The organism is Kitasatospora sp. NPDC093102, assembly GCF_040683915.1.
GTDB lineage: Bacteria > Actinomycetota > Actinomycetes > Streptomycetales > Streptomycetaceae > Kitasatospora.
The window spans coordinates 229,013-284,146 of the sequence record NZ_JBFBFA010000004.1; the positions used below are offsets into that span (position 1 = coordinate 229,013).

At 73.9% G+C, this 55,134-nt stretch carries 55 protein-coding genes, 2 pseudogenes and 1 riboswitch (2 of these 58 only partly in view); of the genes and pseudogenes, 27 read left to right on the forward strand and 30 right to left on the reverse strand.

Annotated elements, in window-relative coordinates; genetic code table 11:
- On the reverse strand, positions 1 to 557 hold the 5' portion of the coding sequence (locus AB0O11_RS08665; RefSeq protein WP_363383354.1) for an alpha/beta hydrolase. 361 nt of this gene lie to the left of the window's left edge; the window shows 557 of its 918 coding nt (coding positions 1-557); it begins with the start codon at positions 555 to 557; the stop codon falls past the left edge of the window.
- Between the two features lie 535 nt (positions 558 to 1,092).
- Here AB0O11_RS08665 and AB0O11_RS08670 point away from each other — a divergent pair.
- Positions 1,093 to 1,311, forward strand: a pseudogene (locus AB0O11_RS08670) (aldehyde dehydrogenase family protein); the annotation flags it as partial.
- Between the two features lie 32 nt (positions 1,312 to 1,343).
- Here AB0O11_RS08670 and AB0O11_RS08675 read toward each other — a convergent pair.
- Both AB0O11_RS08675 and AB0O11_RS08680 read right to left on the reverse strand, forming a co-directional pair.
- Complete coding sequence (locus AB0O11_RS08675) at positions 1,344 to 1,637, reverse strand: hypothetical protein (protein WP_363383356.1); 294 nt, start codon at positions 1,635 to 1,637, stop codon at positions 1,344 to 1,346.
- 56 nt (positions 1,638 to 1,693) lie between these two features.
- Positions 1,694 to 2,680 (reverse strand): Ku protein, encoded by a 987-nt coding sequence (locus AB0O11_RS08680; RefSeq protein WP_363383358.1) that lies wholly within the window; start codon positions 2,678 to 2,680, stop codon positions 1,694 to 1,696.
- Between the two features lie 146 nt (positions 2,681 to 2,826).
- Between AB0O11_RS08680 and AB0O11_RS08685 the strand changes: the two genes are divergently transcribed.
- From AB0O11_RS08685 to AB0O11_RS08710, 6 genes are all read left to right on the forward strand, one after another.
- Complete coding sequence (locus AB0O11_RS08685) at positions 2,827 to 3,054, forward strand: hypothetical protein (RefSeq protein WP_363383360.1); 228 nt, start codon at positions 2,827 to 2,829, stop codon at positions 3,052 to 3,054.
- A 380-nt stretch (positions 3,055 to 3,434) separates the two neighbouring features.
- On the forward strand, positions 3,435 to 4,757 hold the full coding sequence (locus AB0O11_RS08690) for an amino acid permease (RefSeq protein WP_363383562.1): 1,323 nt from the start codon (positions 3,435 to 3,437) through the stop codon (positions 4,755 to 4,757).
- Between the two features lie 353 nt (positions 4,758 to 5,110).
- A complete protein-coding gene (locus tag AB0O11_RS08695; RefSeq protein ID WP_363383361.1) occupies positions 5,111 to 5,941 on the forward strand; it encodes an EI24 domain-containing protein in 831 nt (276 codons plus the stop codon).
- A 534-nt stretch (positions 5,942 to 6,475) separates the two neighbouring features.
- Positions 6,476 to 7,126, forward strand: a complete 651-nt coding sequence (locus tag AB0O11_RS08700) for a transglycosylase SLT domain-containing protein (RefSeq protein WP_363383363.1) — start codon at positions 6,476 to 6,478, stop codon at positions 7,124 to 7,126.
- Positions 7,127 to 7,327: 201 nt separating this feature from the next.
- On the forward strand, positions 7,328 to 8,332 hold the full coding sequence (locus tag AB0O11_RS08705) for a glycosyltransferase family A protein (RefSeq protein WP_363383365.1): 1,005 nt from the start codon (positions 7,328 to 7,330) through the stop codon (positions 8,330 to 8,332).
- A 161-nt stretch (positions 8,333 to 8,493) separates the two neighbouring features.
- Entirely contained in the window at positions 8,494 to 11,415 is a 2,922-nt protein-coding gene (locus AB0O11_RS08710) for an FAD-binding and (Fe-S)-binding domain-containing protein (RefSeq protein WP_363383366.1), read from the forward strand.
- Here the strand turns inward: AB0O11_RS08710 and AB0O11_RS08715 are convergent.
- Together AB0O11_RS08715 and AB0O11_RS08720 are read right to left on the reverse strand one after the other, a co-directional pair.
- On the reverse strand, positions 11,412 to 11,918 hold the full coding sequence (locus AB0O11_RS08715) for a hypothetical protein (RefSeq protein ID WP_363383368.1): 507 nt from the start codon (positions 11,916 to 11,918) through the stop codon (positions 11,412 to 11,414). The two genes, AB0O11_RS08710 and AB0O11_RS08715, sit on opposite strands and share 4 nt — an antisense overlap.
- 42 nt (positions 11,919 to 11,960) lie before the next feature.
- Positions 11,961 to 12,404, reverse strand: coding sequence for a DUF1453 domain-containing protein (locus AB0O11_RS08720; RefSeq protein WP_363383369.1), 444 nt, complete (start codon positions 12,402 to 12,404; stop codon positions 11,961 to 11,963).
- Here AB0O11_RS08720 and AB0O11_RS08725 point away from each other — a divergent pair.
- The 3 genes and pseudogenes from AB0O11_RS08725 to AB0O11_RS08735 form a co-directional block, all read left to right on the forward strand.
- Positions 12,355 to 12,672 (forward strand): TetR family transcriptional regulator C-terminal domain-containing protein, encoded by a 318-nt coding sequence (locus AB0O11_RS08725; protein ID WP_363383564.1) that lies wholly within the window; start codon positions 12,355 to 12,357, stop codon positions 12,670 to 12,672. The two genes, AB0O11_RS08720 and AB0O11_RS08725, sit on opposite strands and share 50 nt — an antisense overlap.
- A gap of 31 nt (positions 12,673 to 12,703) precedes the next feature.
- On the forward strand, positions 12,704 to 13,114 hold the full coding sequence (locus AB0O11_RS08730) for a PaaI family thioesterase (protein ID WP_363383371.1): 411 nt from the start codon (positions 12,704 to 12,706) through the stop codon (positions 13,112 to 13,114).
- A gap of 38 nt (positions 13,115 to 13,152) precedes the next feature.
- Positions 13,153 to 13,563 (forward strand): annotated as a pseudogene (locus AB0O11_RS08735) (SDR family NAD(P)-dependent oxidoreductase); the annotation flags it as partial.
- Between the two features lie 79 nt (positions 13,564 to 13,642).
- Here AB0O11_RS08735 and AB0O11_RS08740 read toward each other — a convergent pair.
- Positions 13,643 to 14,092, reverse strand: coding sequence for a CBS domain-containing protein (locus AB0O11_RS08740; RefSeq protein WP_363383373.1), 450 nt, complete (start codon positions 14,090 to 14,092; stop codon positions 13,643 to 13,645).
- Positions 14,093 to 14,192: 100 nt separating this feature from the next.
- Positions 14,193 to 15,185: a slipin family protein gene (locus AB0O11_RS08745; protein ID WP_363383374.1), complete on the reverse strand. Its 993-nt coding sequence runs from the start codon at positions 15,183 to 15,185 to the stop codon at positions 14,193 to 14,195.
- 148 nt (positions 15,186 to 15,333) lie between these two features.
- Between AB0O11_RS08745 and AB0O11_RS08750 the strand changes: the two genes are divergently transcribed.
- Positions 15,334 to 16,122 (forward strand): uracil-DNA glycosylase, encoded by a 789-nt coding sequence (locus AB0O11_RS08750; RefSeq protein WP_363383376.1) that lies wholly within the window; start codon positions 15,334 to 15,336, stop codon positions 16,120 to 16,122.
- A gap of 187 nt (positions 16,123 to 16,309) precedes the next feature.
- Here AB0O11_RS08750 and AB0O11_RS08755 read toward each other — a convergent pair whose 3' ends face one another.
- Entirely contained in the window at positions 16,310 to 17,188 is an 879-nt protein-coding gene (locus AB0O11_RS08755; RefSeq protein ID WP_363383378.1) for a CHAD domain-containing protein, read from the reverse strand.
- A gap of 155 nt (positions 17,189 to 17,343) precedes the next feature.
- Between AB0O11_RS08755 and AB0O11_RS08760 the strand changes: the two genes are divergently transcribed.
- From AB0O11_RS08760 to AB0O11_RS08770, 3 genes are all read left to right on the forward strand, one after another.
- Positions 17,344 to 18,018: a hypothetical protein gene (locus AB0O11_RS08760; RefSeq protein ID WP_363383380.1), complete on the forward strand. Its 675-nt coding sequence runs from the start codon at positions 17,344 to 17,346 to the stop codon at positions 18,016 to 18,018.
- 155 nt (positions 18,019 to 18,173) lie between these two features.
- Positions 18,174 to 18,977, forward strand: coding sequence for a thioredoxin domain-containing protein (locus tag AB0O11_RS08765; RefSeq protein WP_363383382.1), 804 nt, complete (start codon positions 18,174 to 18,176; stop codon positions 18,975 to 18,977).
- Between the two features lie 85 nt (positions 18,978 to 19,062).
- Entirely contained in the window at positions 19,063 to 19,713 is a 651-nt protein-coding gene (locus AB0O11_RS08770) for a vitamin K epoxide reductase family protein (protein ID WP_363383383.1), read from the forward strand.
- A gap of 7 nt (positions 19,714 to 19,720) precedes the next feature.
- Here AB0O11_RS08770 and AB0O11_RS08775 read toward each other — a convergent pair whose 3' ends face one another.
- The 4 genes from AB0O11_RS08775 to AB0O11_RS08790 form a co-directional block, all read right to left on the reverse strand.
- Positions 19,721 to 20,221 (reverse strand): NUDIX hydrolase, encoded by a 501-nt coding sequence (locus tag AB0O11_RS08775; protein ID WP_363383385.1) that lies wholly within the window; start codon positions 20,219 to 20,221, stop codon positions 19,721 to 19,723.
- Between the two features lie 95 nt (positions 20,222 to 20,316).
- Positions 20,317 to 21,399 (reverse strand): serine hydrolase domain-containing protein, encoded by a 1,083-nt coding sequence (locus AB0O11_RS08780; protein ID WP_363383386.1) that lies wholly within the window; start codon positions 21,397 to 21,399, stop codon positions 20,317 to 20,319.
- Between the two features lie 47 nt (positions 21,400 to 21,446).
- A complete protein-coding gene (locus AB0O11_RS08785) occupies positions 21,447 to 21,962 on the reverse strand; it encodes a GNAT family N-acetyltransferase (RefSeq protein WP_363383388.1) in 516 nt (171 codons plus the stop codon).
- Between the two features lie 24 nt (positions 21,963 to 21,986).
- Positions 21,987 to 22,403 carry an ankyrin repeat domain-containing protein gene (locus AB0O11_RS08790; RefSeq protein ID WP_363383390.1) on the reverse strand — a complete coding sequence of 139 codons (417 nt, stop codon included), beginning with the start codon at positions 22,401 to 22,403 and terminating at the stop codon, positions 21,987 to 21,989.
- A gap of 398 nt (positions 22,404 to 22,801) precedes the next feature.
- On the opposite strand from AB0O11_RS08790, the gene AB0O11_RS08795 reads away from it, so the two are divergent.
- From AB0O11_RS08795 to AB0O11_RS08805, 3 genes are all read left to right on the forward strand, one after another.
- Positions 22,802 to 22,996, forward strand: coding sequence for a hypothetical protein (locus AB0O11_RS08795; RefSeq protein WP_224283326.1), 195 nt, complete (start codon positions 22,802 to 22,804; stop codon positions 22,994 to 22,996).
- A gap of 111 nt (positions 22,997 to 23,107) precedes the next feature.
- Positions 23,108 to 24,721 carry a hypothetical protein gene (locus AB0O11_RS08800; RefSeq protein WP_363383392.1) on the forward strand — a complete coding sequence of 538 codons (1,614 nt, stop codon included), beginning with the start codon at positions 23,108 to 23,110 and terminating at the stop codon, positions 24,719 to 24,721.
- 312 nt (positions 24,722 to 25,033) lie between these two features.
- Positions 25,034 to 25,408 carry an RNA polymerase-binding protein RbpA gene (locus AB0O11_RS08805; RefSeq protein WP_196949106.1) on the forward strand — a complete coding sequence of 125 codons (375 nt, stop codon included), beginning with the start codon at positions 25,034 to 25,036 and terminating at the stop codon, positions 25,406 to 25,408.
- Between the two features lie 183 nt (positions 25,409 to 25,591).
- Here the strand turns inward: AB0O11_RS08805 and fxsA are convergent, their stop codons facing one another.
- The 5 genes from fxsA to AB0O11_RS08830 form a co-directional block, all read right to left on the reverse strand.
- A complete protein-coding gene (gene fxsA, locus AB0O11_RS08810) occupies positions 25,592 to 26,167 on the reverse strand; it encodes an FxsA family membrane protein (protein ID WP_363383394.1) in 576 nt (191 codons plus the stop codon).
- 55 nt (positions 26,168 to 26,222) lie between these two features.
- A complete protein-coding gene (lnt, locus tag AB0O11_RS08815; protein WP_363383396.1) occupies positions 26,223 to 27,869 on the reverse strand; it encodes an apolipoprotein N-acyltransferase in 1,647 nt (548 codons plus the stop codon).
- An 83-nt stretch (positions 27,870 to 27,952) separates the two neighbouring features.
- Positions 27,953 to 28,405, reverse strand: a complete 453-nt coding sequence (locus tag AB0O11_RS08820) for an N-acetyltransferase (RefSeq protein WP_363383397.1) — start codon at positions 28,403 to 28,405, stop codon at positions 27,953 to 27,955.
- 42 nt (positions 28,406 to 28,447) lie between these two features.
- Positions 28,448 to 30,088: an amidohydrolase family protein gene (locus AB0O11_RS08825; RefSeq protein ID WP_363383399.1), complete on the reverse strand. Its 1,641-nt coding sequence runs from the start codon at positions 30,086 to 30,088 to the stop codon at positions 28,448 to 28,450.
- 50 nt (positions 30,089 to 30,138) lie between these two features.
- Positions 30,139 to 30,579, reverse strand: a complete 441-nt coding sequence (locus AB0O11_RS08830; RefSeq protein ID WP_045694655.1) for an Lrp/AsnC family transcriptional regulator — start codon at positions 30,577 to 30,579, stop codon at positions 30,139 to 30,141.
- Positions 30,580 to 30,808: 229 nt separating this feature from the next.
- On the opposite strand from AB0O11_RS08830, the gene AB0O11_RS08835 reads away from it, so the two are divergent.
- The gene (locus AB0O11_RS08835; protein WP_363383400.1) at positions 30,809 to 31,330 is read left to right on the forward strand and encodes a hypothetical protein; all 522 of its coding nucleotides are present in this window, start codon (positions 30,809 to 30,811) and stop codon (positions 31,328 to 31,330) included.
- 133 nt (positions 31,331 to 31,463) lie between these two features.
- Here the strand turns inward: AB0O11_RS08835 and AB0O11_RS08840 are convergent, their stop codons facing one another.
- On the reverse strand, positions 31,464 to 32,627 hold the full coding sequence (locus AB0O11_RS08840; RefSeq protein WP_363383402.1) for an acyl-CoA dehydrogenase family protein: 1,164 nt from the start codon (positions 32,625 to 32,627) through the stop codon (positions 31,464 to 31,466).
- A gap of 264 nt (positions 32,628 to 32,891) precedes the next feature.
- On the opposite strand from AB0O11_RS08840, the gene AB0O11_RS08845 reads away from it, so the two are divergent.
- Both AB0O11_RS08845 and AB0O11_RS08850 read left to right on the forward strand, forming a co-directional pair.
- A complete protein-coding gene (locus tag AB0O11_RS08845; protein ID WP_363383566.1) occupies positions 32,892 to 33,494 on the forward strand; it encodes an AAA family ATPase in 603 nt (200 codons plus the stop codon).
- 389 nt (positions 33,495 to 33,883) lie between these two features.
- Positions 33,884 to 35,947, forward strand: coding sequence for an AAA family ATPase (locus AB0O11_RS08850; protein WP_363383567.1), 2,064 nt, complete (start codon positions 33,884 to 33,886; stop codon positions 35,945 to 35,947).
- A 112-nt stretch (positions 35,948 to 36,059) separates the two neighbouring features.
- Here AB0O11_RS08850 and AB0O11_RS08855 read toward each other — a convergent pair whose 3' ends face one another.
- The 11 genes from AB0O11_RS08855 to AB0O11_RS08905 form a co-directional block, all read right to left on the reverse strand.
- Positions 36,060 to 37,046: an NAD-dependent epimerase/dehydratase family protein gene (locus AB0O11_RS08855; RefSeq protein WP_363383404.1), complete on the reverse strand. Its 987-nt coding sequence runs from the start codon at positions 37,044 to 37,046 to the stop codon at positions 36,060 to 36,062.
- A 110-nt stretch (positions 37,047 to 37,156) separates the two neighbouring features.
- Complete coding sequence (locus AB0O11_RS08860; RefSeq protein ID WP_363383405.1) at positions 37,157 to 38,203, reverse strand: hemolysin family protein; 1,047 nt, start codon at positions 38,201 to 38,203, stop codon at positions 37,157 to 37,159.
- Positions 38,200 to 39,543, reverse strand: a complete 1,344-nt coding sequence (locus AB0O11_RS08865) for a hemolysin family protein (protein ID WP_363383407.1) — start codon at positions 39,541 to 39,543, stop codon at positions 38,200 to 38,202. Before AB0O11_RS08865 ends, AB0O11_RS08860 begins: the two co-directional genes overlap by 4 nt.
- Positions 39,544 to 39,760: 217 nt before the next feature.
- Positions 39,761 to 40,201 (reverse strand): PH domain-containing protein, encoded by a 441-nt coding sequence (locus AB0O11_RS08870; RefSeq protein WP_363383409.1) that lies wholly within the window; start codon positions 40,199 to 40,201, stop codon positions 39,761 to 39,763.
- A 192-nt stretch (positions 40,202 to 40,393) separates the two neighbouring features.
- The gene (hisG, locus tag AB0O11_RS08875) at positions 40,394 to 41,242 is read right to left on the reverse strand and encodes an ATP phosphoribosyltransferase (RefSeq protein ID WP_224274149.1); all 849 of its coding nucleotides are present in this window, start codon (positions 41,240 to 41,242) and stop codon (positions 40,394 to 40,396) included.
- Positions 41,243 to 41,298: 56 nt separating this feature from the next.
- The gene (locus AB0O11_RS08880; RefSeq protein WP_097238956.1) at positions 41,299 to 41,571 is read right to left on the reverse strand and encodes a phosphoribosyl-ATP diphosphatase; all 273 of its coding nucleotides are present in this window, start codon (positions 41,569 to 41,571) and stop codon (positions 41,299 to 41,301) included.
- 100 nt (positions 41,572 to 41,671) lie between these two features.
- Positions 41,672 to 42,145 (reverse strand): 6,7-dimethyl-8-ribityllumazine synthase, encoded by a 474-nt coding sequence (gene ribH / locus AB0O11_RS08885; protein ID WP_363383412.1) that lies wholly within the window; start codon positions 42,143 to 42,145, stop codon positions 41,672 to 41,674.
- Positions 42,146 to 42,183: 38 nt separating this feature from the next.
- Positions 42,184 to 43,455 carry a bifunctional 3,4-dihydroxy-2-butanone-4-phosphate synthase/GTP cyclohydrolase II gene (locus tag AB0O11_RS08890; RefSeq protein ID WP_363383413.1) on the reverse strand — a complete coding sequence of 424 codons (1,272 nt, stop codon included), beginning with the start codon at positions 43,453 to 43,455 and terminating at the stop codon, positions 42,184 to 42,186.
- Entirely contained in the window at positions 43,452 to 44,039 is a 588-nt protein-coding gene (locus AB0O11_RS08895) for a nicotinamide mononucleotide transporter family protein (RefSeq protein WP_363383569.1), read from the reverse strand. Before AB0O11_RS08895 ends, AB0O11_RS08890 begins: the two co-directional genes overlap by 4 nt.
- A gap of 56 nt (positions 44,040 to 44,095) precedes the next feature.
- Positions 44,096 to 44,779, reverse strand: a complete 684-nt coding sequence (locus tag AB0O11_RS08900; RefSeq protein WP_363383415.1) for a riboflavin synthase — start codon at positions 44,777 to 44,779, stop codon at positions 44,096 to 44,098.
- A gap of 223 nt (positions 44,780 to 45,002) precedes the next feature.
- Positions 45,003 to 45,130: riboswitch (FMN riboswitch) on the reverse strand.
- Positions 45,131 to 45,281: 151 nt separating this feature from the next.
- Positions 45,282 to 45,596: an antibiotic biosynthesis monooxygenase gene (locus AB0O11_RS08905; protein ID WP_363383417.1), complete on the reverse strand. Its 315-nt coding sequence runs from the start codon at positions 45,594 to 45,596 to the stop codon at positions 45,282 to 45,284.
- A gap of 193 nt (positions 45,597 to 45,789) precedes the next feature.
- Between AB0O11_RS08905 and AB0O11_RS08910 the strand changes: the two genes are divergently transcribed.
- Positions 45,790 to 46,485 carry an MSMEG_1061 family FMN-dependent PPOX-type flavoprotein gene (locus AB0O11_RS08910; RefSeq protein ID WP_363383418.1) on the forward strand — a complete coding sequence of 232 codons (696 nt, stop codon included), beginning with the start codon at positions 45,790 to 45,792 and terminating at the stop codon, positions 46,483 to 46,485.
- Between the two features lie 112 nt (positions 46,486 to 46,597).
- On the opposite strand, the gene AB0O11_RS08915 is transcribed toward AB0O11_RS08910, so the two are convergent.
- The gene (locus tag AB0O11_RS08915; protein WP_363383420.1) at positions 46,598 to 46,786 is read right to left on the reverse strand and encodes a DUF1508 domain-containing protein; all 189 of its coding nucleotides are present in this window, start codon (positions 46,784 to 46,786) and stop codon (positions 46,598 to 46,600) included.
- Between the two features lie 169 nt (positions 46,787 to 46,955).
- On the opposite strand from AB0O11_RS08915, the gene AB0O11_RS08920 reads away from it, so the two are divergent.
- The 6 genes from AB0O11_RS08920 to AB0O11_RS08945 all read left to right on the forward strand — a co-directional run.
- On the forward strand, positions 46,956 to 47,369 hold the full coding sequence (locus AB0O11_RS08920) for an HIT family protein (protein ID WP_363383421.1): 414 nt from the start codon (positions 46,956 to 46,958) through the stop codon (positions 47,367 to 47,369).
- A 107-nt stretch (positions 47,370 to 47,476) separates the two neighbouring features.
- Positions 47,477 to 48,541, forward strand: coding sequence for a serine hydrolase domain-containing protein (locus tag AB0O11_RS08925; protein WP_363383422.1), 1,065 nt, complete (start codon positions 47,477 to 47,479; stop codon positions 48,539 to 48,541).
- Positions 48,542 to 49,083: 542 nt separating this feature from the next.
- On the forward strand, positions 49,084 to 49,716 hold the full coding sequence (locus AB0O11_RS08930) for a hypothetical protein (protein WP_363383424.1): 633 nt from the start codon (positions 49,084 to 49,086) through the stop codon (positions 49,714 to 49,716).
- 144 nt (positions 49,717 to 49,860) lie between these two features.
- Complete coding sequence (locus tag AB0O11_RS08935; protein ID WP_363383426.1) at positions 49,861 to 51,060, forward strand: alpha/beta hydrolase; 1,200 nt, start codon at positions 49,861 to 49,863, stop codon at positions 51,058 to 51,060.
- A 236-nt stretch (positions 51,061 to 51,296) separates the two neighbouring features.
- Entirely contained in the window at positions 51,297 to 54,980 is a 3,684-nt protein-coding gene (locus tag AB0O11_RS08940) for a SpoIIE family protein phosphatase (RefSeq protein ID WP_363383428.1), read from the forward strand.
- Positions 54,981 to 55,092: 112 nt separating this feature from the next.
- Positions 55,093 to 55,134 carry the 5' portion of a nuclear transport factor 2 family protein gene (locus AB0O11_RS08945; RefSeq protein WP_363383430.1) on the forward strand. The gene runs 363 nt beyond the window's last position, so 42 of the gene's 405 nt are visible here — the first part of the coding sequence; it begins with the start codon at positions 55,093 to 55,095; its stop codon lies beyond the right edge, outside the window.

A 55,134-nucleotide genomic window follows, 5' to 3' on the forward strand; every position in this document is an offset into this window, starting at 1 on the left:
TCAAGGTCGTAGACGCCGCTGAGCAGGCTCGCGCCGGCGATCCGCCCGCCCGCCGGGTCCAGCAGCGACATCACCGCCAGGTGCGCCCCGGCCGAGCTGCCGCTGAGGTGGATGCGGCGCGGATCGACGCCCAGCGCGGGCGCGTTGACGGCCAGCCAGCGCACCGCGCGGCGCACCATCGCGACGATGTCGTCCAGCGGGTGGGCAGGCGCCAGCCCGTAGCCCACGGCGGCGAAGGCGGCTCCCCGGTCCACGAAGTCCGGCGCGGCGAACGCCGCGTCCGCCTTGCCGAGCTCCTGCCAGTAGCCGCCGTGGACGAACACCTGCAGCGGCGCACCCGGGACGGCCGCCGGGAAGAAGTCCAGCAGTTCGGGCGCCTCGGGCCCGTACCGCAGGTCCCGACGGACGGTCAGCCGCGCGCGGGCGGCGGCGCTGTGCCTGGCATAGGCCGCCAGTTCGCCGGGCAGGTCCTCAATGCGGGAACTCGGGGAATAGGCCACGGCCAGTTCGACCCGGTCGAATTCCCGGTACACACGGGCAGCGTCAGTGGTCGCCATCGGCGAAAGTCCCCATCCGGTCGCGGGTGATTGCCGGAATCCGCTCCGGAATGCGCACCAGATTTCGGACGTGGTCACGACAGATTGACCCTCCCGAGGCGATCGCCACCGTCGCGGTCGACGGTGGCGGATCACCCGGTACGGGAGCCGGCGATTCGAAGTGCCGACCAGTAGAGCAGCGGGCCCGCCGCGCGTCGCCGACCGGACGAGAACCGGGCATGAAGCTGACACCACGCCCCGGCCCGGGGCCGGATCGGCAGAATTGCCGGATCCTGCAGCAGATTGCCGACCGTCCGGTTGGTTTCGGCACATTGCTGTCAATCGGGTGGACTCACCGAACGGTGCGATGCCCGCGTTCCGTAAGGTCGGAAACCGGGGACCGGACGGGCCCCGGACCGGGAGGACTCGATGCACAGCCTCGGCACGCCGGGCGTCCGCACGCCGCGGGCCCCCCGCTGTCCCGACCACCCCCCGCCGCCTTCGCCGACGCGATGCGCGCGCTGAGGGCTGGCGACCCGGCGGACGAGGGCACCGAACCCCCTTCGGGCTCAGCGCCGACGTCTGGACCACCGACGGGGCGGAGCGGGAGCGCTTCGTCCGGGACATCCAGGCCGGCGGGGTGTTCTTCAACGGGATGACGGCCTCCCACCCGGCGCTGCCGTTCGGCGGCGTCAAGCGCTCCGGGTTCGGGCGGGAGCTGTCCGGGCACGGGATCCGGGAGTTCTGCAACGTCACCACGGTGTGGATCGGCTGAGCCCTCCCGGACCCCGACTCATCCCGGCCGGGTCAGGACACCATCCGGTGCCGGCCCGGCCCGGGTGTCATCCAGCGGGCGATCACGCCGAACATCGCGATGACCGTCAGGCCCCAGAAGATCGCCATCGGCACCAGCACCGGCAGCAGGCTCACCTGGGCGGCGACCATGCCGAGGCCGACCGAGAGCGCGATCATGAACGTCACCACGGTGGGGCTGAGGCTGAGCAGCCAGTGCCAGGCACGGTGCCCGAAGCCCCGGTTCCGCTGGGCTTCGGGGCCGGCCTCGGCCTCGGCGTCGATTTCCTTGTAGGTCAGCAGGTCCATCGGGATCGCCTCCAATGCCGGACGGCTGGACGGGAGGAGGGCCTGACCCCGGGGGGTCAGGAGGCCTTGCGGGAAGCCGAGGGCTTCCGGGTGGTGGTCCGCTTCGCCGCCGAACTCTTCGCGGAGCCCTTCTCGGTGGTCTTCACGGTGGTCTTCGGGCCCGCCTTCGCGGCGGCCTTCCCGGGCGCCGGGGCGCTCTTCTTCGCCGGGGCGCGCTTGCGCGGTGCGGGCTCCTCGGCGCTGGGTTCCCCGGCGCCGGCGTCCCGCCCGCCCTTGGCCTGTTTGAGGCTGTTGCGCAGCGCCTCCATCAGGTCGATCACGTTGTCCGGGGCCTCGCCCGGCTCCTCCTCGTGCGGGATCTCGACGCCGTCCAGCCGCGCGGTGATCACCTGCTGCAACGCCTGCTGGTAGTCGTCGTGCAGCTGGGCCAGGTCGAAGTCCTCGGAGAGGGTGTCCATCAGGGACCGCGCCATCTTCAGCTCCTGCGGCCGGACGGTGACGTCCCCCTCGGGCGCGATGCCGGCCGCCGGGCGGACCTCGTCGGGCCAGATGCAGGTCTGGAGCACCAGGGTGTTGTCGTGCACCCGCAGCACTGCGGGCGACTCCCGGGTGCGCAGCGCGATCTTGGTGACGGCGATCCGCCCGGACTCGGCGAGCGCGTCGCGCAGCAGGGCGTACGGTTTGGCGGCGCCCTTGTCGGCGACGCCCACGTAGTAGGCCTTGGAGAACATCAGCGGGTCGATCTCGCCCTCGTCCACGAAGGCCAGCACGTCGATGACCTTCTTGCTGGGCAGCGGCAGGTCGGCGAGGTCCTCGTCGGTGAGCGTGACGGTCCGCCCGTCGGGGGACTCGTACCCCTTGGCGATCTCCGCGTACGGCACCTCCTTCTCCTCCCGCTCGCAGTACCGCTTCATCCGCACCCGCCCGCCGTCCTTCGCGTGCACCTGGTGCAGCGGGACGTCGTGCTCCTGGGTCGCGGAGTACAGGTGGACGGGGATGCTGACCAGCCCGAAGCTGATCGTCCCCTTCCAGGTGGTCTGCATGGGGTCGCTCCTGACCGGCGCCGGAAACCGGCCGGCACCGAGAACGCTCGGGATGCTCCTCCGGCATGCCCCGAGAGTCCCACTGTGCCTGGATTTGCGAGGATCGGCCACACCGCGCCGACAATGGGCCGAGGAGGTCGATGCGCATGACCGCCCGGAACCGGCAGGACCGGGGCCAGGCACCGCCGCCGGAGCGGTACGGCTACCTGGTGACGTACGCGGTCCGGGGCGAGCCCGGCGTACGGCGCGCGGAAGTGACCGTGCTGCCCGGATACTCGCAGGAGGAGGACATCCCCCGGATCCTCTCCGCCCGACTGACCGGGCGACCGGCGGACGAGGCGTCGATCACCATCCTCGACATCCGGCCGATCTGACCGCCACCGGCGGCCGATCTGAGGCCCAGCAGAGCTTGGCAACCTCCCAGGATCCTGATGACACATCAGATTTGAGGTTTCCATGCCACCTTTCCACCTACCCTGACCAGGCTTTTTATGTCCGTTGAGCGAACAGTTACCAAAAAATTGTTCCGATACTCGGGCGTAGAAGTTAGGTTGCGAAGCAATGCGCGGGTCAGTCCCCCACCCTCCGGTGCCACGAGCCGAGGGTCAGACCGCGCTGGAAAGGCACAGGGCACCTGATGAGTGCAGACACCACCAAGCCCACCGCGGCCACGAGCCTCCCCCGGCAGTCGGGGCCGATCGGACACGGCGGCGACGGCCACCTGAAGGCCGGGCTCAAGAACCGCCACCTGTCGATGATCGCCATCGGCGGCGTGATCGGCGCCGGCCTCTTCGTCGGCTCCGGCGCGGGCATCGCGACCACCGGCCCCGGCATCCTGCTCTCCTACGCCCTGGCCGGCGCACTGGTCGTCCTGGTGATGCGGATGCTCGGCGAGATGGCCGCGGCCGACCCCCAGAGCGGCTCGTTCTCGGCGTACGCGGACCGGGCGCTCGGCCGCTGGGCCGGCTTCACCATCGGCTGGCTCTACTGGTTCTTCTGGGTCGTGGTGCTGGCCGTCGAGGCGACGGCCGGCGCGAAGATCCTGAACAACTGGGTGCCCGGCGTGCCCCAGTGGGGCTGGGCGCTGATAGTCATGGCGGTGCTGACCTCCACCAACCTCTTCTCGGTGGCCTCCTACGGCGAGTTCGAGTTCTGGTTCGCCGGGATCAAGGTGGTCGCGATCGCCGCGTTCCTGGTGATCGGCACCCTCGCCGCCTTCGGCCTGCTGCCGGGCACCCACGCGGTCGGCGCCAGCAACCTCACCGGCCACGGCGGCTTCCTGCCGCACGGGGTGGGAGCGGTGTTCACCGGCATGCTCACCGTGGTCTTCGCCTTCATGGGCAGCGAGATCGTCACCCTGGCCGCCGGCGAGTCGGAGGACCCGGAGAAGGCGGTCAGCAAGGCCACCAACAGCGTCATCTGGCGGATCGGGATCTTCTACCTGGGCTCGATCCTGCTGGTGGTCACCCTTCTGCCGTGGGACTCCGCCGACGTCAAGGCGAGCCCGTACGTGGCCGTACTGGACCACATCGGCATCAGTGGCGCCGGCCAGGTGATGGACGTGATCGTGCTGACGGCGGTGCTGTCCTGCCTCAACTCCGGGATGTACACGGCTTCCCGGATGGCCTTCTCGCTCGGTCAGCGCGGGGACGCGCCCAAGGCCTTCGCCACGGTGACCTCGCGCGGCGTGCCGCGGGTCGCGATCCTCTCCTCGGTGGTCTTCGGCTTCGTCGCGGTCTTCTTCAACTACACCTCGCCGGACACCGTGTTCGCCTTCCTGCTCAACTCCTCCGGCGCCGTCGCGCTCTTCGTCTGGCTGGTGATCTGCGCCACCCAGCTGCGGATGCGCAAGATCATCGAGCGCGAGATGCCCGAGCGGCACACCGTCCGGATGTGGCTGTACCCGTACCTGACCTGGACGGCCATGGGCATGATCGGGTTCGTCATGGCGTACATGTTCACCGACGCCGACGGGCGCAAGCAGATGTACCTGTCGCTGGTCGCCGCAGCCATCGTGCTGGCGGCCTCGGCCGTGGTGGGCCGACGGCGGCGGGCCGCGGTGGCGGCGGGATCCTGACCCGCCCGCCCCGCGCGGGAACGCCGGGCCCGGGAGCCGTTGCACAGGCTCCCGGGCCCGGCGCCGTTCCCGGCGCCGCCGCGGGCCGGATCGGCGGCGAGGAGCTGGCCGCCGTCCGGTGCGGGCGTTGCGGCGGCGGGCAGCACGAGCAGGCCGGCGCCGAGCACCAGACCGGCCAACAGGCTCATCAGCCTGCCGAGTTGACGCTTCATCGGACTCCTCCTTGACAGGTGGGGACCACCGAGAGTGGCCCGGCGGGCGCCGCGACAGGAAGGACCGGGCCTTGCCGGTCGAAACTGGCAGGAACACGGCAATGCGAGGTTCCGGGCCCGGAGGCCCTAGGGTGATCGCCCATGCGGGATCTTGCGGCGGGGGCGAAGTACCTGATCGAGGGCCAGAAATGGGTGGGCCGACACGGCCGTTGGTGGGGCTTCGGGATACTGCCGGCCCTGCTCGCCCTGGCCGGCTACGTCGTCGCGCTCGCCCTCCTCGGCGCCTGGTCCCTGGATCTTGCGGACTGGGTCACCCCGTTCGCCGACCACTGGGCTTCTCCCTGGCGGGGCCTGCTGCGCGACACCCTCGCGGCGGTCGTCTTCGGCGGCGGCCTGCTGCTCTCCCTGCTCACCTTCACTGCCGTCACCCTGCTGGTCGGACAGCCCTTCTACGAGGCGCTCTGCGCCAGGGTCGACGAGACCGAGGGCGGCGCGCCCACCCCTCCGGACACCGCGCTCTGGCGGGAGCTGCTGCTCGCGGTGCGCGACAGCGTGTACGTGCTGGTGCGGGTGGCCGCGTTCGGCGTGGTGCTGTTCGCCTGCGGATTCATCCCGCTGGTCGGTCAGACCGTGGTCCCGGTGCTCGGCTTCCTGGTGTCCGGCTTCTTCCTGACCGTCGAGCTGACGGCCGTCGCCCTGCAGCGGCGCCGGGTGCCGCAGCCGGAGCGGATCCGGCTGCTGCGCGCCCGGCTCGGACTGGCGCTGGGTTTCGGCACGCCGCTGGTGCTGGCCTTCCTGGTGCCGCTGGTCACGGTGTTCGCCATGCCGGGGGCCGTCGCCGGCGCCACCCTGCTGGCCCGTGACCTCGTCCCGACCGCACCGGAGGAGGAGAAGGGGGAGCAGGGCCCGGCCTCCGACGTCTCCGCCGCCACCGCGCGGCCCGTCCCGGGCAACCCGTACGCCACCCCCTGAGGCCGTCACCGTCCGGTCACGCTGCGCCGACCTCGTCCCCGCGCGCGTGTGAGCCCGCCCACAGCGGGATCGCCATCCACGATCCCCGATAGTGGACGGGCACCCCCCAGCGCCCGCCCCGGCGCCGCCGAGGCGCCCCGGCCGGACCGCCCGCGGCCTCGCACCGCCGGAAGAACACAGGCCACTGCGGCTGCCGCCTTGCGATCCGTCGTCGTCGCCCCGCCTCGACCCTCGGTGCGCAATTCAGACAAATGCCACCAAATCGGCCATCGAAGCCCGCTGCGGCCGCCCCGCGACCACGATCCCGCGTAGTAGTGAACGCCTTTGCCACCCGTCCCCGGCCCTGCCAAGAATGGCCCGTCGCCAGGCAGCGCGGCCGGCCACCTCCGCCGCGCAGCCCGTCCGCCCCGCCGCTTCCGCCGGGGCGCCACGGTCGTCCAGGGCGGCCGCACGGGCCCCGCTCGCACGGAGCCCACGCGATGCCCCGCCCCGCGCCACCGGCCCGGCCCCCGACGGAGAAGGATCGTCCGCTTCATGCAGCTCAGCCATGCCCGCCGCAACTCCCTGATCACCGGCGTCACCACCCTCGTGGTCGCGAGCGCCGCCACCGCCGCCCTCGCCATCCCGCAGTCGGGGAACACCACCGGGGCCGCCCCCGTGGCCGCCGTCTCGGTGGACGGCAAGCCGGTCGCCGGCCAGGGCCAGGCCGACACCGCTGCCGCTGCCGCCGCCGAGCAGGCCGCCCAGGAGGCCCGGGCCAAGGCCGAGGCGGACGCCGCCGCCCAGGCACAGGCCGAGGCCCAGGCCCAGGCGGACGCCAAGGCCAAGGCCGACGCCGAGGCCGCCGCCTCCCGCTCCCAGGAGCGCCAGAACCTCACCGCCGCGCCGACCGGCTACTCCGGCACCCCGCAGCAGATCGCCGCGCAGATCGTGCCGGCCGGCCAGCTCCAGTGCTTCAGCAACATCGTGTTCCGCGAGAGCAGCTGGAACCCGCTCGCGGTCAACGCCTCCTCCGGCGCCTACGGCCTGGTCCAGGCCCTTCCCGGCTCCAAGATGGCCTCCGCGGGCGCCGACTGGCGCACCAACCCGGCCACCCAGATCAAGTGGGGGCTGAACTACATGAACACCCGCTACGGCAGCCCCTGCGCCGCCTGGTCGTTCTGGCAGGCCCACCACTGGTACTGAGCCGAACCGGTTCGACGCCGGGCCCGCGACGCACCCCGCGTCGCGGGCCCGGTGCGCATCACCCCAGGTCGGGGGCGTGGACACGTCCGGAAGGCGACGTGAAGATATGGCGCACACTCGTACGATTTGCCACTGATTGCTCGGAATGACGGCCCATCGCGGCTTTGCCACGGTTCGCAGGCCCTCTTACGCTCCGGCGTCATGCCCTCACCCCTGATCAGCGTCGTGCTCCCCGCCTACGACCAGCACACCCAGCTCGCCGCCTGCCTGGACTCGCTGCTCGCGCAGTCCCTGGCCGACATCGAGGTGATCGTCGTCGCCGACCGCTCCCCGGAGACCGCGGGCGGGCTCGCCGACGCGTACGCGGCCCGGCACCCGCGGGTGTCCGCGCTGCACCTGAACGCGGCGGTCGGGGTCGGGACGAGCCGCAACGCGGGGGCGGCGCGGGCGGCCGGCGAGTACCTGCTGTTCCTGGACGCCGACCACCTGCTGCCCCGGGACGCGCTCCAGACGCTCACCGACCGGCTCAGGCAGACCGGCCCGGTGGACGTGCTGCTGTTCGGCCACTCCCGCCGGCACCAGGACCGGGACTGGCCGGGCGGGGCCGAGGCGCTGCTCGCCGAGGCGGGCCCCGAGCCGTTCGCGCCCTTCGACAAGCCCGCGCTGTTCGGCGCGCCGCCACTGATCTGGGACCGGCTGGTCCGCCGCGGCCACTGGGCCGAACTGGGCCTGGCCTTCCCGCCCGGCCGCTACGAGGAGGTCCCGGTCGCGCACGGCGCGCTGCTCGGCGCCCGCAAGGCCGCCGTGCTGGCGCGCGAGTGCGTCCAGCTGCGCCGCCGGGAGACCGTCCACCCGGCGAGCGGCCCGGGCAGCAGCGTCTTCGACCTGTTCGAGCAGTACGAGCGCAGCTTCGCCCTGCTGGAGGACCAGCCGCACCTGTACGCGGTGCGCGACGCGCTGTTCGTCCGGATGATCCGGCACTACCTGTTCGTCTTCGACCTGGCGGGCTGCGTCACCCGCGCCGAGCGGCCGCAGTTCTTCCACCGCGCCGCCGAGCACCACCGCCGCTTCCAGCCGCCCGGCCACCGCCGGCCGGGCGGCCGCGAGGGGATCAAGTTCTCGCTGCTGGCGGGCGGCGCCTACCCGGCCTTCGAGGTGGCCAAGCTCTCCCACATCGCGCGCGGCACGCTCACCGGGCGGAAGTGAGCGGCTCGCCGATCGGGGACGGGCGAGGTAGGCGTCGGGGCGACCGGCCCCGCGACCGCGGGTTCGTCGAACACGACCGTTGAGGGTGTCACATGACACCGCCGGGGCCCGAGCCTGCGATCATCGGCGGAGCCGTCGCCGCACCGCCCGGGAGGTCCCTGGTGAGCCGTCCGTCCGCCGTCCCCGGGGCCGAGTTGGCCCGCGAGCTGGCCGCCGTGCTGCGCGGCGAGGTCCGCTTCGGCGCCGCCGAACGCACCGTCTACAGCCAGGACGCCTCCAACTACCGGCAGTTGCCGCTCGGTGTGGTCAAGCCCGCCGACCTCGACGACGTGCGCACCGCGCTGGCGCTCTGCCGCGTCCACCGGGTGCCGGTGGTGGCGCGCGGGGCCGGGACCAGCATCGGCGGGCAGGCGATCGGCCCGGGCGCGGTGGTGCTGGACTTCCGCCGCCACCTCGGCGCGGTGCTGGAGCTCGACCCGGAGTCCCGCACCGCGCGCGTCCAGCCCGGCACCGTGCTCGACGACCTCCAGCGCGCCGCCAAGCCGTACGGGCTGCGCTTCGGCCCCGACCCGTCCACGCACAGCCGCTGCACCCTCGGCGGCATGATCGGCAACGACTCCTGCGGCTCGCACTCGCTCGCCTGGGGGCGCACCGCCGACAACGTCGAGCGGCTGGAGCTGCTGCTTGCGGACGGCACCGAGCTGACCGTCGGCGGGCGGCTCACCTCCCGGGAGCGCGCCGCGCTCGCCGCACGGCCCGGGCGGGTCGGTCAACTCCACACCGAACTCCAGGAGTTCACCGACCGCAATCTCGCCGTCATCCGGCAGGGCATGCCGCAACTTCCCCGCCGGACCTCCGGTTACCCGCTGGACGCGCTGCTGCCCGAACGCGGCCACGACCTGGCCCGGGCGCTCACCGGCACCCAGGGCACCTGCGCACTGCTGCTCGGCGCCACCGTGCGCCTGGTCGAGGACCCGCCCGCCCGGGCGCTGGTGGTGGCCGGCTACCCCGACGAGGGCGCCGCCGCCGACGCCGTCCCGGCGCTGCTGCCGTACGGTCCGCTGACCGCCGAGGGCATGGCGGCCGACCTGATCGCCGCGCTGCTCGCCGCCGGGCCCCGCCCTCGGGCGCTGGACCGGCTGCCCGACGGCGAGTGCTGGCTGTTCCTGGAGACCGGCGGCGACACCCCGTTGGCCGCCTACCAGGCCGCCCGCCGGCTCGCCGACGCGGTGCGCCGCGAGCGCTCGGCCACCGTCGCGCTGGTCACCGACCCGGTCGAGCAGCGCCAGCTGTGGGCCGTCCGGGAGTCGGGCGCGGGGATCGTCACCCGGCTGCCCGGGGGCGGCCAGGCCTGGCCCGGCTGGGAGGACTCCGCCGTCCCGCCCGAGCGGCTCGGCGACTACCTGCGGGACCTGCGCGCCCTGCTGCGCCGGCACAGCCTGCACGGCGTCCCGTACGGGCACTTCGGCGACGGCTGCGTGCACCTGCGGATCGACTTCCCGCTGGACGAGCCCCAAGGGGTGCTGGTCTTCCGGGAGTTCCTGGAGCAGGCGGCCGATCTGGCGGTCTCGTACGGCGGTTCGCTCTCCGGCGAGCACGGCGACGGACAGGCCCGGGCCGAGCTGCTGCCGCGCATGTACCCGCCCGAAGTCATCGACCTCTTCGGCCGGTTCAAGCGGATCTGGGACCCGGAGAACCTGCTCAACCCGGGCGCCCTGGTCGATCCCCGCCCGCTCGACGCCGACCTGCGTTTCGTCATCGCCCCGCGCGGCACGCTGCCGCTGGCGCTCCCGTACGAGCGGGACGGCGGCAGCCTGGTCGAGGCGGTGCACCGCTGCGTGGGCGTCGCCAAGTGCGTCGCCCCGGGCAGCGGGGTGATGTGCCCGAGCTACCTGGCCACCGGCGAGGAGCGGCACTCCACCCGGGGGCGGGCCCGGCTGCTCGCCGAGATGCTGCGGGGGATGACGGCACCTGCCGGCCGCCGGACCGGCGGCGCGATCCCGGACGGCTGGCGCTCGGAGGAGGTCCGGGAGGCGCTGGACCTCTGCCTGAGCTGCAAGGGCTGCGCGAGCGACTGCCCGGTCCACGTCGACATGGCGACCTACAAGTCCGAGTTCCTGTACCAGCACTACCGGCACCGGCCGCGCCCGCTCGCGCACTACTCGATGGGCTGGCTGCCGCTCTGGCTGCGGGCCGTCGCGCTCGCGCCCGGGGCCGCCAACACGCTCGCCCGCTCCCGGGCCGGCGGGCTGCTCAAACGGCTCGGCGGAATCGACCGGCGGCGGGTGCTGCCGGTCTTCCCGCCGGAGACCTTCACCGCCTGGTACCGGCGGCACCGCGCCGCGCACCCGGCCCCGGCGGGCGCCCGGCCGGTGCTGCTGTGGCCGGACACCTTCTCCGACCGCCTCCAGCCGGACGTGCTGCGTTCGGCCGTCGAGGTGCTGGAGCACCTGGGCTTCGACGTGCGACTGCCCTCGGGCCCGGTGTGCTGCGGCCTCACCTGGTACTCGACCGGCCAACTCGGCACCGCCCGAAGGGTGTTGCGGCGAAGCCTGCGGGTGCTCGACGCGGACGGGCCGGCGGCCGACACCCCCGTGGTCGGCCTGGAGCCGAGCTGCACCGCGACCCTGCGCGAGGACCTGCCCCGGCTGCTCGGTGCGGAGGGCCGCCCGCTCGCCGGCCGCATCCGCACCTTCGCCGAGTTCCTCGACGAGTACGCCCCGGACGCCCCGCTCCCCCGGATCCGGCTGGACGCCGTCACCCAGACCCACTGCCACCAGCACGCGGTGCTCGGCAGCGCCGCCGACCGCCGGGTGGAGTCGCGGCTCGGCCTGAACAACCGGGTGCTGGACTCCGGCTGCTGCGGCCTGGCAGGCGACTTCGGCTTCGAGCGGGGACACTTCGAGGTGTCCGAGGCCATCGCGGAGCGGGTGCTGCTTCCCGAGGTCCGGGCCGCCGGGCCAAAGACGGTGGTACTGGCGGACGGCTTCAGCTGCCGCACCCAGATCGCCCAACTCGCCGACGGGCGGCAGGCCCTGCACCTGGCGGAGCTGATCGCCCGGGAGCTGCGGCGCCGGGTCTAGCCGTGCGCGGCGAGGAAGGCCCCGGCGTGCGCCGCGGCCTCCTCGCGGGTCCGGTGGCCGGTGGCCGTCTCGCCGCGTTCCCCGTCCGCTCCGGTGGCCGTCCAGCGCCAGCCGCCGGAGGCCTCATCCTCGGCCAACTCGGCGGTGCCGCCGAACAGTTCGAGCGGTCCGGGCCGCGCCGTCGGGCGGCTGACGGCCTCCGGCCACTTCTTCCGGGCACCCTGCCGGGTGATGCCCCAGGCGGTGCCGAGCTGCTCGTAGTTGGCGCCGTAGGAGCCCGCGGTGGCGGCCGCGACCGCGGCGAGCCGCTTGACCTCGGCGTCGACCAGCCTCCAGGCGGACAGCACGGTGAGGGCGACCTCGACCGGCTCGGCGTTCCACATCCGTTCCACGGGCAGGCCGGTCGCGCGGGCGCGCACGGCGGCGGCGAGGGGGTCGAGCGCGTCGAGGAGGGCCTTGGCCAGCTCGGCCTGTTCCTCGTGGGTGATCTCCACGGTCGTCATGTCGACAACCATAGTTGCCGAACCCATTCTCGACAACCAAAGTTACCGACGGAACCGGTCCAAGGGGTTCACATCCCACGGAGCCCGCCGCTCCGGCGCGAACGGAGTCCCCGAGGAGACCGCCCGGAAGCCCACCACCAGCGCCTCCCCCAGGAAGCCCACGCCGATCGACAGCTGGACCGGCCGGGCCTCCGGAGCCAGACCGAAGTGCGCGGCGAGCGCGGCGAAGCCGGCCATCACGCCCAACGACAGCGCCGCGACCAGGAAGGTCCGCCCCGTGTAGCGCTGCCACAGCACGCCCTCCCGCTCGTAGACCCGGATGGTGGCGCCGCGCACCGCCCCCAGCGCGACGCCGAGCGCGGCGCCCGCCGCGATCCAGCCGTAGCCGGCCGGGCCGAGGCCGTGCCGCTGCGCGAGGCTCGCCGAGACCCTCCCGCTGGACGCCGGGCGGCGGGAGGAGTCCGCGCTCTGGCTCTCCTTCGTCACCGCCGCCCGGACCCGGCCCGACCTGCGGCCCCGCGCCGCCGAGATGCAGGCCGGACTGGACGACCTGGTCCGACGCGTCCTCGCCGAGTCCGAACGCTCCGGCGGCCTGGCCCCCGGCCTCGACCTCGACGTCGAGACCCGCAGGCTCTCCGCCCTGCTGGACGGCCTCACCCTCCAGGCCGTCCAGCACCCCGACCTGGTCGGCCCGGACGAGCTGCGCGCGGTGCTGCGCCGCCACCTCGACACCTTGGCCGCACCGACCTCCTGACACCGCGTCGGCACCCCGGCACAATGGCGCGATGACCCTCACCACCACCGAGGCGGACAGGCTCCTCACCGATCACTTCGCCCCCTGGGTGCAGGCCCTGGGCCTGTCGACCACCGAGACCGGCGAGCGCCATGCCGTCCTGCGCCTGCCCTGGTCCGAGCTGCTCGCCCGCGAGGGCGGCGGGCTGTCCGGCCAGGCGCTGATGGCCGCCGCCGACACGGCCTGCGTGATCGCCGTCGCGTCGGCCCGCGGCGGCTTCGGCCCGATGACCACCGTCCAGCAGTCCACCACCTTCCAGCGCGCGGTCCTCGCCCAGGACGTGCTGGTGCACGCCCGGATCACCAAACTCGGCCGCCGGATCGCCTTCCTCGACGTCGCCCTCACCCCCGAGGGCGCCGAGGATCCCGCCGCCCACGCCACCGCCGTCTACGCCCTGGGGTGACCTGACCGCCCGCCCCCGGATACCCCGCCGGCGTCGCCGCGTTCCCGCTCGGCGGCGGGTACTGCGCCTCCAAGTGGGCCCTGGAGGGCCTGAGCGAGGCGCTCGCCCAGGAGGTCGCCGGGTTCGGCGTCAAGGTGACCGTGGTCGAGCCCGGCAGCTACGCCACCGACGCGCCCGCCTCCGCCGTGCGCGCCGGGGCCGACCCTCACTACGACCGGCTGCGCGACGCCTTCGCCGCCTACGCGCAGTCGCTCGACCTCGGCGACCCGGCCGCGGCGGGCCGGGCCCTGCTCCGGCTCGTCGACGCCGAACAGCCGCCGCTGCGGGTGTTCTTCGGCGCCCAGGGCCACCCGATGATCCAGCAGGTCTACGCCGACCGCCTCACCACCTGGGCCGCATGGGCGGAGCTCTCGGCCGAGGCGCACGGCCCCGGCGTCACGGCGCCCTGACCGGCACGCCCGCGGCCCCCGCCCTTCCCCGGTCGGGGCCGCGGCCCGCGGGCGGTGCCGGCCCTGTCCACACGCGGTGTCAGCCCTGGGCGGCCCCCGCGGGGGACTCCTCCGCACAGACCGCCGACACGAACTCGGCGACCCGTGCCTGCGGCAGACCGCGCGCGATGTCCGCCTCGCTGATCATGCCGACCAGCTTGTGCTCCGGGTGGTTGATCACCGGCAGCCGGCGCACCTGGTACTGCTCCATCACCCGCAGCACCTGCTCGCAGTCCTCGTCCGCCTCCACCGTCATCGGCCGCCCCTGCGCCAGCTCGCCCGCCGTCACCGACGCCGGGTCACGGCCCTCGGCGACGCAGCGCAGCACGATGTCGCGGTCGGTCACGATCCCCAGCAGCTTGTCGCCCGGCCCACAGATGGGCAGGGCACCCACGTCGCGTTCCCGCATGATCCGGGCGGCGGCCGCGAGCGTCTCGTGCTCGCGGATACACTCCGCGCCCGGGTGCATGATGTCGCTGGCTTTGGTCATGGTCCGCCTCCTGACCTGGTTCCCTCCCCTCGTCCATGGTGGTCCGCACGGATGGCCGACGCCACCGGGGCCGGTGCGTCCGGGAGACCCGGCGGCGCGCTCAGGCCTCGTGGTCCGGCCCGGTGGGACCGCCCCGCTCGACCCGGCCGTCCGGCGACTCCGGAGGGTCCAGCGGCAACTCCTCCAACACCTCCTTCAGGGGCTGGAGTTCGTGCCTGGGCTGGTCCGGTCCGAGCTCCTCCTCCGGCACCTCGCCGCTCTCCACCGCCTCTTCCGCGGCCTTCGCCCCGGCTGCGACCGCCGCGGCCGTCAGCAGGTTCCGCTGCTGCACCTCCGTCGCACTGTCCAGGAAGCGCAGCAGCTCCACCGGGAAGGGCAGCACCAGCGTCGAGTTCTTCTCCGCCGCCACCTCCACCACGGTCTGCAACAGCCGCAGCTGGAGCGCGGACGGGGTCGCACTCATCACCGCCGCGGCCTCCGACAGCCGCTCCGAGGCCTGGTACTCACCGTCCGCCGTGATGATCCGGGCCCGCCGCTCCCGCTCGGCCTCCGCCTGCCGGGCGATCGAGCGCTTCATCGACTCCGGCAGCGCGACGTCCTTGATCTCCACCCGGTCGATCTCGATGCCCCAGCCCAGCGCCGGGCTGTCGATCATCAACTCCAGCCCCTGGTTGATCGGTTCGCGGTTGGCCAGCAGGTCGTCCAGCTCGCTCTTGCCGATGATCGAGCGCAGCGAGGTCTGCGCGACCTGGGAGATCGCGAAGTTGTAGTCCTGCACGTTGACGGTGGCCTTCACCGCGTCCACCACCCGGAAGTAGACCACCGCGTCCACCCGCACGGTCACGTTGTCCCGGGTGATGCCCTCCTGCGCCGGGATCGGCATCGTCACGATCTGCACGTTCACCTTGCGCAGCCGGTCCGCGATCGGCAGCAGCGCCACCAGCCCGGGACCGCGCACCTCGTCGCGCACCCTCCCGAAGCGGAACACCACGCCCTTCTGGAACTGCTGGACGACCCGGATGCTCATGCTCGCCCAGATCGCCCCCAGCCCGGCGAGCGCGCCCAGGGCACCCAGCACCGCATCGACGATCATCGCGGCCTCCTCGCGGCCTGTGCGCACACCGACGCGTCCGGCCGCCGCCGACCCGGACCGGCCGGGGACCGCCGGAGCAACTGATTCCACGCTACGCCTGCCCGGACGGCGCCGGAACGAACGTGCCGCAGCGCCTAGGATCTTGGCCATGCCGACCGTGGCCGTGCCTTCCTCCCCCGCCGACGACCCCGACGACCCCCGCCACCCCGCCGAGGCCGCCGCCCGGGCCGTCGGACTCGCCGCACTGGACCGTGTCGTCACCGGCTGCCGGGCCTGCCCGCGCCTGGTGGAGTGGCGCGAGGAAACCGCCCGGACCAAGCGCCGCGCCTACCAGGACTGGGACTACTGGGCCCGCCCCATCCCCGGCTTCGGCCCGCCGGACGCCCCGCTCGTCCTGGTCGGCCTCGCCCCCGCCGCCCACGGCGCCAACCGCACCGGCCGGATCTTCACCGGCGACCCCTCCGGCGACCTGCTCTACGCCGCCCTGTACGACCTCGGGCTCGCCAACCGCCCCGAGTCCGTCCGCCACGGCGACGGCCTGGAGCTGTCCGGCGTCCGGATCACCGACCCGGTCCGCTGCGCCCCGCCCGACAACAGGCCCAGCACCGCCGAACGCGACACCTGCCGGCCCTGGATCACCCGCGAACTCCAGCTGCTGCGGCCCACCGTACGCACCGTCGTCGCCCTCGGCGGCTTCGCCTGGCAGGCCATGCTGCCGGTCATCGCGGACGCCGGCTGGCAGGTCCCCCGCCCCCGACCCGCCTTCGGCCACGCCGCCGTGGCCGCCTTCCCGGCCCGTGACGGCGGCCCGGACCTGCGGATGTACGGCTGCTACCACGTGAGCCCGCGCAACACGAACACCGGCCGGCTGACCACCGCGATGCTCCGGGACCTGCTGCGCGAAGCGGCCCGCTCGGCGGGCCTCGACCCCCGGTAGCGCGGCCCACGGGCACCCGGAGCGGGCCGGTCGGTCGAACCGCCGGGCGGCCGTGGTCCCGGCCATCCCCTCGGCCACCCGGCGGGGAGCCCCGGTCCCGGACCGCCGGCGTGCCGGGTCAGCCCCCGCGCGCACCGGCCCCGACCGCCGTCCGACCGGTGGAGCGAGGGCAGCGGCAGGACAGGCCCTACCCGAACCGGGGCAGCTTCCGCTTGCCCGCCCGCCGCCACACGTCCGGCAGCCGTCGCCGCGTGGCCTCCTGCGTGGCCAGCTGGCGGCCGTACAGGGCGCCGTAGCCGAAGGGCTCGCCACCGCTCGCCGCGTGGGCGACGAGGGTGCCCGCGGCGACCACGGCGTCCTGGTGGTCGCCCAGCACCTCCTGGACGGCCTTCATCCGCCGGGCGTAGCGCTCGGCCCGGGCGCCGGCCACCGGAACGGCGGTCTCGCCGGCGTACCGGGCGCGCTTGGCCGCCTTGCGGGCCTGGTGGAGTGCGGCGTTCCGCTCCTCGGGGGCGGCGGCGAGGGCGGTGCGGACGCGTTCGGCGGTGCGGTCCTGCTCCCGGGCGGCGATCCGGGAGAGCTCCTGGACGGCGCCGCGGCCCGCGCGCGGACGCAGCGGCGGGTCGGCGAGGAGGATCGCGATGGCCTCGCCGAGGGCCCGGCGGCGAGGGCTGTCGAGGGCGGCGACCACCTCGGGCCAGACCTGGCGGTACTCGGCCTCGCCCCACCGCTCCAGCGCGGCGGCGACCCGCTGCGGCTCGCACTCGGCGGGCAGCTCGCGGGCCTGGGCGACCAGCCGTTCGGCCAGCACCTCGCGGTCCCGCGCCCCACCGAGGGCGGCGGCGAGCCAGCGCAGCTCGGCGACCAGGTCGTCGGTGGCTCCGGGGGTGAACAGCCGCCGGAAGGTCTGCAGGGCGCTGCGCAGTCGCCGGCAGGCGACCCGCATCCGGTGCACGGCGTCCGGCTCGTCCGCCCGGACGGCGTCGTCCAGGCCGGCCAGCACCACCGCCTGTGCCTCGATGCGGGCCAGCAGCACCTGCCCCACCGTGGTCTCGGGTTCCGTCATGCGCGCTCGCCCCCTTGCCGGGTCGGCGGGAACGCCTTCCAGGCTAATCCAGGTACGGCTGCTGTCGACCTCGCAGGCTACTGAGGGCGCATCAGCCGGAACAGGGACCTACGGGCCCTCGTGTCGGGTGTGAGTGCCATGGCATACTCCGGAGCGTGACGACCTCGACCCATGCGACCAGGGCCCTGCGGGCCGCGGTGTTCACCGCGCTCGCCGTGCCGATGGCCGCATTGGGCCAGGTGGTCATCACGGGCCGCCCGCTGCCGCTGTCGCTGGTGGCCTCGGCCGGTGCCGTCGTCTTCCTGGTCGCGGCCGTGCTGGCCGGCGGGGAGCGGCGGATGCTGCACATCTCCGGCGTGATGGTGCCGGTCGAACTGCTGCTCAACACCACGTTCAACCTGGGCCAGACCAGCTGTTCGCCGGTGCTGGCCGGTCAGGTGCCCGCACGCGGGGTGAACCTGCTGGTCTGTGGCGGCGGTTCGGTGGACGGCTCGCTGCTGGGCGGTCCGCTGGGCCACGTCGGGCAGTTGGCGCCCGCCGCGACCCAGCTGCTGCTCCTGCTGGTGCACCTGGTGATCGCCCTGGCGGCCTCCGCCTGGCTGCGGATGGGCGATGCCGCCCTGTCCGGCCTGGCCCTGGCGCTGCGTGCCCTGCGCGAGTCGCTGGCCGGCCCGCTGCGTGCCCTGGTCGTCCTGCTGCTCCCGGCTCCGGTGCGTCCGGTCCTGCGGGTGCCGCTGCCGGTGTCGGACCGCGCCCGGCCGCGCCGCGAGGACGTCGTGCTGAGCCCGGCGCCCCGGCGTGGCCCGCCCGCCTTCGCGCCTGCCTGCTGATCGACCGTCCCGTCCGATCACCCCGTACCCGGCCGGACGGCCCCGGTACGCCCGCAGGCAGTGCGCACGACTCCCGCGTTCACCGACCCCGCCGCACCAGGTGCGGCTCTCCGCGCGCACCCGCGCGCCGCGTACAGGAGTTGACTTCCCCACCCATGTCTCAGGACAAGAACAAGAAGCGCGTCAGTGCCCGTGAGCGGATCCAGGAGGCGCAGCGCCGCGAGCAGCAGGCCGCCAAGCGCCGTCAGCGGATCGTGGTGACGGTCTCGGCCGTCGTCGTGCTGGCCCTCGCGGGCGGTGTCGCCGTCGCGATCAACTCGGCCTCGGACAAGAACGACAAGTCCTCCGGCGCCGGTGCGGCGCCGCTGGTCGTGCCCGCCAACGCCTCCGGCCCGGACGGCACGGTGATCACCTACGGCAAGGCGGACGCCCCGCACACCATGGAGATCTACGAGGACTTCCGCTGCCCGGTCTGCAAGCACTTCGAGGCGGCGAACGGCGAGACCGTCAAGAAGCTCACCGAGGACGGCCGGATCAAGGTGGAGTTCCACCTGGCGTCCTTCCTGGACAAGAACCTCGGCGGCAAGGGCTCGCGCACCGCGCTGGCCGCGGCCGGCGCCGCGCTGAACGAGGGCGTGGACAAGTTCAAGGCGTTCCACGACGTGCTGTACGCCAACCAGCCGGACGAGCGCGAGGACGGTTTCGGCGACGTCAACCACATCCTGGACCTGGCCGGCCAGGTGCCCGGTCTGAAGACGGACGCCTTCGTGAAGGCGGTGACCGACAAGACCTACGCCCCGTGGGCGGCCAAGGTCTCCGACGCGTTCAACAACAGCGGGGTGACCGGCACCCCGACCGTCAAGGTGGACGGCAAGCAGATCACCCTGTTCGCCGCCAACGCCGTCGTCCCGCCCGAGCAGTTCACCGCCCAGGTGAAGCAGGCCGCCGGCCTCCAGTAGGCCCGGCCACCGCACGGCACCACCCGGCCCGGCCGAACTCCCGGCCGGGCCGGCCCCTCCCAGCCAGTCACCGGAGTGTGCTGCCTTGACCGCTGCTACCACCGTGCACCCGTCCCGCTCCGCCCCCGACGACGCGGGCCGGGCTCCGATCGGCGCGAGCCGGGCCTACGCCTTCCTGCTGTTCCTCGGCGGGCTGGTCGGGCTGGCCGCCTCGGCCGTCCTGACCTTCGACAAGCTCCGCATCCTGGAGAACCCCTCCTACGTCCCCAACTGCAACATCAACCCGGTGATCAGCTGCGGCTCGGTGATGCGCACCGAGCAGGCGGAGGTCTTCGGTTTCCCGAACCCGCTGCTCGGGCTGGCCGCGTTCGGTGCGCTGGCGGCGATCGGCGCGGGGCTGCTCGCCGGTGCCGCGTACCGGCGCTGGTTCTGGCTGGGCCTGAACGCGGGCACCGCACTGGGCGTGGTGTTCGCGCACTGGCTGATCTACCAGGCGCTGTACGACATCGGCGCGCTGTGCCCGTACTGCATGGCGGTGTGGGCGACGGTGGTGGTGCTGTTCTGGTACACGACGCTGCACAACCTGCGCGAGGGCGTGATCCCGGTGGGCCCGCGTGCACGGGTGGTCGTCCGGGAGGCGGCCCGCTACCACTGGGCACTGCCGGTGCTGTGGGCGGCGATGATCGCGCTGCTGGTCCTCAACCGGTTCTGGTACTACTGGAGCACGCTCCTCTGACCGGCCGTCACCCCACGTACCCGTCGGAGTGCAGCAGCGCGGCGGCGCCGGTGCGCCGGGCCTCCAGGGCCCCGGTGAGCCGGCGCGCCGCGCCGGGCTGCAGCAGGACGGCCGCCTGGGCCGGGGTGAAGTACCCGTGGTCGGCGATCTCCTCGGCCTGCGCCCGGACCACGGCCCCGGCCGCGACCGTCCCGCCGTCGAACATGAACTGCACGGCGGGGTGGGCGTGTTCGCCCTGGTCGGGGATCGCGTCGCGCCACTCCACGACGAGCAGCCGCAGCGGCCCGGCCACCAGCCCCGTCTCCTCGTACAGCTCGCGGGCCGCGCACTCGGCGGGCCCCTCCCCCGGGTCCATCCCGCCGCCGGGGAACTGCCACTGGTCGCGGTAACTGGCCTTCAGCAGCAGGACTTTGCCCGCCTCGTCGGTGAGCAGCACGCTGCACCCGACGTAGGCGCGCACCAGTCCGGCGAGCCACTCCTCCTCCGAGAGTGCCCAGGTGTCCGTCATCGCGCCTCCTCCGCCGGGTTCCCGTTGTCGCGGCCACTCTGCCGCGACTCCGGCGCCGGGAAGGGCGGTTCGCCCCTGATCCACCCGAATGAGTGCTACCCGAAGACCGCTTTCCGAAAGGCGTTGCGCAGCTCGGTGAGCCGTTGGATGTCCCGGTCGTAGTGCACCTTGTTGGTGAGCAGCACGGCCCAGCGCCCGAGCCGCCGGGAGACCCAGAAGCCGGTGCCGGTGAAGCCGTAGTGGACGAAGGTGCCTTCGTCCGGCACAGTGCCGGGGGCGCACAGCCAGGACAGGCCGCGGGCGGGGGCGAGGCCGCCGGTCTGCTCGCGCAGCGACTCCTCGATCCACGCCCCGCCCCAGGGCAGCCCGGGCGGCGGGGCGAGCAGCGCGGCCAGGAAGCGGGCGAGGTCGCGGGCGGTGGAGAAGGCCCCGGCGTTGCCGGAGACCCCGCCGAGCAGCCGGGCGGAGGGGTCGTGGACGACCCCGCACAGGTGGGCGCCGGCGCCCTGCTCGTACTCGGTGGGCGCGGTGCGGGCGGCGAGCGCGGCACCGAGCGGACCGTACCGGGTGTCGGCCATGCCGAGCGGCCCCCAGACCCAGCGCTCGGTGAGCTCGTCCAGCGGTGCGCCGCCGAGGTCCTCGACCAGGTAGGTGAGCAGGACGGCGGCACGGTCGGTGTACTCGACGGCCGCGCCCGGCGGGCGGTGCAGCGGTGCGGCGACCACCCCGGCCCGGATCGCCGCGAGGTCGCGCCCGTAGAGCCGCTCGAAGCGGGTGTACGGGAGCATCCCGGCGGTGTGGGCGAGGAGTTGACGGACCGTCACCACTGCGGCGGGGTGTCCGGCGGACGGTGGCCACCAGTGGCCGAGCGGTTCGTCCAGCGGCAGCAGCCCGGACTGTCGCAGCGCCCCGGTGCAGGGCCAGAGCGCGACGACCTTGGTGAGGCTGGCGAGGTCGTACAGCGTGTCCGGCCCGGGCCGCAGCCGTGCGTACGGCCCCTGCCCGAGCAGGCCGTGGCCGCCGCCGCCGAGCGTGCCGGCGGCATCGCCGACGGCCCAGACGGCGCCCGCCCCGACGGTGCGCGCGCCGTCCCGGACCAGCCCGTCCAGCTCCCCGCCGGGCGCGGCCAGGCCGGGGAGCCGGTCGGCTCCGGGCGCATCGGGTGCTCGGTGGCTCATCCGTCCCCTCCTCGGGCCGACGGGAGCCTTCCCCGCACGGCGGCCGCTCAGACCGCCGGAGCCAGCTGCTTGCCGAGGCAGATGCTCTGCGGGTGGTCCTTGTAGATGCCGAACTTCCGGATCGCGGCGTAGCCCTCCGACTGGTACAGCGCGACGGCCTCGGGCTGCTCGGTGCCGGTCTCCAGGATGACGCGGGCGCGCCCGGCCTCGACCGCGGTCTGCTCCAGGCGGCTCAGCACCGCGCGGGCCAGGCCGCGGCCGCGGGCCTCGGGGATCACGAACATCCGCTTCAGCTCGGCGTCACCGTCGCGCAGGTCGTCCGGGCCGGCCTGCTTGGCCCGCCAGCCGCCGCAGGCGACCGGGCGGCCGTCCAGGTAGGCGATCATGAACAGACCGGCCGGGGCCTCGAAGTCCTCGGCGTGCATGACGGTCTCGTCCGGGTCGCCGTAGCGGCGCACGTACTCCTGCTGCACCTCCGCCGACAGGGCCTGCGCGTCGGGGTGGGCGTAGCCGGTGATGCGGAACTCGACGGTGCCGGCGTCCCGGGTGGCGGTGGTGTTCATGGTTGAAAAGCCTACGATCCCGGCTCAGCGGACCTCGAACCGGGCGACCAGGTCGTCCTTGCCGAACATCCGGGCGGTGTCCACGGCGCTGGGGGTGCCGGCCTGCGGGTCGGCCCCGCCGGCCAGCAGGACGTCGAGCACGTCGGTGGCGCCCTTGAAGACGGCACCGGCCAGCGGGGTCTGACCGCGATCGTTGACGCGGTTCGGGTCGGCGCCGTACCGGAGCAGCTCCGCCACGGTGGCGGCGTGGCCGTGGTAGGCGGCGAGCATGACCAGGGTGTCGCCGCGGTCGTTGGTGAGGTCGGCCGGGGCGCCGGCGTCCAGGTAGGCGGACAGGGTGTCGGTCTCCCCGGCACGGGCGGCGTCGAAGAGCTTCCCGGCGAGTGCGATCACCTCGGCGTCGGGAGCGTCGACGGGCTGCTGGCTGGCGGCGTCGGTCACGGTGGGCTGCCTTTCCGGTCGGGTCGTCGGGCGGTCTCGGGGCTGCGCCCACGGCACGCTAGCGGCCGGTGCCGGAACGGGCCAGCGGGTGTCCGGAATCCGGATGACGGCCCGCACCCGCCACGGCACTCGGCCGCGCGCGCCGCACAGCCATTCGAGCGAACTTCCCGGACCCCCCGGAAACTTCCCGCCCGCCGCCCGGGAATGCCTCGGCACATCGAATCCCCGCGACGCCCGGCCCGCACCCCGGCCGGTCCGCATACCGCCACCCGGCCACCGGACCGGTATTGAACGGCAGAACCACCCATTTGCACCGTTCCGTCATCTATTACTTTTTGTCACGATTAGTGCGCCCTCCGTAACACCACCCGCTTGTCCCCCTTCCTGAGGAGCGGAACGTGATCCTCTCGATTTCCGGCATCGTCCTGTTCGGCACCATCGCCTTTCTCTTCTTCCGACGGGACGGACTAAAGATCTCCCATGCCGTCGTCTGCGCCCTCCTGGGCTTCTACACCGCCGGCTCCTCGATCGCGCCGAGCATCACCGCGGGCGGCGCGAGCCTCGCCAGCCTGCTCAGCGGCATCAAGTTCTAGCCGCCGCCCACTCTCCCCGTACCGGCCCGGGCGCGGATCCCACACCGCCCCGGGCCCCGTCGTACCCCACCTCCGCCGCCCCACCCGTCCCACCGCCCGGGGAGTCAAGGAATGCCGCTCCACCGCCACCTCAGCAAGGGCCGCGTGATCGCCCGGACCGCCGGAGACCACGCCTCCGACATGTTCGCCCCGCTCGCCGCCATCGGCCGCGGCCTGCGCCACCACGTCGGCTGGGCCAGGTCCCACTGGCAGGCCACCCCCAAGGACCGCCGCGGCCCGACGCTGTTCCTGACGGGCGCCCTGGCGATCGGCGTCTACCTGCTGCCGCACGGCCTGCTGTTCGCCCTGATCGCCCTGATGGCCAGCACGGCCTGGGCGGGCCGCAGCCCCAGGGCGGCGCCCGCACCGCCCGCCCCGGACGTCGCCGACGTCAAGCTCGGCGCCCTCTACGCGGCGCTCACCACGTACCTGTACGGGCCGGAGGACGCCAACCCGCTGTACCACTTCGAGGGCAGCTACAAGAACGCCTTCAGCGCGTGGGAGTTCGATCCCGAGGGCCGGCTCTCCCGGCTGGAACTGAGCTACCCCGCCTACTTCACCGACACCGAGCCGGCCGCCCGGGCCCGGATCGAGCAGGTGGTCCAGGGCAAGGCGGGCCGGGCCCGGGAGTACCGCTTCGACTGGGACGAGGAGTCGAACCGGCTGCGGATCACCGCGCTCGCCCCGCTGCCCACCGACATCGCCGCCCAGCACTTCGTGGCCGCCCCCGGCGAGATCGTGCTGGGCTTCACCGACGAGGACGGCACCGCCCGGACCATCCCGGTCGTCCAGGGCGGCATGACCGTCCAGCAGCCTCCGGTGGTCTGGCGCACCGGCCCGCGCTCCTCCGAGCCGCACCTGCTGGCGCTCGGCGTCACCGGCTACGGCACCTCCAGCCTGCTGCGCTCGATCGCGCTCCAGGCCCTCCCCTACGCCGACCTGGTGGTGGTCGACGGCGCGGGCACCGGGGAGCACGCCTGTCTGGTGAACCGGCCCGGCGTGTACACCGTGGAGACCAGCCTGCACGGCACGCTGGCCGCCCTGGAATGGGCCGCCGGCGAGACCGAGCGCCGGCTCGCCGCGCTCAACGCCGCCCGGCACGCCGGCATCGCCCCGCCCGAGGACGTCACCCGGCCGCTGTGGCTGCTGTTGGACCACCCGACCGAGCTGAGCGAGCTCGCCCAGGCCGAGGGCCGCCCCGACCCGCAGGACCTGCTGGAGCTCCCGCTGCGGCACGGTCGGGCCGCCCGGGTCACCGTGGTGATCGCCGACGACCTCGACGCCCGGGACCGGGTCACCGCCACCGTCCGCACCACCACCCGGGCCCGCGTGGTGCTCGGCCCGGCCGGCCCCGAAGAGGGGCGCGCCGCGCTCGGCGCCCCCCTGGACATCGCGCCCGCCGCCCACGCCCCGGTCGGCCGCGGCTACGCCCGGATCGGCAACGGCGCCCCGGTGCGCCTCCAGGTGCCCGCCACCGTCGACCCGCTGGACGACGAGGCCCCGGCCCTGCTGCGGGACGCGGTGATCGCCCTGCTGCCGCACCGGGACAGCCCCATCGAGGCGGCCGCCGCCGCGCCGCCCCGCCCGGAGCACCCGCCGGTGGTCCCCGCGGCCGATCCGGCCCCGGCCCATCCCGTCGACCTCGCCAAGAACGAGCCGATGATCCGTTCACGGCCGATCTCCTGATGGCCGGGCCGACCCGCCGCACGGAGCCGGCTCTCCGGGGCTCGGGCCGGGGTCGGCGCCCGCCGCCGAATCCCGTCCCGGTACGCTCGTCACGGAAAGTCCGCACGGTCACCGGACGTGAAATAGGTGACACCTGGGGTGATATCACCGGCCAGATGTGACAAATCGGGCGCGGGTGGGTACAAACAGGGGCGGCACGACAGACGACGCATGTCCCGGGACGGGAATCTTCGTCGGAAGCCGAGCGTTGACCGAACGACGAAGAACAGCGACCACTAGTCCTGTGGGCCATAAGCCCGGGAGGCACGATTCATGAGCGAGCGAGCTCTCCGCGGCACGCGACTCGGGGCCACTAGCTACGAGACCGACCGTGGTATCGATCTGGCTCCCCGCCAGACCGTCGAGTACGCATGTCAGAACGGACACCGTTTCGAGGTTCCTTTCTCGGTCGAGGCGGAGATCCCCCCGACCTGGGAATGCCGCTTCTGTGGCCAGGAGGCGGCGCTCCTCGACGGCGACGAGCCGGAGGAGAAGAAGACCAAGCCGACGCGCACCCATTGGGACATGCTGATGGAGCGCCGGACGCGCGAGGAGCTGGAGGAGGTGCTGGCCGAGCGGCTGGCCGTGCTCCGCTCCGGTGGGATGAACCTCGCGGTGCACCCGCGGGACACCCGTAAGAGCGCCTGACACCTCACTCCCGCCCCGAGCGGGAGGACGCGAAAAGGGACCCTGGTCACCAGGGTCCCTTTCGCGTTGTCCGGGTTCGCGTCGTCCGGGCCGGGTTCGCGTCGTCCGGGGCACCGGGCGAGCCGCCCCGGCACGCCGAGCCGCCCGGGGCGGGATGCACCCCGGGCGGCCGGAACGGTCGGGTCAGCCGGCGATCGGCGGGCGGTAGGTGGCCTCCGGGCCCTGCGGGCCGCGCGGGCCGGACTCCGGGTCCACGACCTCGCCCTGGATCACCTTGCCGTCCGGGCGGTGGATGCGCAGCTGCTCCTGGAGCCGCATCGCGTCCGCGAACGGGTCGGCGCCGACGGTGGAGGTGCTGCGCAGCGCCTTGTCCGCGGCCCGGCGCCCGGCCGCCCGCCACAGCACCCGCGTGGGCGGGAAGAGCAGGGTCAGGGCCAGCAGGTCCGACAGGAAGCCGGGGACGATCAGCAGCAGGCCGGCCAGCACGGTCATGCTGGTGCCGGTCTGCTGCTGCGACTGCGGGTTCCTGCTCTGCTCGATCGCCGCCGACAGCGCCTTCAGCCCGGCCCGCTTGATCAGCGAGCCCCCGATCACGGCGCCCGCGATGAGCAGCAGCACGACGGTGAAGCCGCCCAGCCACGAGCCGACCTGGACCAGCAGCCAGATCTCCAGCACCAGCCAGGCGGTGATCAGCAGCGGCAGCACCCGCCGGAGCCTGCTGCGCGGGGCCGGACGGGTGGGCGTAGCTTGCTGGGTCACGGTACGAATCCACTCCAAGCGGTGCTCTGCGCGCCGCACGGGAGGTCCGGGCCGGCTACGGCACCACCTGCTCCAACGATTCCCGCTCGGCCGGTGTTCCGGACGAGGCCTTCTTGCGGCGGCCGACCAGCACCGCTGCGCCGCAGGCCAGCAGGCCGCCGACGGCGAGCGTCCACTCCGGGGCGGCGCCGACCTCGTCGGCCACCGTGGTGCCGTCGCGCAGGGGCACGGTGGCCGACAGCTCGGCCGGGGTCAGCTCCTCGGTGCGCTGCTGGACGCTGCCGTCCGGGGCGATCACCGCGCTGATGCCGCTGGTGGCGGCGATCAGCACCGCCCGGCCGTGCTCGACGGCCCGCAGCCGGCTCATCGCCAGCTGCTGCTCGGGCTGGCCGGTCTTGGCGTAGGTCGCGTTGTTGGTCTGGACGACCAGGACCCGGGCGCCGCTGTCCACGGTGTCGCGGACGATCTCGTCGTACGCCACCTCGAAGCAGATCACGTCGCCGATCCGGGCCGGGCCGAGCTGCATCACACCGTTGTGGTCGCCGGGGTAGAAGTCCCGGGCGACCCGCTGGAGGCGGGTGATCACCTTCATCAGCTGCGCCCGGAACGGCACGTACTCGCCGAACGGGACGGGGTGCTGCTTGGTGTAGGAGGCACCGGGGCCGGTGACCGGGTCCCAGACGATGCCCTCGTTCTGGACGTGCTGCGCGTCCGGGCCGTCCACCAGGGTGCCGACCAGGGTGGGCACGCCGACCGCCCTGACCGCCTGGTCGATGCGCTGGCGGGCCAGCGGGTCGCTGAACGGGTCGAGGTCGGAGGAGTTCTCCGGCCAGATCACGATGTCGGGGCGCTCGACCTTGCCGGCCCGGATGTCGGCGGCGAGCCGCTCCGTGGCCGAGGCGTGGTTGTTGAGGACCATCATCGGGCGGCCCAGGAAGTCCATGCCCGGGTTGGGCACGTTGCCCTGGACGATGGCGACCTTGACGGTGTCGGCGGCGGCCGTGGGCACCGGCACGAGGTAGCCGGCCAGCAGCGCGGCCACCGCACCGAGCGCCGCCAGCGCGGCCGTCCTCGGGGCCCTGCCCGGCCCGCGCAGCCGCAGCGCGGCCCAGGCCAGCAGCGCGCCGGAGAGGGCGACCGCGAAGGTCACCAGCGGCGCGCCGCCGAGCGCGGCCAGCGGGGTGTACGGGGTGGCGGTGTTGGCGAAGGCGAGCCGGCCCCAGGGGAAGCCCCCGAGCGGCAGCCGGTCGCGGGCCCACTCCTGGGTGACCCACAGGCACGCCGCCCAGAGCTGCCAGCCGGGCAGCCGGGAGGTGACGGCCAGGGCGCCGCCGAGCAGGGCCAGGAACAGCGCCTCCACGACGGACAGGCCTATCGTGGCGTCCCAGCCGACCACCCGCAGCCAGCTGAGCAGCATCAGGAAGAACGGCAGGCCGAAGGCGAAGCCGGTCCACAGGCCCTGGCGGAAGGTGCGGCCCAGGGTGAGCAGCGAGAGCGCGGCGACGCCGAGCAGCGACAGCGGCCACAGGTCGTACGGCGGGAAGGCGAGGGCCAGCAGCAGGCCGGCCAGGGCGGCGAGGCCGGTGCGCGGAAGCCCGGCACGGACCTTGGCGAGCGCGCGGGCTCCGCGGCTCGGTCCGGGCGCCGGTTCCTGTGGCTCGGGTACGGCCTCGGACCGTTCCTGGGTGACGGGAATGGCCACCGGCGCACCATCTTCCTGGGGCTTGCTGTTCGGACGCTGTGCGAAGAAGGTACCCCGGATCGCCGACGGGGCGTGAGGTGAGGTCAGCGCGGGGCGTAGCGGAACTCCCGCAGCGGCCAGTGCCCGGTGAGCCAGCCGGAGACGGCGTGGTACAGCGGGGCGTCGAGGTGGGCGCGGTCGGCCCGGACCCAGGAGCTGACCGAGACCACGGACGGGTCCTCGCGGTCCGGGTAGATGTACACGCAGCCGATCACCTCGTCGCGGTCCGGCTCCAGGACGGTGTAGGTGAAGCCGGTGCGGGCCTCGAAGTCGGCGGCGTGCCGGCGCAGGTCTGCGAGGTTCTGCTCCGGGGGCATCCCCTCGGCGGGCGGCCAGCCGCGGCCGGCCCAGCCGGGGGTGGCGCGGATGTGGGCCACGCTGCTCGTCCAGGCGGCGTGGTCGGAGGCGTTGTGCTGCTCGCCCAGGGGTTCCAGGCGGAACTCCGGGGCGAGCAGCTCGCGCGGGACGGTGAAGTCGGCGGGTACCAGTGCGGTCATGGTGGTCAACCTAGGGCGCGGCGGCCCGCCGTTCCACGTGGTTTAGCGCTGGAACACCGTGCGGCCGCGGACCACGGTGCGCAGGCAGGCCGGCAGCGGGTGGCCCGGGGTGAGGTCGGGCAGGCCGGGGGTGCCGGAGCGCGGGTCGGTGGACCAGCCGGCCACCCGGGAGTCGGGGGCCTGGACGACCAGTTCGCCCGCCGCCCAGATCGCGTAGCTGGCGACCGCGCCGGGGACCAGCACGCCGTCCTGGTCCCGGCCGACGGCGCGCCAGCCGCCGCGGGTGTGGGCGGTGAAGGCGGCCCGCACCGAGATCCGGTGGTCCGGGGTCCGGTGGAAGGCCGCCGCGCGGACGGTGCCCCAGGGGTCGAGCGGGGTGACCGGGGCGTCCGAGCCGAAGGCCAGCGGGACGCCGGCCCGCAGCAGTGCGGCGAAGGGGTTGAGGGCGGCCGCCCGCCCGGCGCCCAGGCGCTGGACGTACATGCCCTCGGGCCCGCCCCAGGCCGCGTCGAAGGCGGGCTGGACGGAGGCGGTCAGGCCGAGTTCGGCGAAGGCGGCGATGGTCTTGTCGTCCAGGGCCTCGGCGTGCTCGACGCGGTGGCGCAGGGCCTTGACCCGGTCGGCGCCGATCCGGGCGCCGGCCGCCCGGACACCCTCGACGACCGCTGCGACGGCCGCGTCGCCGATGGCGTGGAACCCGGCCTGGATCCCGGCCTCGGTGCAGGCCGCGACGTGGTCGGCGACCTGCTCGGCGGTCAGGTAGGCGGTGCCGGTGTGCTCGGCGTCGGCGTACGGGGCGTGCAGGCAGGCGGTGTGCGAGCCGAGCGCGCCGTCCACGAAGAGGTCGCCGCCCGCGCCCACCGCACCGAGCTTGCGGGCGGTCTCGACACCGCCCAACTCGCCCCAGTAGCCGAAGACTTCGGGGCCCTCCCCTTCGGCTGCCAGGGCCAGCAGGGCGGCCAGGTCGGCCTCCGAGGAGATCTCCGGACCGGCGCACTCGTGCAGGGCGCCGATGCCGAGCTCGGCGGCGCGGGCCAGGGTGGCGCGCTGGGCGCGGCGGCGCTGCTCGGGGGTCAGGCGGGCCAGCGCGGTCTGCCGGACGGCGTGGTGGGCGTCCTTGGTGAGCGGGCCCTCGGGGTCGAAGCCGGGTGCCTCGGCCAGGCCCTCGGTGAGGCTGCGCAGCGCGGTGGTGGCGAGCGCGGAGTGCACGTCGGTGCGGGAGAGGTACAGCGCGGCGCCGCGGGCGGCGGCGTCGAGTTCGGCGAGCGTGGGCGGCCGGCCCTCGGGCCAGCCGGTCTCGTCCCAGCCGTGGCCGATCAGCACCCCGCCGGGCTCGGGCTGCGCGTCGACGAAGGCGGTGACGGCGGCCAGGGTGGCGGCCAGCGTGGGGCTGCCGGTGAGGTCGAGGCCGGTGAGCGCCAGGCCGGTGGCGGTGGCGTGCACGTGGGCGTCCACGAAGGCGGGGGTGACCAGGGCGCCGTCCAGCTCGACGATCTCGTCGGCGGTCTCGGCGTACGCCTCGGCGGCGCCGTCGCTGCCGACCCAGGCGACGTGCCCGCCTTCCACGAGCATCGCGGTGGCGAAGGGGTCGGCGGGGCTGTAGACGGCGCCGCCGCGCAGCAGGACGGTTCGTGGGCCCCTCCTGCCCGAGGGCGGGCAAGGAGGGAGGGTGCGTTCGGTCATGCCGCCAAGTCTGCACGTCACCGGTTCCTCCGCGGAGACCGGCCTGCGGTTCAGAGCTTCGGGGGGCGTGCCTCGTAGGGGGTGGACAGGACGACGGTGGTGCGGGTGGAGACGCCGGCGGCGCTGCGGATGCGGGCGAGCAGGTCCTCCAGGTCGCCGGGGGCGCCGACGCGGACCTTGAGGATGTAGTTCTCGTCGCCGGCGACGCTGTGGCAGGCCTCGATCTCGGGCAGGCCGGCCAGTCGCTCGGGGGTGTCGTCGGGGGCGCTCGGGTCGAAGGGTTTGACCGAGATGAACGCGGTCAGCGCCAGGTCGACGGCGTCGGGGTCGATGATCGCGGTGTAGCCGCGGATCACCCCGCGCTGTTCGAGGCGGCGCACCCGCTGGTGCACCGCCGAGGTGGACAGGCCGGTGGCCTTGCCCAGGTCCGTGTAGCTCATCCGGCCGTCTTCGAGGAGCAGCTGGACGATGCGTTGGTCGAGATCCTCCACAGTGCGCAAACCTACCCGGTCGGGAGCACGGGGGGCGCACGCGGTGGCACAGGAAGGGATTGCAGGTGTCAGGCGGGCACATGCCGGGTGAATGTGGCATCCGGTGTGGCCAAGGACACACCCGGTGCATCACGGTGCGCGAGACCGCAGGGTTATGAATCCGGATCACAGGGAAGTGCTGGTTGTGGCCCTGGACGACCACGCCGGGCCCGATCCTAGGGGGATCCTCATGCCTGCTACTGACCAGCGCGTGCTGGGCGCCGACGAGACCGACGATATGACCGACCGCGAGGACCTCGCGGTCGACCACATGCCGGGCACCGACCCCGGCGAGGCGGAGTCCTGGGACGTCTTCCGGGTCAACTGCCCCGAGTGCCGCCGCCCGATCGCCCTGGTGGCGGACGAGGAGCGGCTTCCGCAGCACGCGCTGCTGCCGACGGCCTGGAACCCCTTCGCCCCCGCGATCTGCCCGGGGTCGGACGTGCCGACGGACGACCTGGCCGAGGTCGAGGCCCAGGAGGACGCCGAACCGGTCGGATTCGCCGCGCTGTTCAAGCTCCCGAGCGAACTGGACTGGCGCACCCAGCCGTTCTCGCACGCCGTCGCGCACCGCCCGGTGCGGCTCGCCGCGGTCCCCCAGGCCGCTCCGGTGGTCCCCGCCGTCCCGAACGTCGCGGCGCTGCGGGCCGCCATCCCGGAGCAGCGTCGCCGTCGTCCGGCACTGACGGCCCGTACCGCCAAGGCGAGCTGACGCCCCGACAGGAAAGCCTCCGGCCGTCACTCCGCACCCTGGAGTGACGGCCGGAGGCCGTGTGTGGGAGGCCGAGGCCTGTCCGGAGGATCGTTGCCGGGTCCGACGGGACCCACCGGGCGGGCCCCGGGAATCAGGCCTTCGTGAGGTGGCGGCCGATCACCAGGCGCTGGATCTGGTTGGTGCCCTCGACGATCTGCAGCACCTTGGCCTCGCGCATGTAGCGCTCGGCCGGGAAGTCCTGGGTGTAGCCGTAGCCGCCGAGCACCTGGACGGCGTCGGTGGTCACCCGCATCGCCGCGTCGGTGCAGAACAGCTTGGCCATCGCCGCCTCCTTGGAGAACGGCCGGCCGGCGTCCCGCAGCCGGGCGGCGGACAGGTAGAGCGAGCGGCCGGCCTCGATCTGGGTGGCCATGTCGGCGAGCATGAAGGACAGGCCCTGGAACTCGCCGATCGGGCGGCCGAACTGGCGCCGGGTGCGGGCGTAGTCGACCGCGAGGTCGAGCGCGGCCTGGGCGACGCCTATCGCGCACGCGGCGATGCCGAGGCGACCGGAGTCCAGCGCGGCGAGCGCGATCTGGAAGCCCTGCCCCTCCGCGCCGATCAGCCGCTCGCGGGGCACCCGGGCGCCGTCGAAGTGCAGCTGCGCGGTCGGCGAGGAGCGCATGCCCATCTTGTGCTCCGGCGGGGCCGCGGACAGGCCCTGCTGGGTGCCGGGGACCAGCAGGCAGCTGATGCCCTTGGGACCGTCGGCTCCGGTGCGCACCAGGGCGCTGTAGAAGTCGGCCTGACCGCCGTGGGTGATCCAGGCCTTGGTGCCGTTCACCACGTACGCCTCGCCGTCGAGGTCGGCGCGGGTGCGCAGCGCGGCCGCGTCGGAGCCGGACTGCGGTTCGGAGAGGCAGTAGGCGCCGAGCTGCTCGCCGGAGAGCATGGCGGGCAGCCAGGTGTCGCGCTGCTCGTCGGTGCCGAAGGTGGCCAGCGCGTGGCAGGACAGGGTGTGCACGCTGACGCCGAGGCCGACGGCCAGCCAGCCGGCCGCGAGCTCCTCCAGCACCTGGAGGTACACCTCGTAGGGCTGTTCGCCGCCGCCGTACTTCTCGTCGTACGGGAGGGAGAGCAGGCCGGCCTCGCCGAGGGTGCGGAACGCCTCCCGCGGGAAGCGGCCGGCGGCCTCGTCCTCCGCCGCGCGCGGTTGGAGCTCGCGCTGGACCAGGTCCCGGGTGAGGCTCAGCAGCTCACGGGCTTCCTCGCTGGGCAGCTGGCGCTCCACGGCTTTCACAGGGGAGGGGGTCATGGCGGTGGTCGCCTCCTCGATCGGGCGCCGGACCGGAGTGTCGGCTGGTCCGGCGTGGGTGTGGCAGTCGGACCGACCGGCACCGGGTTGCGGTGAACGGCCGTTCACAGTCGTGGCGAAGGCGAGTATGCCCGAAACCCGCGCTGCCGTCACGACCTGCACAGATGAACTGTCCGCAGTGGCGGGCTACGGCACCGTAGGGTTGACGTTGTGGCTGTATCCGAACCTCTCCCGCCCCGCCTCCGGCCCGCTCCGGACGACCGGTTGACCGCGCTCTCGGCGGAGCTCCGCGCGCTGCCGCCCTCCTGCGGGCCGGTGCAGCTGGTCGCGGTGGACGGTCACGCGGGCTCCGGCAAGACCACCTTCGCCGGACGGCTGGCGGCCGCGCTCGGCGGGGCCCCGGTGGTCCACCTCGACGACCTGGCCACCCACCGCGAGCCGTTCGGGTGGACCGGGCGGCTGCGCGAGCAGGTGCTGGAGCCGCTGGCGGCCGGGCGGGACGCCGAGCACCGGGTGTACGACTGGACGCTGCGCCGCTTCGCGGGCACGGCCGCGGTGCCGGCCGCGCCGGTGGTGCTGGTGGAGGGGGTGGGCGCGGGCCGGCGGGCGGTGCGGCCGTGGCTGGCCCGGGTGATCTGGATGGAGCTGGACGCCGCCTCCGCCCGGCGGCGCGGGGAGGAGCGGGACGGTCCGGAACTGGCCGAGTTCTGGGCGGGCTGGGCCCGGGCCGAATCGGCGCATTTCGCCGCCGACCCGAGCCGACCGTACGCCGCGACGCGGGTCGACGGGGTGACCGGGCGGATCGCCCCGGGCACCGTGGGTGAACCTTCAACCATCGCCTTGACCTGCGACGTCGCCAGGATCTAGGTTCTCCTCAGCCGCCGGAGCGAAAGCTTCCGGTCGCTTCGGACCCGGCGCCCCCGGCTTGTTCCCCCGTGAGCCGGGGACGCCGTCCGGTCCCCTTCCGAAACTCGCTCCCCCGCCGCCCGTTTCGTCACCCGGGCACTCAACGGCCGTTCGCGCGATCGCATTTGACCCCGTTCGGCACCCTTCCGGATCAGCCCCGCGCCGGTACGATTCCTGGCAGGCGCATATGCGCCGCAGGGGGTCGACGACCACCGGCCAGGCTAGGCGCAGGCAACCCGCCGGCCGAGCCCCGGGCCGCACCGCGGGGGGCGTGAGTGACGACGGTGGACAGTTCCGACAGCACGGCGGGCGGGCCCGACCGGCTCGCCGACCGCGCCTGGCTGCGCGCCATGGACGCCTACACGGCCGGTGCGTACACCCGGGCCGAGGAGGAGTTCCGGGCCGCCGTCCGGCTGGACCCGGGCATGGCCGACGCCTGGCTCGGGCTCCACGCGCTGCGCAGCGACACCTCGGCCGCGCTGCTGGCCATGTACCGCCACCAGAAACGGTTCGGCGAGCAGCGGCAGCTGCACCGACGGCCGCTCAGCTCCTGGTACTGGCTGGGCTGGTGGGTGCAGCCGGTGCTGGAGGACGCCCGCGACCTCGCGCTGGCGCACGCCTCGCACTGGCTGGACGGCCGCCACCTGGCCGAGCTGGACCGGGCGTTGGAGCAGTGCCCGGCACCCAGCGAGGACCCGTCCGCCCGTTTCCTGTACGCCTGCCGGTCCTACCTGCTCAAGGACTGGGAGCAGCTGATCCGGGACACCGACCGCCTGCTGGACGACCCGCTGCTCGGCATCGAGGCCGGGCTGTTCGCCGGGATGGCGCGGGTGCGCCTCGACATGTGCGCCCAGGCGCAGGCGCCGCTGGCCGCCTCGCTGGCCCGCTGCCGCTCCGAGCAGCCGCAGCGCAAGGAGCTGCGGTACTGGCTGGCCCGGGCGTACGAGGGGGCCGGGCGCAGCACCGCGGCGCTGCCGCTCTACCGGGCGGTGCACCGGGCGGACCCGGCGTTCATGGACACCGCGGCACGGCTGGCGGCCATCGCGGCCGAGGACACGCTCGCGGACGAGATCGCGGACGGACTGCCGACGGCCGGGCGCCCGGGTGCGGCCGACGCCGCCGCACCGGTCGGGCCGGGTGTCGACGACGGGTACCCGGAGGAGGCCGGGTTCGCCGGTATGCCCGGATACGGCGAGGAGTTCGGGGACGCGGGCGGGCCGAACGGCGTGACCGTCTCCCGCGACGGGGTGTCGAACGACGGAGTGCCCGACGGCGGGCTGTCCGACGGCGGGGTGCCCGGTGGCCTGCCGTCGGGCGGCGGTCCCTTCGTGGACGCCGGACTGGTGGACGGGTCCCCGGCGGACGGAACCCTGACCGGCGGCGTGCCGACCGGCGGCGCGCTGCTGGACGGCGCCGTCGTCGACGGTGCGCCGCAGACTGCCGGGGAGCGCTCCGGCTCGGGCGCGCCGCCCGGCCCCGCCGTGCCGCCGCCGCTGCCCGCCCTCGGCAGGGCGCAGCCCCGGACCGCCGCCGTGCCCGGGTCCCGGACCGGTGGCGACGAACGCGAGTTGGACGCGGCCCTGGCCGAACTCTCGCTGATGGTCGGCCTGGAGCCGGTCAAGCGCCAGGTGCGGGCGCTGTCCGCCCAGTTGAGAATGTCGCGGCTCCGGGCCGAGCAGGGTCTGCCCGTCCAGCCGCCGAAACGCCACTTCGTCTTCTCCGGCCCCTCGGGCACCGGCAAGACCACCGTGGCCCGCATCCTCGGCCGGGTCTTCCACGCCCTCGGCCTGCTCTCCGGCGACCACCTGGTGGAGGCCCAGCGCGCCGACCTGGTGGGCGAGTTCCTCGGCCAGACCGCCGTGAAGGCGAACGAGCTGATCGACTCCGCGCTGGACGGCGTGCTGTTCATCGACGAGGCGTACAGCCTCTCCAACTCCGGCTACACCAAGGGCGACGCGTACGGCGACGAGGCGCTCCAGGTGCTGCTCAAGCGCGCCGAGGACAACCGGGACCGGCTGGTGGTGATCCTGGCCGGCTACCCCGAGGGCATGAACCGGCTGCTCGCCACCAACCCGGGCCTCAACTCCCGCTTCACCACCCGGGTCGACTTCCCCAGCTACCGTCCCGGCGAGCTGACCGCGATCGGTGCGGCGCTGGCCGGCCGGGACGGCGACGGCTGGGACGAGGACGCCGCCGAGGAGCTGGCCAGCATCTGCGCCCACGTGGTCCGTGAGGGCTGGATCGACGAGCTGGGCAACGGCCGGTTCATCCGTACCCTGTACGAGAAGTCCTGCGCCTACCGGGACCTGCGGCTGTCGCTGCTGCGCGAGCCGCCGGGCCGGGAGGACCTGGCCACGCTGCGGCTGCCGGACCTGGTCCAGGCGTACGGAGAGCTGATCGACGGCCGGAGCTGATCCCCGTCTCCGGGGACCGGCTCCCCCACCGGACCGGCTGCGGCCCGGTGCCCGTGCCCGGTGCCCGGGTGCGGCCCGTGTCCGGCCGTCGGGGACCCGGGTGTCGGCGGTGTCAGCCCCTGAGGAGCGCGGCCTCCCGCTCCCGGTCCAGCCCGACCCTGGCCCGGTCGGCCCGCTGCGGGGCGCTGCCGCCGATCGACCGCAACCAGGCCCAGGTGTCCTCGACGGTCTCCTCGACCGGGCGGCAGCGCAGCCCGGCGCCGAGCGCGCGCTCGACCAGGCCGGTGTGCAGGAAGTCGTGGAGCTCGCCGGGCGGAAGCCAGACCGGCAGCTCGGTCCACGGCTCGATGCCCGCCGCGAGGATCCGCTCCGGGTCCGTCCAGCGCAGTTCGGCGTCCGAGCCGGTGGCCCGTACGCAGGCCTCCAGCAGTTCGCGCGTGGTGGCGTGGCCGGACGGGCTGACCAGGTTGTACGGGCCGCCGAGCCGGGCCACCACGGCGTCCAGGATCCAGGCCGCGAGGTCGCGCACGTCGATGTACTGGAGCGCCAGGTCGCGCGGCCCCGGGGCGAGCACCGGGCCGCCCTCGGCGATCCGCTTGAGCCACCAGGGCAGCCGGCCGATGTTCTCGTGCGGGCCGATGATCAGCCCGGCCCGGGCCAGCAGCGCCCGCCCGCCGTACTCCGCCTCCAGCGCCAGTTCCGCACCGCGCTTGGCCTCGGCGTAGGGCACCGCGCCGGTGAGGTCCGGGGAGGAGGCGACCACCGGCGCGGCCTCGCCGGCCCCGGCCACCAGCGGGTACTCGTACACCGACCGGCTGGAGACGTACGCGTAGTGGCCGACCCGGCCGTTGAGGAGCCGGGCGCTGTCGCGCACCGCCGCGGGGGCCCAGGACCAGGTGTCCACCACCGCGTCCCACTCCCCCGTACCGAGCGCCGCGAGGCCGTCCTCGGTGGTGCGGTCGCCCTCCAGCACCCGGACGCCCTCGGGCGCGGGCTGCGTGCCGCGGTTGAGGACCGTCACCTCCCATCCCCTGGCCGACGCCTCCTCGGCGATGACCCGTCCGACGAACCTGGTTCCACCCAGCAGGAGAAGTCTCATGCCGACCACCCTGCTGCCAGGGTGGTCGGCATGGAACGGCTGAACGCTCTGGGCGGAATCGCCGGGAGCGGACACGCCGTCAGCGAAAGCCGGAACTCTCCGGAGGGGCGTCAGGCCGTGGCGCGGTGGTCCGGGTCGTGCATCTCGCCGACCAGTTCCTCCAGCACGTCCTCCAGCATGACCACGCCGAGCGTGCGCCCGTCCTGGTCCAGCACGGCGGCCAGGTGGCAGGCGGCCCGGCGCATCGCGCCCAGGGCGTCGTCCAGCGGGAGGCTGCCGCGCAGGGCCGTGATCGGCCGCCGCAGACGGGCCGGGACCGGCGTCGAGGGGTCGTCCACGTCGAGGATGTCCTTGAGGTGGACGTAACCGAGGTAGCCGTGGCCGGCCGGATCGCCGTCGGTGACCGGGAAGCGCGAGAAACCGGTGCGCAGCGCCAGCTCCTCGACCTCGGCGGCGGTCGCCTTGGTGTCCACGGTGACCAGCTGCTCGGGCTTGAGCAGCACCTCGGTGACCGGGCGGTGGCCCAGCTCCAGGGCGTCCTCCAGGCGCTCCTGGCGGCCCTCGTCGAGCAGGCCGGCGTCCCGGGAGTCCGCCAGCAGGTACATCAGCTGCTCGGTGGTGAAGACCGACTCGACCTCGTCCTTGGCGTCCACCCGGAACAGCCTCAGCACGCCGTTGGCGGAGGCGTTCAGCAGCCGGATCACCGGGGAGAGCCAGCGGGCCAGCCGGTCCAGCGGCGGGCCGAGCCAGAGCGCGGCCCGCTCCGGGCCGGCCATGGCCATGTTCTTCGGCACCATCTCGCCCATCACCATGTGCAGGAAGACCACGACGGCGAGCGAGATCCCGAACGAGAGCGGGTGCATCAGGGCGGACGGGACGCCGATCGCGTGGAACGGGCCCTCCAGCAGGGCGGCGATGGTCGGCTCGGCAAGGGCACCGAGGCCCAGCGAGCAGACGGTGATGCCGAGCTGGGCGGCGGCCAGCATCGCGGAGACGTTGGATAGCGCGTGCAGCACGGTGCGGGCACGCCTGTGCCCGGCCTCGGCGAGCGGCTCGATCTGGCTGCGGCGCACCGACACCACGGCGAACTCGGCGCCGACGAAGAAGGCGTTGCCGAGCAGGAGCAGCAGAGCGACGGCCAGTTGCAGGGCGGTCATCGGCCCTCCTCCCCGTCCTCGTCGAACTGCGCGAACGCACTGGTGCGCTCCACCCGGACCTCGGTGGTGCGGTGGCGGTCGACACCGGTCACGGTGAAGCGCCAGCCGGGCAGGTGGGCCTGCTCGCCCACCTCGGGGAGCTTGCCGAGCAGGTCGGCGACCAGACCGGCCAGGGTCTCGTACGGGCCGTCGGGGGCGTTCAGGCCGATCCGCTCCAGCTGGTCGATCCGGGCACGGCCGTCGGCCTCCCAGACCGGCAGGCCGTTGACCGACGGCAGCGGGAGCAGCTCGGGGTGGTCGTCGGGGTCGTGCTCGTCCTGCACCTCGCCGACGATCTCCTCGACGATGTCCTCGACGGTGACGACCCCGGCGGTGCCGCCGTACTCGTCGACCACGATGGCCATCGGCTGGAGGCGGCGCAGCTGGTCGAGCAGCCGCTCGGCGGGCAGCGTCTCGGGCACCAGCAGCGGCGGCGAGGCCAGCTCGCCGACCCGCACCAGGCCGCGCCGGGCGGCCGGTACGGCCAGGGCGTCCTTGAGCGTGACGGTGCCGGTGACCTCGTCCAGGCTGTCGGTGTAGACGGGGAAGCGGGACAGGCCGGTCGCCCGGGTCAGGTTGATGACGTCGGAGGCGGTGGCGTCGCGCTGGAGCGCGGCCACGTCCACCCGCGGGGTCATCACGGACTCGGCGGTCAGTTCGCTCAGGCCCAGGGTGCGGACGAACAGGGTCGCCGACTCCTCGTCTATCGCGCCGGCCTTGGCCGAGTGGCGGGCCAGCGAGACCAGCTCGTCCGGGGTGCGGGCGTGTCCCAGCTCCTCCTGCGGCTCGATGCCGAAGGCCCGGACGGTCCGGTCGGCGGTCCCGTTCAGGAAGCTGATCAGCGGACGGCAGGCGAAGGAGAACGCCATGTGCGGGGCGGCGACCGCGCGGGCCACCTGGAGCGGGCGGGAGATCGCCCAGTTCTTCGGCACCAGTTCGCCGATCACCATCTGGACGACGGTGGCCAGCCCCATGCCGACGATCACGGACACGCCGCGGGCGGCCGGGTCGGGCACGCCGACGGCGGACATGACGGGCGCGAGCAGGGTGGACAGGGCCGGCTCGGCGAGCATGCCGACCACCAGCGAGGTGACGGTGATGCCGAGCTGGGCGCCGGAGAGCTCGAAGGAGAGGTGCCGCAGGGCGCCGGCGACGCGGCGGGACTTGGCGTCACCCGCCTCGGCGGAGCGTTCCACCGCCCCGCGCTCGACGGTCACGAAGGCGAATTCGGCGGCCACGAACAGGCCGTTGGCGAGGATCAGGAGAACGGCCGCGAGCAACAGCAGCCAGGCGGTGATCACAGTGCCGCCTGCCTTCCGGGGGTCGGAAGCGAGGCGGCGCAGGTACTACCGGACGGATCGTCCATCGAGGGGGAGTGTCACTCCTCAGGTCGGTCGGGCACTCGGTTTCGGGCAGGGCGAACTTTGCCCCGCTTTTACCAGCGTAGACCATACCCGGATGGGGGTAGGAAGCCCGTTCGGCCCGCCAGGGTCCGGGAACCCCAGGTGGGGTCCGGGCTCAGACCTGGGCGTGGTGCTCGACCAGGTCGCGCAGCGCGCGGGCGTCCGCGATCGCCTGCGCCTGGCCGACCCCGGACTGGATGCCGACCGCGGCGAGCGAGGTGCCGTCGGCGAGGTCGAGGGTCGCCCACGGGTCGCCCTGGCGGAAGTTGACCCGGACGATCTCGGCCCAGGCGAGCCGACGGCGGCGGACGAAGTTGACCACCGTCACGCCCTCCGCGTCGGCGCTCACCCGGGGGCGGGCCAGCATCAGGCCGACGCCGGCGAACAGGACGCCGCTGGCCGTCATCATGATCCGGTCGTTGAGCTGCCAGTTCTCCGGGAGCAGCACGGCCATCGCGGAGAACAGCACCACCAGCAGCACGCAGACCGGCAGCAGCACGGCGCGGGTGCGGCGCGGCGCCCAGGTGACAGGGAACTCGACGGGCGGCGTGGACACGGGGGATCTCCGGGGGGTGGTTCTGGTGACGGCAGCACGAGGGGCGGGGACGCGGTCGGCGTCCCCGCCCCATTGAACCGTTCTTTACTCGTGGACCGGTGAGCAGGTCACCGGGCGAGCGGGCTCACCCGGGCATCGCGGTCGCTCGGTCGCCGCGGTCACCCGGGCGAGCGGGCCGCCCGGGCCGGCGGGTCAGAGGCGGCAGGCGTGGATGTTGGTGACCAGGATGGCCCGGGCGCCGATGCTCCACAGGTCGTCCATGATCTGCTGGGCCTCCTTGCGGAGCACCATCGAACGCACCGCGACCCAGCCCTCGGTGTGCAGCGGCGAGACGGTCGGCGACTCCAGGCCCGGGGTGAGCGCGACGGCGGCGCTGACCTTCTCGGCGCGGATGTCGTAGTCCATCAGCACGTAGCGGCGGGCCACCAGCACGCCCTGGAGGCGGCGCAGGAACTGCTCCACCCGCGCGTCCTCGCCCGCGCCCTTGGGCCGGATCACCACGGCGTCGGAGACCAGGATCGGCTCGCCGAACACCTCCAGGCCGGCGTTGCGCAGGCTGGTGCCGGTCTCCACCACGTCGGCGATCACGTCGGCGACGCCCAGCTGCACCGCGGTCTCGACCGCGCCGTCCAGCTTGGTGACCGTCGCCTTCACGCCGTGGTCGGCCAGGTGCTGCTCGACCAGGCCGGTGTAGGAGGTGGCGATCCGCAGGCCCTCCAGGCCCTTGACGTCCTCGACCGTCACGCCCTCGGGGCGGGCGAAGCGGAAGGTCGACCCGGAGAACCCGAGGGCGAGCACCTCCTCGGCGTTGGAGTGCGAGTCCAGCAGCAGGTCGCGGCCGGTGATGCCGACGTCGAGGCGGCCGGAGCCGACGTAGACGGCGATGTCGCGCGGGCGGAGGAAGAAGAACTCCACCTCGTTGTTCGGGTCGACGAGGACGAGTTCCTTGGGGTCCTTCCGCTGGCGGTAGCCGGCCTCATGGAGCATCTCCGCCGCGGGACCCGAGAGAGAACCCTTGTTGGGGACGGCGATGCGCAGCATGGGAGGTTGCTTCCTTACCTGTAGGGAGGATGGGCGTGCTCGGGAGAGCGGGGTGTCTAGAGGTACTTGTAGACGTCGTCGAGCGTCAGCCCGCGGGCGATCATCATCACCTGAAGGTGGTACAGGAGCTGCGAGATCTCCTCCGCCGTCTGCTCGTCCGACTGGAACTCGGCGGCCATCCAGACCTCGGCGGCCTCCTCGACGACCTTCTTGCCGATCGCATGGACGCCCTGCTGGACGAGCTGCGCGGTACGGGAGGACGAGGGGTCGCCGGTGGCGGCCTTCTGCTGGAGCTCGGCGAAGAGCTCCTCGAATGTCTTCGAAGCCATGATGGGGCCACCTTACGGCGTGCGGGCGGACGGACGGTAAACGGTCCCGGAGCGTGGACGGTCCGGTGGACCTCCGCGCTCCGGGACCGTACGGGCGTCGTCAGAGCGCGGCGCGCAGCACCACGGCGGTGGCGACGGCGGCGGTGACGGCCTCGTGGCCCTTGTCCTCGGCGGAGCCCGGCAGGCCCGCCCGGTCGATCGCCTGCTCCTCGTTGTCGCAGGTCAGCACACCGAAGCCGACCGGGACGCCGGTGTCGACGCTGACCTGGGTGAGGCCGGCGGTGGCCGCCTGGCAGACGTAGTCGAAGTGCGGGGTGCCGCCGCGGATCACCACGCCGAGGGCCACCACGGCGTCGTAGCCGCGCTCGGCGAGGCGCTTGGCGGCGACCGGCAGCTCGAAGGTACCGGGCACCCGCAGCACGGTCGACCCGGTGACGCCCAGCTCCTTGAGCGCGCGGTGGGCGCCGTCCAGCAGGCCGTTCATCACCTTGTCGTGCCACTGGGCGGCGATGACGGCGACCTTGAGGTCGGCGGCGCCGTCGATGGTCAGCTCGGGGGCTCCGTGGCCACTCATGCTTCCTACTTCCTGTCTGTCGCTGGTTCGGGGGTGTTTCAGGAGCCGAGGCCGGGCAGGTCGTGGCCCATCCGGTCGCGCTTGGTGCGCAGGTAGCGCAGGTTGTGCTCACCGGGCGCGATCTCGACCGCTTCGCGCCCCTTGACCTTGAGCCCGTGCTCGGTGAGCGCGGTCAGCTTCTGCGGGTTGTTGGTGAGCAGGGTCAGCGAGCGGACGCCGAGGTCCACCAGCATCTGGGCCGCGATGCTGTAGTCGCGGGCGTCGGCGGGCAGGCCGAGGTCCAGGTTGGCGTCGACGGTGTCCCGCCCCTGCTCCTGGAGCTCGTACGCGCGCAGCTTGTGGGCCAGGCCGATCCCCCGCCCCTCGTGGCCGCGCAGGTACAGCACCACGCCGCGTCCGGCCTCGGCGACCCGCTGCAGCGAGGCCTCCAGCTGCGGGCCGCAGTCGCAGCGCAGCGAGCCGAAGACGTCACCGGTCAGGCACTCGGAGTGAACCCGCACCAGGACGTCCTCGCCGTCCGGCAGCCGGCCCTCCGCGTCCAGGCCGCCGGCCACCAGCGCGAGGTGCTCGACGCCGTCGATGGTGCCCCGGTAGCCGACGGCGGTGAACTCCCCGTTCGCGGTGGGCAGCGCGGTGGCGGCGGCCCGGTCGACGTGCAGCTCGGTGCGGCGGCGGTAGGCGATCAGGTCCTCGATGGAGATGATCGCGAGGCCGTGCTCGCGGGCGAAGGCGACCAGCTCGGGCAGCCGGGCCATGGTGCCGTCGTCGTTGACCACCTCGGCGATCGCGCCGGCCGGCGGCAGCCCGGCGAGCCGGGCCAGGTCGACGGCGGCCTCGGTGTGGCCGGGGCGGATCAGCACGCCGCCCTCGACGGCGCGCAGCGGGAAGACGTGCCCGGGGCGGGTGAGGTCGCCGGGCTCGGTGCCGGGCGAGGACAGCAGCCGTACGGTGCGGGCGCGGTCGGCGGCGGAGATGCCGGTGTCGACCCCCTCCCGGGCGTCCACCGAGACGGTGTACGCGGTGCCCTTGCGGTCCTCGTTGACCTGGGTCATCGGCGGGAGCTTGAGGCGGTCCAGCTCCTCGCCGGTCATCGGGGCGCAGATCACGCCGGAGCTGTAACGGATGGTGAAGGCCATCAGCTCGGGGGTCGCGGCGGACGCGGCGAAGACGATGTCGCCCTCGTTCTCGCGGTCCTCGTCGTCGACCACGACCACGGCCCGGCCGAGCGCGATGTCGGCGATCGCCCGCTCGACCGGGTCGAGGACGAGCTCGGGCCCGGTGGCGCCGCTGCTGGACTGGTTCTCGGTCATACCGTTGCTCCCTGCGGGACGGTGGCGGACTTGGCGCGCGGCTCACGGGTGCTCAGCCACCAGGAACGCAGGCCGAGCAGCACCAGGACGAAGTAGACGGAGTACGTGAGGCCGGAGAAGGTGTAGCCGCTGTTGAAGGCGAACGGCACGCCGACCGCGTCCACCGCGATCCAGGCGAACCAGAACTCCACCCAGCCACGGGCCTGGGCGACCATCGCGGCCAGCGTGCCGACGAAGATGTAGGCGTCCGACCAGGGGCTCCAGGAGAGGCTGGGGAAGGACGTGAAGAGCAGGGCGAGCGCCACCGTGCCGGCCGCGGTGCCCGCCGCCAGCGCGATCCGCTCGGGCCGGCGAGCGAACCGTACGGCGATCGTGCCGCCGTCGCGGCGGCCCCGCTGCCACTGCGCCCAGCCCCAGGAGGCGGTGGCGATCACGATCAGCTGCTTGCCGATCAGGCCGGGGACGTGGCCGCCGAGGTAGGCGGCGATGAGCACCGCGCCGGACAGCAGCTGGACCGGCCAGCTCCAGACCGAACGGCGCCAGCCGAGCGCGAGCCCGCCGAGACCGAGGATGTTGCCGAACATGTCGGCCCACTTGACGTGTTCGCCGAAGACGGTGAACGCCTCGCCGCTGAGCCAGCTCACTCGGACTCCCCCGGGGTCGCGTCGATCGACAGGTCGGGCAGGTTCGGCAGGGTGCGGGACTCCAGGAGGCGCTCGACGTACTTCGCGAGCACGTCCACCTCCAGGTTGACGCCCTCCCCGACGGTCTTGGCGCCGAGCGTGGTCAGCGCGAGGGTGGTCGGGATGAGGCTGACGGTGAAGCTGTCCCTGGCGGCCTCCACCACGGTGAGGCTGACGCCGTCGACCGTGATCGAGCCCTTCTCCACCAGGTAGCGGGAGATCGTGCCGGGCAGCGAGAACCGCAGGACCTCCCAGCGCAGGTTGCCCTCCGCGTCGCGCTCCCCGGGCTCACGGCTCAACAGCCGTCCGGTGCCGTCGACATGACCCTGGACCAGGTGGCCGCCCAGCCGGGCGCCGAGCGCCATGGCGCGCTCCAGATTGACCCGGGAGCCGGGTGCCAGCTCGCCGAGGCTGGAGCGGTGCAGCGTCTCCGCCATCACGTCGGCGCTGAACTCACCGGCGCCGGCGGCCAGTTCCTCCGGGCTGTCGACAACGGTCAGGCACACGCCGTTGACCGCGATGGAGTCGCCGTGACGGGCACCCGTACAGACCACCGGGCCACGCAGGCGGATGCGCGAGGAGTCGCCGATCTCCTCGATCGACACGACCTCGCCGAGCTCTTCGATGATGCCGGTGAACACCCGGGTTCTCCTCGCGCTTGGGGCGCGGACTCCGGGGCGGCAGGGGAGATGACACGGACGGGCACCGGCTCGCGGACCCGCGGCACGACCCGTCGCCGGGGATGCCGAGGCCACCGGGAGATCGCTCGCCCGGCACGGGAGACACCGCTCCCGCCACACACCTGACCGAGGTCCGGGAGGCGGTCGCCTGCCGATGGACCACGGGTACTGCTCTTCGTCCGCCCGCGCACGCCTCCCATCCGGACTTTAACCGTCGGTCCAGGAATTTCACCTGGTCAACCGGCCGCTGGCTGCGGACGGGTCGCGGACTGTAACCGCCGGTTCGGATTTTCACCGACCCCGGAGTGCGCTGAACGTCACTGCTTGATGCCGTCATTGTGCCACGGCCCGCGCAAGGGCGGGGAGAGCCCCCGGCTGTGGTCTGTTTCACGGACTTGCGGGGAATGCGCGGCCGTGTGCCACCCGCGCCGCCTCCCCGGGCGGGGGGTGGTGGCCATGGGCTTCAGGGCACGGTGGGGGCGGTGATCGACGTGAAGTGGGTGACCTCCGGGGGGTGGGCGAGGTAGCTCAGCTCGCCCTCCGACCAGACCGGCCGGATCCGCCACATCGGCCCCGCGTACCCGCGCAGGGCCTCCTCGTCGCGCCAGCGGCTCACCACCAGCACCCGGCGCCCGTCCTCGGACACCGAGCGCAGCAGTTCGCCGCCGAAGCAGCCCTCGGTCCGCCCGAGCTGCGGGATCACCTGGGCAGCCAGGTGCGCGCAGAACTCCTCGATGCGACCGGCCGTGACCTGCCCGGCCCAGATTCTGACGATCACGACCACCACCTCCGGCTGCGGCTGCCGTCCCGGGTCCCGCCGGCCCTGGCCCCAGTCGTCCCCGGCGAGCTGTCCCTGGCCCCCATTATGAGCGTAAAACCGCTGGTGGGGAGGGGTGGGACCGGGATTTCACAGAGGGGATCCGGGGGTGCCGGGACAGGGCCCTCCGAGCGGCCTCGGCTACATTCCCGGTATGACGACCACACCGGAATCTGTCGCTTTGTCAACCACCGCGCCGGACCGGCCGGGCAGCCTGTTCGACGCCCTCCGCGCGGGCGCGCTCAGCGATCCCGCCCAGCTGCGCGAGATCTACGAGCAGCCCGGCGACCAGGCGCGCCGCAAGCAGGTCGACCGCCTGCACGAGGTCGCCCAGCGCCTGATCGCCTGTTCCTCGCTGGTGTTCGTGGCCAGCTCGGACGCCGCCGGGCGCTGCGACGTCTCCCCGCGCGGCGGACCGGCCGGGCTGGTCTCGGTGCTCGACGAGTACACCCTGGCCATTCCGGACGCCACCGGCAACAAGCGGTTGGACACCCTGCACAACATCCTGGAGACCGGTCGGGTCGGGCTGCTCTTCGTCGTCCCGGGCCGGGACGCCACGCTGCGGGTCAACGGACGGGCCTGCGTCTCCACCGACCCCGAGCTGCTGCGGCAGCTGACCGCCGTCGGCAAGCCGCCGCGCAGCGCGATCGTGGTCGCCGTCGAGGAGGTGTACGGGCACTGCCCGAAGGCCTTCCTGCGCTCCTCGGCGTGGAAGCCGGAGAACTGGCTCGCCAAGGACGCGCAGCCGAGCTCGGCGGAGGTCACGCTCTCGCACCTGCGGGACGAGTCGCTGACCGTGGAGATGATCGAGCAGTACGAGCGGGAGGCGCTGCTGTACCGGTACGAGTGAGGTCGGCGGCGCGGTGGCGCTGCGCTCCCGCTTCGCGGGGCCCGGCGGGCGGGGGTCGGCCGCCCGCCGAGGGGCGCCCGCCGGGGTTGGCCATCCGCCGGGCCCCGTGCGTTCAGGCGGCCTTGGAAACGTCCGCCCCGGTCGCGTCGTCGGCGGCCCGCTGGACGGCGTCGACGCCCTTGTGCGCGGCTTCCTTGCTGGCGTAGCCCTGGCCGGTGGCGACGATCCCACCGTTGCCCGCCTTGAGTCGGAACCGGTACTTGCCACCGGAGTCCCGGTAGACCTCGAACTTGCCCGGCATCCGGGCCACCTCCTCGTGGGGCGCACGGTGCGCCCGCTGATCGGCCCCCGGCAGCACCGTGTGCCCCGGCGCCGGGCGGCCGCACCCGGGCGGCACCCGGACGGGTGAAGCCGGGTTCACCGGCGTTCGCGGGGGTGCCGGGACGGCCGCCGGTGGTTTGAATGGACGGATGGACTGCGTCTTCTGTGCGGTGGTGGCGGGCGAGGAGCCGGCGCACCAGGTGCTGGACGACGAGGTGGCGGTGGCCTTCCTGGACCGTCGGCCGCTGTTCCCCGGGCATGTCCTGGTCGTGCCGCGCGCCCACCACGTGACGCTGGCCGACCTGCCGGCCACCGAGGTCGGACCGTTCTTCCTGCGGGTGCAACGGGTGGCGACGGCCGTCGAGCACGGGCTGGGCGCGGCGGGCAGCTTCGTGGCGGCGAACAACCGGATCAGCCAGTCGGTGCCGCACCTGCACGTCCACGTGGTGCCGCGCAATCCGCAGGACGGGCTGCGCGGGTTCTTCTGGCCGCGGCGGCGGTATCCGGACGAGGCGGGGGCGGCGGAGGTCGCGGCCCGGCTGCGGGAGGCGCTGGCGGACTGAAGGGGGTGGGGCACCTCGGGGCGTACCTCTGCGGGAGCATCGGCGGGGGTCGATATCGTTTTCCGGGCGGACGATCCGGTCCGCAGGGGGCACCTAGGCTCGCGAGCATGAACGAACTCGCCTGCCTCGTGCAGCAGACGGCCGACCGGCTCGCGGGCCGGCACGTCGGTGTGGTGGTCGCCGGGCTGGCCGGCGGCGACGTGGAGATCCGCGGTGCCGGACGGACCGGTCCGGGCGGCGGGGTGCCCGGGCCGCACACGCTGTTCGAAATAGGTTCCGTCACCAAGGTGTTCACCTCGCTCGCGCTCGCGCGGCTGGCCCTCGACGGTGCGGTCCGGCTGGACGAGCCGCTCGCCGAGGTGCTCACCGGGGCGGCCGGCGGACCCGCCGTCGTCCCTGCCAAGGGCCCGCAACCGATCACCCTGCGGCACCTCGCCACCCACACCTCGGGGCTCCCCCGGCTGCCCCGGGGCATGGTGGTGCAGTCGCTGATGTCACCCAACAAGCCGGATCCGTACGCCGATTGCACCGCCGAGCGGGTGCTCGACGGGCTCGCGCGGACACGGCTGCGGGCCGCGCCCGGGCGCGGCTTCCGCTACTCCAACCTCGGCGCGGGGCTGCTCGGCCTGGCCCTCGCGCAGCGGTCCGGCGTCGGGTACGAGGGCCTGGTGGCGCGCGAGGTCTGCGCGCCGCTCGGCCTGGTGGACACCTGCGTGCGGTCGGACCCGGAGCAGTCCGCGCGGCTGGCACACGGGCACACCCCGGGCGGCCGGCCGGTGCCGTACTGGAACCTCGCGGCCGTGCCCGGCATGGGCGGGCTCCGGTCGACCGCTGCCGACCTGGTGGTGTTCCTGCGGGCCCAACTGGCCGCCGGACGCGAGCCGGGCGCGCCGCTGTCGCCCGCGATCGCCCTCACCCGGGAGACCCGCCACCGGGTCAACCCGTTCGCCTGGACGCACCTGGGCTGGCTCGGCCACCGGCTGCACACCCAGCAGGGCGGACACCTCCAGATCTGGCACAACGGGGGGACGGGCGGGTTCAGTTCGTTCGCGGCCTTCGACCCGGAGAAGCAGGTCGGCGTGGTGGTGCTGGCCAACACCCGCCGGTCGGCCGATCCGGCGGGCACGGCGCTGCTGCGCAGGCTGCAGAACGGGTTCGCGGCGGCGGGGTGAGGGGCCGCCGTTCCCCGGCGGCCGGGAGGTTTCCACCCGAATGCGGCGAATATGCCGATCGGCACTGTTGGCGGGCGCAGCGAGGAGTCGATCCTGGGCATCCGACGATGGCGGCTCCCCCGAGGGGCCGCGGAGCGGAAGGAGCTCGGCATGACGGTTGCGCTGCTGCCCGGGCGGGCGTTCCCGCCCGGCCCGGGAGGCGTCTGCCCCGTTCGTACCCACCCCCGTGGCGGGTGGTCCCGGCCGGGGCGCGATGATGAAGGGGTCGTTTCGGGCCAAAAAGTGCCGATTGGCACTGTCGCCGGGGGCGACGGGCGGTCGATGCTGGGGATCCGGCAGTCGCGGCTCCGAAGGGGAAGTCCGCCGAGTGAAAGGGGGCCGGCGTGGCGGTGACGTGGTCGCCGACGCGGGTGCGGTCGGCGGGTTCGGCCGGTGCGGTCGGTGCGGTCGGTTCTGCCGACGGGCTCGGCCCGGTGGTGCAGGTGCACCGGCGCTTCCGGCCGCTGTCCTGGCCGGCACGGGTGTGGTTGCACTCCTGCGGGGTGTCCGTCTCCGTGGCGGTCTGTCTGGCGCTCGGCGAGTGGTGGCCCGCACCCGTGCTGGCCGCCGCGGCGGTGGTGGCGGTGAGCGGGTACGAGCGGCTTCGGCCGGCGCCCGGGCTGCGGTCCGTACAGGTCCACGAGGGCGGGCTGGTACTGGTCTCGGCGGACGGCGGCGAGGAGACGCTGCCCTGGCATGCGATCGAGGCCACCGAGTACTCCCCCGGAGGGCTCCGCGGGGAGCACGAGCACGGGCGAATATGGCCGGCGGGCGCGGGCGAGCCGCTGGTGCTGGCACACCTGCGCGGGCTGGACGGGCTGTTCCGGGAGCTGGAGGACCGCCTCTCCCCCGGGCTCCGGGCCGCGCTGCACGAGACGCTGCGCGCCGAGGGGAGCGTCCGCTTCGCACGGGGGCGGCTGACGGTGACGGTCGGCGGGCTGGCGCACCGGCCGCCGCACCCGCTCGCCGCGACGGAGGCCTACCGGTGGACGGAGGTGCGCTCGGCCCGGGCGTCCGGCCTCGGCGAGTTGGAGATCCGGACACACTCGGCCGGTCTCCCGCTCACCTTCCCGGTGCCCAACGCCCGTGCGGCCGCGGACTTCCTGGAGGACCTCCGGACGGCTTCCGCCAGGTGACCACCCTCGGCGGCCGCCCGCCCGAAGCGGCCCGAATCCCGCAAGAAGCCGACCCTTAGGGGGTACCACGCGCCCTTCCCGGAAGGGATCAGTACGCCGCTGAGTGGACGTCAGTTCCCTTTCCCGCGATCTACCGTCGCCGCTATGAGCCGACTCCGCACGACCACCGCCGCGGCAACCCTGCTGCTCGCCCTGCCGCTGTCCGTCGCCGCTGCCGCGCCCGCCCTGGCCGCGCCGCCCATCGCCACCGACTCCGCCACCACCGCCCCGGCCGGCCCGACCACCCGGGCCGCCGCCCGGGTCGAACTCCCGCGTCCGACCGGGCCGTACGCGGTCGGGCAGGAGGTCCTGCACCTGGTGGACCAGAATCGTCCGGACCCGTGGGTGCCCTCCGCCGGCCCGCGCCGGCTGATGGTCTCGATGTACTACCCCGCGCACGCCGGGACGGGCACCCCCGCCCCGTACATGACGCCCGCCGCCGCCCGGGCAATGCTGGACGGGAAGCTGCCGGGCAACACCATCCCGACCGAGGCGGTGTCCGGCACCCGGACCTGGGCGGAGTCCGGGGCGCGACCGCAGGGCGGCCACTACCCACTGGTGGTCCTGTCTCCCGGCTTCACCATGCCGCGCGCCACCCTCAGCAGCCTCGCCGAGGACCTGACCAGCCACGGCTACGTCGTCGCGGTGATCGACCACACCTACGAGAACACCGGGACCACCTTCCCCGACGGGCAGACGCTCCCCTGCGAGGCGTGCAGGAAGGCCATGAGCGACGAGGACAGGGCACGCCTTGAGGCAGGCCGGGCGAAGGACGTCTCCTTCGTCATCGACCAGCTGACCGACCGCCCGCACCCGGCCTGGCGCTACGCCCGGCTGATCGACCGCGACCGGATCGGCATGGCCGGGCACTCCGCCGGCGGCGCCTCCACCGTCCCGGCCCTGCTCACCGACGACCGGATCCGGGCCGGGGTGAACCTGGACGGCACCATGCACTACCTGGTGCCCGAGTCCGGCCTCAACGGCAAGCCGTTCATGATGATCGGACACCCAGTGCCCGGCGGCGGCGAGGACCCGAGCTGGCTCACGAGCTGGGCCCGACTGGACGGCTGGAAGCGGTTCCTGACCGTCGACGGCACCGACCACAGCAGCTTCACCGACTACCCGGTCTTCTTCGACGGGCTCGGCATCCCCAAGGGCCCGTACACCACCATCGGGGGCCAGCGGGCCGTCGCCCTCACCCGGCAGTACGTCGGGGCGTTCTTCGACCTCCAGCTGAAGGGCACCCCGCAGCCGCTGCTCGACGGGCCGAGCGCCGCCAACCCGGAGGTGCGGTTCACCCCCTGACGGCCGGCCCCGAACGGCGGCGGTCCCCGGGGCGGGGCCGGCGGCAGAGCGCCGACGGCCCCGTCGGCGTGCGGGCCGACGGGGCCTGGCAGCGCCGCCGAGGCCGGACGGGGCGGGGCGTAGGAAGTCGACTCGGGCGGGGATCGCGGGACAGCTGCACCGGCTGGGGCCGCGTGCGAAGATGGCAGGGCTGGTGGGAACGATCTCCGGACGGTTTCTGGCACGGTTCTCTGGCCATGGTGAACGACTACGCGCAGCTCGCGAGGCAGCCGCGGCAGGACGCCCTGCTGATGGTGCCGATCGCCACGGCGCTGATCGACGCCGACGGGCGGATCCTGCACTGGAGCAGTGACGCGGAGGCGTTGCTCGGGCATCGTGCGCAGGAGGCGGTGGGGGCGCGGGCGGCGACCTTGCTGACCTCCGGCGAGCACCGGCCGGAGGTGCTCCAGCTGTTCCGGCAGATCCTGGCGGGCCGGTCCTGGTCCGGGGTGTTCCCGGTGCGTCACCGGGACGGGCACCTGGTGAACCTGGAGTTCCGCACCCATCCGATCCGCGGCCCCGGCGGCGCCCCGATGGTGCTCGCGGTCGCCTCCGAGGTGACCACGCTGCGCGGGCTCCAGGCGGACCTGGCGGTCCTCGACGGGTTCTTCACCCAGTCCCCGGTCGGTCTGGCGGTCTTCGACACCGACCTGCGCTTCGTCCGGCTGAACGAGGCGCTGGCCCGGACGAACGGGCTGACCGCCGAGCAGCACCTGGGCCACCGGCTCACCGAGGTGCTGCCGGGGATCAACGGCGCCGAGTCCGAGGAGGTGATGCGCCAGGTGCTGGCGAGCGGCGAGCCGGTGCTGGACACCCGCTCCCACGGCCGCACTCCCGGGGACCCGCACCAGGACCGGGCCTGGTCGGCATCGTACTTCCGACTGGAGGACCGCAGCGGCCGGGTGCTCGGGGTGAGCGCCACGGTCGTCGACATCACCGAGCGGTTCCGCGCCGACGCGCGGGCGGCCCGCGCCCAGGAGCGGCTGTCCCTGCTGGTCGACGCGACCGCCTCGATCGGCACCACGCTGGACCTGCGGCAGACCGCCCGGGAGCTGGCCGACGCGATGGTGCCCAGGGTCGCCGACATCAGCGCGGTGTTCGGGCTGGAGGTGCTGGTGGCCGGCCGGAGCGTCGAGCCGCCCGCGCCGGACACCCCGCTGCTGGTGCGCCGCCTCGCGATCGCCGGCGCCGACCCGCTCTGCCCGGCCGAGGCAGCTCCGGTGGACGCCGTGTACGAGCTGCCACCGGACTCCCCGTACGCCTGGGCGCTGACCAGCGGGCGGACGGTGGTGGTGCCGTCCTGGGAGCTGCCGATGCTGAGCGAGAGCCTCAACGAGAGCCGCCGCCAGGCCTGCCTCGGCGACCGGCCGCGCTCGGTGCGGATCACCCCGCTGGTGGCGCGCGGCACGACGCTCGGCATGGTGGTGTACTCGCGGCGCGGCGCGCGGGAGTCCTTCGCGGCGGCCGACATCACGCTCGGCGACGAGCTGTCCTCGCGCGCGGCCGTCGCGATCGACAACGCCCGGCTGTACCTGCGCCAGCACCAGACCGTGCTGGCCCGACAGCAGGCGCTGCGTGAGGCGAAGGCCGCGCAGGAGCGCCTGGCGCTGGTCAACGTGGCCTCCGCCCGGATCGGTACCACGCTCGATCTCGCCCAGACCGCCCAGGAGTTGGCCGAGGTGGCGACGCCCCGGCTGGCCGACACGGTGACGGTGGAGGTGCTGGAGGAGTTGGTCCGCGGCGAGCGCGAGGCGACCGCCCCGGCGGACGGTTCGGCGCTGCTGCGGCGGATGGCCTTCCATTCGGTGCCCGGCTCGACGATGTCGCCGATCGCCCGCACCGGCAACCTGCACCGCTTCCTGCCCGGTTCGCCGTACGCGTGGTGCCTGGCGCACCGCAAGCCCGTGCTGGTGCCGCGGATGGACGAGGAGGGGATGGCCTGGTTCGCCGACGACCCGGTGCGCAGGGCCGCCGCACGGGAGCAGAACGTGCTGTCGTTCATGGTGGTCCCGCTGATCGCGCGCGGCACCCCGGTCGGTGTGGCGGGCTTCTACCGCACCCTGGCCGAGCGCCCGTACGAGGACGACGACGTGGCGCTGGCCGGGGAGCTGGCGGTGCGGGCGGCCGTCTCGATCGACAACGCGCTGCTGTTCACCCGCGAGCGCGACGCGGCCGCCGCCCGGCAGCGGGCACTGGACGAGGCCTGCGCCGCCCAGCAGCGGCTGTCGCTGCTGAACGAGGCCAGCAACCGGATCGGCACCACGCTCGATCTGCACCGCACCGCGCGGGAGTTGGTGGAGGTGGTGATCCCGCGCTTCGCCGACTTCGTCACCGTGGACCTGCGCGAGGCGGTGCTCGGCGGCGAGGAGCCCGGGCCGGTCCAGGCGCAGGGCCCGGTGCTGATGCGGGCGGTGGCGGTCGGCAACACCGATTCGCGCGGCGGCATGCACGAGGCGGCCGACCAGGTGGGCGAGACCTCGCAGTCGGCCGAGCTGTACGCGCAGAGCCTGCACACCCGGCGCTCGATCCTGGTCGCCGAGGTGACCGAGGAGGACCTGCGCCAGATCGTCGCCTCCCCCGACCGGGTGCAGCCGAGCCTGGACGCCGGGGTGCACTCGTACCTGATGGTGCCGCTGGTGGCGCGCGGGCAGGTGCTGGGCGGCGCGGAGTTCGTCCGCACGCGCAACCCGGCGCCGTTCGGGCCGGCGGACCGATCACTGGCCGAGGAGCTGGCCGCCCGCACCGCGCTGGCGATCGACAACGGCCGGCTCTACCGCCGCGAGCGGGACACCGCACTCACCCTCCAGCGCAGCCTGCTGCCGCAGGAGGTGCACCGCACGCTCGGGCTGGACCTGGCCTACCGCTATCTGCCCAGCAGCGTGGTCAGCGAGGTCGGCGGCGACTGGTTCGACGTGGTGCCGCTGTCCTCCGGGCGGGTCGCGCTGATCGTCGGCGACGTGATGGGCCACGGCATCCGGGCCGCCGCGACCATGGGGCAACTCCGCACAGTGGCAAGGACATTGATCACCCTGGACCTGGACCCGGCGCGGGTGCTGTACCGGCTGGACGAGGCGACCGCGACGGTCGGCGAGGGCCAGTTCGCCACCTGCGTCTGCGTGGTGTACGACCCGGTGGACCGCCGCTGCACCGCAGCCAGCGCCGGGCACCTGCCGCCCGTGGTCGCCGACACCGAGGGGCGGGCGCACCTGGTCGAGCTGCCGTCCGGCACACCGCTTGGAGTCGGCGGATTCGCCTTCGAGAGCGCCGAGTTCACCCTTCCCGAGGAGGGCATCCTGACGCTCTACACGGACGGACTGGTCGAGCGCCGGGGCCAGGACCTCGACGAGGGGCTGCGGTTGCTGTGCCGGACCGTCGCCGACCGGCGCGGCTCGCTGGAGCAGACCTGCGACGCCGTCCTGAGCCGGCTCACCGAGCGCACCAGCGAGGACGACATCGCCGTCATCATGGCGCAGGTCCACCCCCGGGGCACCGACCGGATCGCCACCCTGCCGCTCACCGGCGACCACGCGATGGTCGCCCACTCGCGCCGCTTCACCCGCGAGACGCTGGCCGCCTGGGGGCTCGACGCGCTCGCCGACTGGGCCGAGCTGCTCACCAGCGAGCTGATCACCAACGCCCTGGTGCACGCCGGATCGCCCACCCAGCTGCGGATGTACTGCAACCGGGTGCTCACCGTCGAGGTCGCCGACCAGGAGTACGAGGTGCCGCGGATCCGCCACGCCCACAGCGAGGACGAGGGCGGGCGCGGCATCCACCTGGTCAACGAGCTCGCGCACCGCTGGGGCAGCCGCCGGACCAAGGACGGCAAGGTGGTCTGGTTCGAGCTGGAACTGCCCCCGGGGACCGCACCGGCTGCATGAACAACGGGCGGTTGTCGGGCCGCCGCCGCGGTTGTTGGCCCGGCGGCCCACCCCGGCGGTTACCTGGTGCCACGGCGGGACGCCCCCGCCCCAACGGACCGAAGGAGCCACCGTGCAGCACCCCGACGCCCGCACCGTCGTCACCGACTACGTC

Bases quoted from the DNA above. Each gene is read 5' to 3' on its own strand.
- AB0O11_RS08940 (WP_363383428.1), top strand. From the start codon at position 51,297: ATGGTGAACGACTACGCGCAGCTCGCGAGGCAGCCGCGGCAGGACGCC.
- AB0O11_RS08765 (WP_363383382.1), top strand. From the start codon at position 18,174: ATGTCTCAGGACAAGAACAAGAAGCGCGTCAGTGCCCGTGAGCGGATC.
- AB0O11_RS08705 (WP_363383365.1), top strand. From the start codon at position 7,328: ATGCCCTCACCCCTGATCAGCGTCGTGCTCCCCGCCTACGACCAGCAC.
- AB0O11_RS08935 (WP_363383426.1), top strand. From the start codon at position 49,861: ATGAGCCGACTCCGCACGACCACCGCCGCGGCAACCCTGCTGCTCGCC.
- AB0O11_RS08695 (WP_363383361.1), top strand. From the start codon at position 5,111: ATGCGGGATCTTGCGGCGGGGGCGAAGTACCTGATCGAGGGCCAGAAA.
- AB0O11_RS08680 (WP_363383358.1), bottom strand. From the start codon at position 2,680: ATGCAGACCACCTGGAAGGGGACGATCAGCTTCGGGCTGGTCAGCATC.
- AB0O11_RS08835 (WP_363383400.1), top strand. From the start codon at position 30,809: ATGCCTGCTACTGACCAGCGCGTGCTGGGCGCCGACGAGACCGACGAT.
- AB0O11_RS08690 (WP_363383562.1), top strand. From the start codon at position 3,435: ATGATCGCCATCGGCGGCGTGATCGGCGCCGGCCTCTTCGTCGGCTCC.
- AB0O11_RS08675 (WP_363383356.1), bottom strand. From the start codon at position 1,637: ATGGACCTGCTGACCTACAAGGAAATCGACGCCGAGGCCGAGGCCGGC.
- AB0O11_RS08785 (WP_363383388.1), bottom strand. From the start codon at position 21,962: ATGAACACCACCGCCACCCGGGACGCCGGCACCGTCGAGTTCCGCATC.
- AB0O11_RS08750 (WP_363383376.1), top strand. From the start codon at position 15,334: ATGCCGACCGTGGCCGTGCCTTCCTCCCCCGCCGACGACCCCGACGAC.
- AB0O11_RS08860 (WP_363383405.1), bottom strand. From the start codon at position 38,203: ATGACCGCCCTGCAACTGGCCGTCGCTCTGCTGCTCCTGCTCGGCAAC.
- AB0O11_RS08820 (WP_363383397.1), bottom strand. From the start codon at position 28,405: ATGACCGCACTGGTACCCGCCGACTTCACCGTCCCGCGCGAGCTGCTC.
- AB0O11_RS08805 (WP_196949106.1), top strand. From the start codon at position 25,034: ATGAGCGAGCGAGCTCTCCGCGGCACGCGACTCGGGGCCACTAGCTAC.
- AB0O11_RS08890 (WP_363383413.1), bottom strand. From the start codon at position 43,455: ATGACCGAGAACCAGTCCAGCAGCGGCGCCACCGGGCCCGAGCTCGTC.
- AB0O11_RS08880 (WP_097238956.1), bottom strand. From the start codon at position 41,571: ATGGCTTCGAAGACATTCGAGGAGCTCTTCGCCGAGCTCCAGCAGAAG.
- AB0O11_RS08745 (WP_363383374.1), bottom strand. From the start codon at position 15,185: ATGATCGTCGATGCGGTGCTGGGTGCCCTGGGCGCGCTCGCCGGGCTG.
- AB0O11_RS08755 (WP_363383378.1), bottom strand. From the start codon at position 17,188: ATGACGGAACCCGAGACCACGGTGGGGCAGGTGCTGCTGGCCCGCATC.
- AB0O11_RS08910 (WP_363383418.1), top strand. From the start codon at position 45,790: ATGACGACCACACCGGAATCTGTCGCTTTGTCAACCACCGCGCCGGAC.
- AB0O11_RS08895 (WP_363383569.1), bottom strand. From the start codon at position 44,039: ATGTTCGGCAACATCCTCGGTCTCGGCGGGCTCGCGCTCGGCTGGCGC.
- AB0O11_RS08730 (WP_363383371.1), top strand. From the start codon at position 12,704: ATGACCCTCACCACCACCGAGGCGGACAGGCTCCTCACCGATCACTTC.
- AB0O11_RS08685 (WP_363383360.1), top strand. From the start codon at position 2,827: ATGACCGCCCGGAACCGGCAGGACCGGGGCCAGGCACCGCCGCCGGAG.
- AB0O11_RS08925 (WP_363383422.1), top strand. From the start codon at position 47,477: ATGAACGAACTCGCCTGCCTCGTGCAGCAGACGGCCGACCGGCTCGCG.
- hisG (WP_224274149.1), bottom strand. From the start codon at position 41,242: ATGCTGCGCATCGCCGTCCCCAACAAGGGTTCTCTCTCGGGTCCCGCG.
- AB0O11_RS08715 (WP_363383368.1), bottom strand. From the start codon at position 11,918: ATGACGACCGTGGAGATCACCCACGAGGAACAGGCCGAGCTGGCCAAG.
- AB0O11_RS08775 (WP_363383385.1), bottom strand. From the start codon at position 20,221: ATGACGGACACCTGGGCACTCTCGGAGGAGGAGTGGCTCGCCGGACTG.
- AB0O11_RS08825 (WP_363383399.1), bottom strand. From the start codon at position 30,088: ATGACCGAACGCACCCTCCCTCCTTGCCCGCCCTCGGGCAGGAGGGGC.
- AB0O11_RS08850 (WP_363383567.1), top strand. From the start codon at position 33,884: ATGGACGCCTACACGGCCGGTGCGTACACCCGGGCCGAGGAGGAGTTC.
- AB0O11_RS08700 (WP_363383363.1), top strand. From the start codon at position 6,476: ATGCAGCTCAGCCATGCCCGCCGCAACTCCCTGATCACCGGCGTCACC.
- ribH (WP_363383412.1), bottom strand. From the start codon at position 42,145: ATGAGTGGCCACGGAGCCCCCGAGCTGACCATCGACGGCGCCGCCGAC.
- AB0O11_RS08915 (WP_363383420.1), bottom strand. From the start codon at position 46,786: ATGCCGGGCAAGTTCGAGGTCTACCGGGACTCCGGTGGCAAGTACCGG.
- AB0O11_RS08840 (WP_363383402.1), bottom strand. From the start codon at position 32,627: ATGACCCCCTCCCCTGTGAAAGCCGTGGAGCGCCAGCTGCCCAGCGAG.
- AB0O11_RS08740 (WP_363383373.1), bottom strand. From the start codon at position 14,092: ATGACCAAAGCCAGCGACATCATGCACCCGGGCGCGGAGTGTATCCGC.
- AB0O11_RS08920 (WP_363383421.1), top strand. From the start codon at position 46,956: ATGGACTGCGTCTTCTGTGCGGTGGTGGCGGGCGAGGAGCCGGCGCAC.
- AB0O11_RS08800 (WP_363383392.1), top strand. From the start codon at position 23,108: ATGCCGCTCCACCGCCACCTCAGCAAGGGCCGCGTGATCGCCCGGACC.
- AB0O11_RS08855 (WP_363383404.1), bottom strand. From the start codon at position 37,046: ATGAGACTTCTCCTGCTGGGTGGAACCAGGTTCGTCGGACGGGTCATC.
- AB0O11_RS08780 (WP_363383386.1), bottom strand. From the start codon at position 21,399: ATGAGCCACCGAGCACCCGATGCGCCCGGAGCCGACCGGCTCCCCGGC.